66 protein-coding genes and 1 riboswitch (1 of these 67 cut by a window edge) are annotated in these 54,691 nt (G+C 60.2%); of the genes, 48 read left to right on the forward strand and 18 right to left on the reverse strand.

Annotated elements, in window-relative coordinates; genetic code table 11:
- Positions 1–508: 508 nt before the first annotated feature.
- Positions 509–1,708, reverse strand: coding sequence for a tyrosine--tRNA ligase (tyrS, locus tag V7756_RS10495; RefSeq protein WP_335610118.1), 1,200 nt, complete (start codon positions 1,706–1,708; stop codon positions 509–511).
- Positions 1,709–1,939: 231 nt separating this feature from the next.
- Between tyrS and V7756_RS10500 the strand changes: the two genes are divergently transcribed.
- Positions 1,940–3,361: a peptidoglycan DD-metalloendopeptidase family protein gene (locus tag V7756_RS10500; RefSeq protein WP_335610119.1), complete on the forward strand. Its 1,422-nt coding sequence runs from the start codon at positions 1,940–1,942 to the stop codon at positions 3,359–3,361.
- Complete coding sequence (locus V7756_RS10505; protein ID WP_335610120.1) at positions 3,362–4,468, forward strand: anhydro-N-acetylmuramic acid kinase; 1,107 nt, start codon at positions 3,362–3,364, stop codon at positions 4,466–4,468.
- Between the two features lie 32 nt (positions 4,469–4,500).
- Here the strand turns inward: V7756_RS10505 and erpA are convergent, their stop codons facing one another.
- The 4 genes from erpA to argC all read right to left on the reverse strand — a co-directional run bounded on the left by erpA (position 4,501) and on the right by argC (position 7,145).
- Positions 4,501–4,854, reverse strand: a complete 354-nt coding sequence (gene erpA / locus V7756_RS10510; protein ID WP_335610121.1) for an iron-sulfur cluster insertion protein ErpA — start codon at positions 4,852–4,854, stop codon at positions 4,501–4,503.
- 67 nt (positions 4,855–4,921) lie between these two features.
- A complete protein-coding gene (locus V7756_RS10515) occupies positions 4,922–5,347 on the reverse strand; it encodes a bactofilin family protein (protein ID WP_335610122.1) in 426 nt (141 codons plus the stop codon).
- The gene (locus V7756_RS10520) at positions 5,347–6,111 is read right to left on the reverse strand and encodes a DUF6776 family protein (RefSeq protein WP_335610123.1); all 765 of its coding nucleotides are present in this window, start codon (positions 6,109–6,111) and stop codon (positions 5,347–5,349) included. The genes V7756_RS10515 and V7756_RS10520 overlap by 1 nt, the downstream gene beginning before the upstream one ends.
- Entirely contained in the window at positions 6,111–7,145 is a 1,035-nt protein-coding gene (gene argC / locus V7756_RS10525; RefSeq protein ID WP_335610124.1) for an N-acetyl-gamma-glutamyl-phosphate reductase, read from the reverse strand. Before argC ends, V7756_RS10520 begins: the two co-directional genes overlap by 1 nt.
- A 142-nt stretch (positions 7,146–7,287) precedes the next feature.
- Here argC and hemJ point away from each other — a divergent pair, with 142 nt between their 5' ends.
- A complete protein-coding gene (gene hemJ / locus V7756_RS10530) occupies positions 7,288–7,710 on the forward strand; it encodes a protoporphyrinogen oxidase HemJ (protein WP_335610125.1) in 423 nt (140 codons plus the stop codon).
- Between the two features lie 4 nt (positions 7,711–7,714).
- Here hemJ and V7756_RS10535 read toward each other — a convergent pair whose 3' ends face one another.
- Positions 7,715–9,196 carry an AAA family ATPase gene (locus V7756_RS10535; protein WP_335610126.1) on the reverse strand — a complete coding sequence of 494 codons (1,482 nt, stop codon included), beginning with the start codon at positions 9,194–9,196 and terminating at the stop codon, positions 7,715–7,717.
- 138 nt (positions 9,197–9,334) lie between these two features.
- Between V7756_RS10535 and V7756_RS10540 the strand changes: the two genes are divergently transcribed.
- Both V7756_RS10540 and coq7 read left to right on the forward strand, forming a co-directional pair.
- Entirely contained in the window at positions 9,335–9,673 is a 339-nt protein-coding gene (locus tag V7756_RS10540) for a histidine triad nucleotide-binding protein (RefSeq protein WP_335610127.1), read from the forward strand.
- A 69-nt stretch (positions 9,674–9,742) separates the two neighbouring features.
- Positions 9,743–10,390, forward strand: coding sequence for a 2-polyprenyl-3-methyl-6-methoxy-1,4-benzoquinone monooxygenase (gene coq7 / locus V7756_RS10545; protein ID WP_335610128.1), 648 nt, complete (start codon positions 9,743–9,745; stop codon positions 10,388–10,390).
- Here coq7 and V7756_RS10550 read toward each other — a convergent pair.
- Complete coding sequence (locus V7756_RS10550; RefSeq protein WP_335610129.1) at positions 10,378–10,653, reverse strand: DUF1145 domain-containing protein; 276 nt, start codon at positions 10,651–10,653, stop codon at positions 10,378–10,380. The genes coq7 and V7756_RS10550 overlap by 13 nt on opposite strands.
- A 141-nt stretch (positions 10,654–10,794) precedes the next feature.
- Positions 10,795–11,217, reverse strand: a complete 423-nt coding sequence (locus V7756_RS10555) for an OsmC family protein (RefSeq protein ID WP_335610130.1) — start codon at positions 11,215–11,217, stop codon at positions 10,795–10,797.
- Positions 11,218–11,397: 180 nt separating this feature from the next.
- On the opposite strand from V7756_RS10555, the gene crp reads away from it, so the two are divergent.
- The 10 genes from crp to V7756_RS10605 all read left to right on the forward strand — a co-directional run bounded on the left by crp (position 11,398) and on the right by V7756_RS10605 (position 25,647).
- The gene (gene crp / locus V7756_RS10560; protein WP_335610131.1) at positions 11,398–12,042 is read left to right on the forward strand and encodes a cAMP-activated global transcriptional regulator CRP; all 645 of its coding nucleotides are present in this window, start codon (positions 11,398–11,400) and stop codon (positions 12,040–12,042) included.
- A gap of 144 nt (positions 12,043–12,186) precedes the next feature.
- Positions 12,187–13,539 carry an adenosylmethionine--8-amino-7-oxononanoate transaminase gene (locus V7756_RS10565; protein ID WP_335610132.1) on the forward strand — a complete coding sequence of 451 codons (1,353 nt, stop codon included), beginning with the start codon at positions 12,187–12,189 and terminating at the stop codon, positions 13,537–13,539.
- Positions 13,540–13,543: 4 nt separating this feature from the next.
- The gene (locus V7756_RS10570) at positions 13,544–14,266 is read left to right on the forward strand and encodes a 16S rRNA (uracil(1498)-N(3))-methyltransferase (RefSeq protein ID WP_335610133.1); all 723 of its coding nucleotides are present in this window, start codon (positions 13,544–13,546) and stop codon (positions 14,264–14,266) included.
- A 100-nt stretch (positions 14,267–14,366) separates the two neighbouring features.
- Positions 14,367–14,606 (forward strand): exodeoxyribonuclease VII small subunit, encoded by a 240-nt coding sequence (locus tag V7756_RS10575; RefSeq protein WP_335610134.1) that lies wholly within the window; start codon positions 14,367–14,369, stop codon positions 14,604–14,606.
- Positions 14,603–15,490 carry a polyprenyl synthetase family protein gene (locus V7756_RS10580; RefSeq protein WP_335610135.1) on the forward strand — a complete coding sequence of 296 codons (888 nt, stop codon included), beginning with the start codon at positions 14,603–14,605 and terminating at the stop codon, positions 15,488–15,490. The genes V7756_RS10575 and V7756_RS10580 overlap by 4 nt, the downstream gene beginning before the upstream one ends.
- A 93-nt stretch (positions 15,491–15,583) precedes the next feature.
- Complete coding sequence (gene dxs, locus V7756_RS10585) at positions 15,584–17,500, forward strand: 1-deoxy-D-xylulose-5-phosphate synthase (protein WP_335610136.1); 1,917 nt, start codon at positions 15,584–15,586, stop codon at positions 17,498–17,500.
- Between the two features lie 22 nt (positions 17,501–17,522).
- A riboswitch (cobalamin riboswitch) is annotated at positions 17,523–17,724 on the forward strand.
- A gap of 135 nt (positions 17,725–17,859) precedes the next feature.
- On the forward strand, positions 17,860–19,713 hold the full coding sequence (locus V7756_RS10590; RefSeq protein ID WP_335610137.1) for a TonB-dependent receptor domain-containing protein: 1,854 nt from the start codon (positions 17,860–17,862) through the stop codon (positions 19,711–19,713).
- Between the two features lie 180 nt (positions 19,714–19,893).
- Complete coding sequence (locus V7756_RS10595) at positions 19,894–21,333, forward strand: Wadjet anti-phage system protein JetA family protein (protein ID WP_335610138.1); 1,440 nt, start codon at positions 19,894–19,896, stop codon at positions 21,331–21,333.
- Positions 21,326–21,994, forward strand: a complete 669-nt coding sequence (locus V7756_RS10600; RefSeq protein ID WP_335610139.1) for a DUF4194 domain-containing protein — start codon at positions 21,326–21,328, stop codon at positions 21,992–21,994. Before V7756_RS10595 ends, V7756_RS10600 begins: the two co-directional genes overlap by 8 nt.
- Positions 21,994–25,647: an ATP-binding protein gene (locus tag V7756_RS10605; RefSeq protein WP_335610140.1), complete on the forward strand. Its 3,654-nt coding sequence runs from the start codon at positions 21,994–21,996 to the stop codon at positions 25,645–25,647. Before V7756_RS10600 ends, V7756_RS10605 begins: the two co-directional genes overlap by 1 nt.
- Before the next feature lie 67 nt (positions 25,648–25,714).
- On the opposite strand, the gene V7756_RS10610 is transcribed toward V7756_RS10605, so the two are convergent.
- From V7756_RS10610 to V7756_RS10625, 4 genes are all read right to left on the reverse strand, one after another.
- Complete coding sequence (locus V7756_RS10610; protein WP_335610141.1) at positions 25,715–26,254, reverse strand: type 1 glutamine amidotransferase domain-containing protein; 540 nt, start codon at positions 26,252–26,254, stop codon at positions 25,715–25,717.
- Between the two features lie 221 nt (positions 26,255–26,475).
- Positions 26,476–27,318, reverse strand: coding sequence for a phasin family protein (locus tag V7756_RS10615; protein WP_335610142.1), 843 nt, complete (start codon positions 27,316–27,318; stop codon positions 26,476–26,478).
- Positions 27,319–27,339: 21 nt separating this feature from the next.
- Entirely contained in the window at positions 27,340–27,753 is a 414-nt protein-coding gene (locus V7756_RS10620; protein WP_335610143.1) for a phasin family protein, read from the reverse strand.
- 113 nt (positions 27,754–27,866) lie between these two features.
- A complete protein-coding gene (locus V7756_RS10625; protein WP_335610144.1) occupies positions 27,867–28,142 on the reverse strand; it encodes a polyhydroxyalkanoic acid system family protein in 276 nt (91 codons plus the stop codon).
- Positions 28,143–28,418: 276 nt separating this feature from the next.
- Between V7756_RS10625 and ubiE the strand changes: the two genes are divergently transcribed.
- The 12 genes from ubiE (at position 28,419) to V7756_RS10685 (ending at position 36,314) form a co-directional block, all read left to right on the forward strand.
- Positions 28,419–29,189: a bifunctional demethylmenaquinone methyltransferase/2-methoxy-6-polyprenyl-1,4-benzoquinol methylase UbiE gene (gene ubiE, locus V7756_RS10630; protein WP_335610145.1), complete on the forward strand. Its 771-nt coding sequence runs from the start codon at positions 28,419–28,421 to the stop codon at positions 29,187–29,189.
- On the forward strand, positions 29,189–29,812 hold the full coding sequence (locus V7756_RS10635) for a ubiquinone biosynthesis accessory factor UbiJ (protein ID WP_335610146.1): 624 nt from the start codon (positions 29,189–29,191) through the stop codon (positions 29,810–29,812). The genes ubiE and V7756_RS10635 overlap by 1 nt, the downstream gene beginning before the upstream one ends.
- Positions 29,809–31,407, forward strand: coding sequence for a ubiquinone biosynthesis regulatory protein kinase UbiB (gene ubiB / locus V7756_RS10640; RefSeq protein WP_335610147.1), 1,599 nt, complete (start codon positions 29,809–29,811; stop codon positions 31,405–31,407). The genes V7756_RS10635 and ubiB overlap by 4 nt, the downstream gene beginning before the upstream one ends.
- 54 nt (positions 31,408–31,461) lie before the next feature.
- The gene (gene hisI / locus V7756_RS10645; protein WP_335610148.1) at positions 31,462–31,875 is read left to right on the forward strand and encodes a phosphoribosyl-AMP cyclohydrolase; all 414 of its coding nucleotides are present in this window, start codon (positions 31,462–31,464) and stop codon (positions 31,873–31,875) included.
- A 6-nt stretch (positions 31,876–31,881) separates the two neighbouring features.
- Positions 31,882–32,211 carry a phosphoribosyl-ATP diphosphatase gene (locus tag V7756_RS10650; protein ID WP_335610149.1) on the forward strand — a complete coding sequence of 110 codons (330 nt, stop codon included), beginning with the start codon at positions 31,882–31,884 and terminating at the stop codon, positions 32,209–32,211.
- A 33-nt stretch (positions 32,212–32,244) separates the two neighbouring features.
- The gene (gene tatA, locus V7756_RS10655) at positions 32,245–32,475 is read left to right on the forward strand and encodes a twin-arginine translocase TatA/TatE family subunit (protein ID WP_335610150.1); all 231 of its coding nucleotides are present in this window, start codon (positions 32,245–32,247) and stop codon (positions 32,473–32,475) included.
- Between the two features lie 18 nt (positions 32,476–32,493).
- Entirely contained in the window at positions 32,494–32,889 is a 396-nt protein-coding gene (gene tatB / locus V7756_RS10660; RefSeq protein WP_335610151.1) for a Sec-independent protein translocase protein TatB, read from the forward strand.
- Entirely contained in the window at positions 32,876–33,661 is a 786-nt protein-coding gene (gene tatC, locus V7756_RS10665) for a twin-arginine translocase subunit TatC (RefSeq protein ID WP_335610152.1), read from the forward strand. The genes tatB and tatC overlap by 14 nt, the downstream gene beginning before the upstream one ends.
- On the forward strand, positions 33,658–34,365 hold the full coding sequence (locus V7756_RS10670) for a 16S rRNA (uracil(1498)-N(3))-methyltransferase (RefSeq protein WP_335610153.1): 708 nt from the start codon (positions 33,658–33,660) through the stop codon (positions 34,363–34,365). Before tatC ends, V7756_RS10670 begins: the two co-directional genes overlap by 4 nt.
- Positions 34,366–34,521: 156 nt before the next feature.
- Positions 34,522–34,815: a hypothetical protein gene (locus V7756_RS10675; protein ID WP_335610154.1), complete on the forward strand. Its 294-nt coding sequence runs from the start codon at positions 34,522–34,524 to the stop codon at positions 34,813–34,815.
- Between the two features lie 230 nt (positions 34,816–35,045).
- Positions 35,046–35,600: a hypothetical protein gene (locus tag V7756_RS10680; protein ID WP_335610155.1), complete on the forward strand. Its 555-nt coding sequence runs from the start codon at positions 35,046–35,048 to the stop codon at positions 35,598–35,600.
- 72 nt (positions 35,601–35,672) lie between these two features.
- Entirely contained in the window at positions 35,673–36,314 is a 642-nt protein-coding gene (locus V7756_RS10685; RefSeq protein ID WP_335610156.1) for a DUF2569 family protein, read from the forward strand.
- Positions 36,315–36,583: 269 nt separating this feature from the next.
- Here V7756_RS10685 and V7756_RS10690 read toward each other — a convergent pair whose 3' ends face one another.
- The 3 genes from V7756_RS10690 to V7756_RS10700 are packed head-to-tail and all read right to left on the reverse strand — an operon-like array spanning position 36,584 to position 39,351.
- Positions 36,584–36,877: a hypothetical protein gene (locus V7756_RS10690; RefSeq protein WP_335610157.1), complete on the reverse strand. Its 294-nt coding sequence runs from the start codon at positions 36,875–36,877 to the stop codon at positions 36,584–36,586.
- 15 nt (positions 36,878–36,892) lie between these two features.
- Positions 36,893–37,984 (reverse strand): DMT family transporter, encoded by a 1,092-nt coding sequence (locus V7756_RS10695; RefSeq protein WP_335610158.1) that lies wholly within the window; start codon positions 37,982–37,984, stop codon positions 36,893–36,895.
- Positions 37,981–39,351: an NAD(P)/FAD-dependent oxidoreductase gene (locus tag V7756_RS10700; protein WP_335610159.1), complete on the reverse strand. Its 1,371-nt coding sequence runs from the start codon at positions 39,349–39,351 to the stop codon at positions 37,981–37,983. The genes V7756_RS10695 and V7756_RS10700 overlap by 4 nt, the downstream gene beginning before the upstream one ends.
- A gap of 407 nt (positions 39,352–39,758) precedes the next feature.
- On the opposite strand from V7756_RS10700, the gene V7756_RS10705 reads away from it, so the two are divergent.
- From V7756_RS10705 to V7756_RS10740, 8 genes are all read left to right on the forward strand, one after another.
- Positions 39,759–39,974 carry a cysteine-rich CWC family protein gene (locus V7756_RS10705; protein ID WP_335610160.1) on the forward strand — a complete coding sequence of 72 codons (216 nt, stop codon included), beginning with the start codon at positions 39,759–39,761 and terminating at the stop codon, positions 39,972–39,974.
- Positions 39,975–40,240: 266 nt separating this feature from the next.
- Positions 40,241–42,154, forward strand: a complete 1,914-nt coding sequence (locus V7756_RS10710; RefSeq protein ID WP_335610161.1) for an alkaline phosphatase family protein — start codon at positions 40,241–40,243, stop codon at positions 42,152–42,154.
- 116 nt (positions 42,155–42,270) lie between these two features.
- Positions 42,271–42,573 (forward strand): antibiotic biosynthesis monooxygenase family protein, encoded by a 303-nt coding sequence (locus V7756_RS10715; protein ID WP_335610162.1) that lies wholly within the window; start codon positions 42,271–42,273, stop codon positions 42,571–42,573.
- Positions 42,574–42,690: 117 nt separating this feature from the next.
- Positions 42,691–42,897, forward strand: a complete 207-nt coding sequence (locus tag V7756_RS10720) for a ParD-like family protein (protein WP_335610163.1) — start codon at positions 42,691–42,693, stop codon at positions 42,895–42,897.
- Positions 42,890–43,681, forward strand: coding sequence for a type I methionyl aminopeptidase (gene map / locus V7756_RS10725; RefSeq protein ID WP_335610164.1), 792 nt, complete (start codon positions 42,890–42,892; stop codon positions 43,679–43,681). The genes V7756_RS10720 and map overlap by 8 nt, the downstream gene beginning before the upstream one ends.
- A 110-nt stretch (positions 43,682–43,791) precedes the next feature.
- Positions 43,792–44,076 (forward strand): hypothetical protein, encoded by a 285-nt coding sequence (locus V7756_RS10730; protein ID WP_335610165.1) that lies wholly within the window; start codon positions 43,792–43,794, stop codon positions 44,074–44,076.
- Between the two features lie 27 nt (positions 44,077–44,103).
- Positions 44,104–44,484, forward strand: coding sequence for a hypothetical protein (locus V7756_RS10735; protein WP_335610166.1), 381 nt, complete (start codon positions 44,104–44,106; stop codon positions 44,482–44,484).
- A gap of 54 nt (positions 44,485–44,538) precedes the next feature.
- Entirely contained in the window at positions 44,539–44,787 is a 249-nt protein-coding gene (locus tag V7756_RS10740; protein ID WP_335610167.1) for a hypothetical protein, read from the forward strand.
- Between the two features lie 42 nt (positions 44,788–44,829).
- Here V7756_RS10740 and V7756_RS10745 read toward each other — a convergent pair whose 3' ends face one another.
- Complete coding sequence (locus tag V7756_RS10745) at positions 44,830–46,083, reverse strand: MFS transporter (RefSeq protein ID WP_335610168.1); 1,254 nt, start codon at positions 46,081–46,083, stop codon at positions 44,830–44,832.
- A 97-nt stretch (positions 46,084–46,180) separates the two neighbouring features.
- Positions 46,181–46,528, reverse strand: a complete 348-nt coding sequence (locus tag V7756_RS10750) for a hypothetical protein (RefSeq protein WP_335610169.1) — start codon at positions 46,526–46,528, stop codon at positions 46,181–46,183.
- Between the two features lie 178 nt (positions 46,529–46,706).
- Between V7756_RS10750 and V7756_RS10755 the strand changes: the two genes are divergently transcribed.
- The 11 genes from V7756_RS10755 to V7756_RS10805 all read left to right on the forward strand — a co-directional run bounded on the left by V7756_RS10755 (position 46,707) and on the right by V7756_RS10805 (position 53,179).
- Positions 46,707–47,321: a DUF502 domain-containing protein gene (locus V7756_RS10755; RefSeq protein ID WP_335610170.1), complete on the forward strand. Its 615-nt coding sequence runs from the start codon at positions 46,707–46,709 to the stop codon at positions 47,319–47,321.
- Between the two features lie 124 nt (positions 47,322–47,445).
- Entirely contained in the window at positions 47,446–48,420 is a 975-nt protein-coding gene (locus V7756_RS10760; protein ID WP_335610171.1) for an NAD(P)H-dependent flavin oxidoreductase, read from the forward strand.
- A gap of 35 nt (positions 48,421–48,455) precedes the next feature.
- The gene (locus V7756_RS10765; RefSeq protein WP_335610172.1) at positions 48,456–49,376 is read left to right on the forward strand and encodes a hypothetical protein; all 921 of its coding nucleotides are present in this window, start codon (positions 48,456–48,458) and stop codon (positions 49,374–49,376) included.
- 122 nt (positions 49,377–49,498) lie between these two features.
- Positions 49,499–49,804 (forward strand): DUF2845 domain-containing protein, encoded by a 306-nt coding sequence (locus V7756_RS10770; protein ID WP_335610173.1) that lies wholly within the window; start codon positions 49,499–49,501, stop codon positions 49,802–49,804.
- A 260-nt stretch (positions 49,805–50,064) separates the two neighbouring features.
- Positions 50,065–50,460, forward strand: coding sequence for a DUF1090 domain-containing protein (locus tag V7756_RS10775; protein ID WP_335610174.1), 396 nt, complete (start codon positions 50,065–50,067; stop codon positions 50,458–50,460).
- A 95-nt stretch (positions 50,461–50,555) separates the two neighbouring features.
- On the forward strand, positions 50,556–51,185 hold the full coding sequence (locus V7756_RS10780; protein ID WP_335610175.1) for an SDR family oxidoreductase: 630 nt from the start codon (positions 50,556–50,558) through the stop codon (positions 51,183–51,185).
- Positions 51,186–51,446: 261 nt separating this feature from the next.
- On the forward strand, positions 51,447–51,827 hold the full coding sequence (locus V7756_RS10785; protein WP_335610176.1) for a VOC family protein: 381 nt from the start codon (positions 51,447–51,449) through the stop codon (positions 51,825–51,827).
- A 95-nt stretch (positions 51,828–51,922) separates the two neighbouring features.
- On the forward strand, positions 51,923–52,132 hold the full coding sequence (locus V7756_RS10790) for a DUF4177 domain-containing protein (RefSeq protein WP_335610177.1): 210 nt from the start codon (positions 51,923–51,925) through the stop codon (positions 52,130–52,132).
- Entirely contained in the window at positions 52,129–52,341 is a 213-nt protein-coding gene (locus V7756_RS10795; protein ID WP_335610178.1) for a hypothetical protein, read from the forward strand. The genes V7756_RS10790 and V7756_RS10795 overlap by 4 nt, the downstream gene beginning before the upstream one ends.
- Before the next feature lie 98 nt (positions 52,342–52,439).
- Positions 52,440–52,772: a DMT family transporter gene (locus V7756_RS10800; RefSeq protein ID WP_335610179.1), complete on the forward strand. Its 333-nt coding sequence runs from the start codon at positions 52,440–52,442 to the stop codon at positions 52,770–52,772.
- Positions 52,773–52,783: 11 nt separating this feature from the next.
- Complete coding sequence (locus tag V7756_RS10805) at positions 52,784–53,179, forward strand: GFA family protein (RefSeq protein ID WP_335610180.1); 396 nt, start codon at positions 52,784–52,786, stop codon at positions 53,177–53,179.
- 21 nt (positions 53,180–53,200) lie between these two features.
- On the opposite strand, the gene V7756_RS10810 is transcribed toward V7756_RS10805, so the two are convergent.
- The gene (locus V7756_RS10810; RefSeq protein WP_335610181.1) at positions 53,201–53,680 is read right to left on the reverse strand and encodes a winged helix-turn-helix transcriptional regulator; all 480 of its coding nucleotides are present in this window, start codon (positions 53,678–53,680) and stop codon (positions 53,201–53,203) included.
- Between the two features lie 127 nt (positions 53,681–53,807).
- Between V7756_RS10810 and V7756_RS10815 the strand changes: the two genes are divergently transcribed.
- Positions 53,808–54,539 carry an SDR family oxidoreductase gene (locus V7756_RS10815; RefSeq protein WP_335610182.1) on the forward strand — a complete coding sequence of 244 codons (732 nt, stop codon included), beginning with the start codon at positions 53,808–53,810 and terminating at the stop codon, positions 54,537–54,539.
- Between the two features lie 44 nt (positions 54,540–54,583).
- On the forward strand, positions 54,584–54,691 hold the 5' end (the start) of the coding sequence (locus V7756_RS10820; RefSeq protein WP_335610183.1) for a 2-hydroxychromene-2-carboxylate isomerase. Its footprint extends 480 nt past the window's final position; 108 of the gene's 588 nt are visible here — the first part of the coding sequence; its start codon is at positions 54,584–54,586; its stop codon lies beyond the right edge, outside the window.

Genomic DNA, 54,691 nt, shown 5'->3' on the forward strand with positions numbered 1-54,691 from the left:
CCCTAAACTTGGCTCAGCTTTACAAAAAACTCTAGAATTCACAGAGTAACTTGCTTGGCTGATAATCTTTCGGATCATCACATCCATTCAGCAAGCACCCACACGAATTACTTGATTCAAATTGTTAAAGAGCGATTCGGTCAGCGTCTCCGCCTAACCAAGGCCGCGTATTCTACGCTAACCTTCTGTTCCGTCAAGCATTTTTTTGAAGTTTTTAACCGCTTCAAAACCTGCTTGAGCGACCCGCGCCGGCTTCGCCGTTGCGTGTCAGGGAGGCGCATTCTACAGGAGCTAAACCCCTTGTCAACACCTTCCGTCAAACTCGATGAGAGCTTCTCATCAACCTGATTCAGACCTTAACTTCAGCCCCGAATCAGAGCGGCGCATTCTACGCCATCTCGCCAGCTTGTCAACCCCTGATTTCAAGCTAACTCATTGATTAATAAGCGCTTTACTTGGAGCTTCCTGCTCAGCGAGAGGGCGAATTATAGAGACTTGAGCAGGGCCGTCAAGCCTTTTTCAATAGGATGCGTGCAAACTTTTTCTTGCCCGCCTGGCAGACGTAGGAAACACCGGGCTTGAACACGAATTCGCGGTCGACCACTTCACCATCCACCTTCACCGAGCCGGCAGCCAGCAGGTCGCGAGCAGCGGCAGCATTCTTTACCATGCCCGCCCGATTAAGCACCGCCGAGACAGGCAGCTCCTCATCAGCATCAATCGCCACATCCGGCAGGTCCGCTGGAAGCTCACCCTCTTTCAGTCTATTACCCGCAGAGCGATGGGCATTGGCTGCCGCCTCCTCGCCATGAAAACGCGCAACCAACTCTTCCGCCAACTTGATCTTGATATCGCGCGGATTGGCACCCGCTTCAACATCGGCCTGGAGCTGAGCGATGTCTTCCATACTGCGAAAACTGAGCAACTCGAAGTAACGCCACATCAGGCTATCGGGCATCGACACCAGCTTGTTGTACATCTCGCCCGGCGCGTCATTGATACCTATATAGTTGTTCAACGACTTGGACATTTTCTTTACCCCGTCCAAGCCTTCCAGAATCGGCATGGTCAGGGTAATTTGCGGCTCTTGCCCATACTGACGCTGCAGCTCGCGGCCCATAAGCAGGTTGAACTTCTGGTCGGTACCGCCCAGCTCGACATCGGCGCGCATGGCTACCGAGTCGTAACCCTGCACCAGCGGATAAAGAAACTCGTGAATGGCAATTGACTGGCCACTCTTGTAACGCTTGTCGAAGTCATCCCGCTCGAGCATGCGGGCAACTGTATGGCTCGCCGCGAGCTGGATCATTTCGGCCGAGCTCATCTTGTCCATCCAGGTGGAATTGAACATCACCGTGGTCTTGGCCGGATCGAGAATCTTGAACACTTGCTCCTTATAGGTTTCAGCGTTGGCCGCTACCTGCTCTCGAGTAAGCGGCTGCCGGGTCACGTTTTTGCCCGAAGGGTCGCCGATCATGCCAGTGAAGTCGCCAATCAGAAACAGCACTTCATGCCCCAGATCCTGGAACTGGCGCAGCTTGTTGATCAGCACTGTGTGCCCGAGGTGCAGGTCAGGAGCAGTAGGGTCGAAGCCGGCTTTTATACGTAAAGGCTTACCGCGCTCGAGCTTGGTGCGCAGCTCGCTCTCCACCAGAATTTCATCGGCGCCGCGCTTAATCAGCGCCAACTGCTCGTCAACGGGCTTCATAGATCCAGATATCCTGTGCTTGCAAGATAGAAAATAAGGGGAAAATCAGGGGCACAAACCATACAACATTGATAGCCAATTACAAGCTTGGCGGGGAGCCAACAAAGCGTGATCACAAAGTTGACGCTGCAAATCTGACAGACGGGTCCGGCAAAGACTTGCCAAGCAGCCTTTTCAATTATAATTTAGCAAGTTAGTTCACTTTACATAGAATCTAATACAAGAGCGCTTATGGGTTCCCAAGATACGAAGTCACCGCGATACCCCAAAAGCCACCTCGTGGCCGCTAGTGGAATCGCCGCAGCGCTGAGCATTTTCCTGCTCGTTATTCCAACCACCGATGTAGAAGCCAAGAAGACTTTCGTTCAACTTGAGCTGCAAGCCTCTGATTCCAATATTGATCAGGCCTCCGAACAGGAATTGGACGCCATGGTCAGTGAAACAGTCACATTGCCCAAGGCGCTGGATATCGCCAAACAGGCGAGTGAAACCCAGCCCGCAACACCCTTGCTGCCGGCCGCCGAAGTGGCCGAGGCCGAAGCGAGTGGACCTCAGTGGCAGCGTCTGACCGTAAATAGCGGCGACACCCTGTCCGTGCTGTTCGAAAAAGCCGGTCTAGGCGCCAGCACTTTGCATGAGGTGATCAACAGCAGCAGCGATGCCAAGCGCTTTACTCGCCTGAACGTGGGGCAGGTGCTGGAACTGCAAACTGCTGCGCCGGGCGTGCTGCTGTCCATGCGCTCAAAGCTGAACGATCTGGAAACCATCCGTATCGACCATACGGAAGACGGCTACAATTTCAGCAAGGAACTGATCGAACCGGACGTCCGCGAGCGTTATGTTCAAGGCACCATCGACAGCTCCCTGTTCCTGTCTGCGCAACATGCTGGCCTGAACCACAACCTGACGATGCAGATGGCGGGCATTTTTGGCTACGATGTCGACTTTGCTCGTGACATTCGCAAGGGCGATCACTTCGAGGTACTGTTCGAAGAACTGCGCGTCGGTGACAAAGTAGTGGGCAGCAAGAACATTCTGGCAGCCCGCTTCGTCAACCGCGGCAAGACCTTCACAGCCGTGCGCTACACAGACAAGAACAACTTCACCAGCTACTACCGCGCCGACGGCACCAGCATGCGCAAGGCGTTTATCCGTACCCCGGTCGACTTCGCACGCATCAGCTCGCGCTTCAACCCTGGACGCCTGCATCCCGTGCTGAACCGTATTCGGGCGCACAAGGGCGTGGATTACGCTGCCGCGACGGGCACACCAATCAAGGCCACCGGCGATGGCCGCGTGGTTTCCGCTGGACGCAAGGGCGGCTACGGAAATGCCGTGGTCATTCAACATGGGCAGAAGTATCAAACCCTCTATGGCCATATGAGCCGCTTTGCACGCGGCATCAGCGCCGGCACCAACGTGACTCAGGGGCAAATCATTGGCTACGTGGGCATGACCGGCCTGGCTACCGGCCCACACCTGCATTACGAGTTTCGTGTAGACGGCCGTCACGTGGATCCGCTGGGCGTAAAGCTGCCGGTTGCGGACCCAATTCCGCAACGTGAGCGCACGGCCTTCCTGGGGATCAGCAACAAACTGATGGCCAGCATGGACCAGAACCGCACCACACAGATCGCTGCGCTGGAGCAGTAATTGCCTGCCCTGTATGTCGGTATCATGTCAGGCACCAGCCTGGATGGTATCGACATAGCCCTTACCCGCTTCCACCCCGAACGCCAGCAGGCTCAATGCCTCGACGCCCTTTGCCTGAACATTCCCGATGACTTGAAGCAGCAGCTTCTTGACCTTTGCACGCCCGGCCCAGAAGAACTGGTGCGGGCGGGACAGGCTGGAAACCGCTGGGCCATGCTGGCAGCAGAGGGTGTGCAGCAGCTCCTACAGCGAAACCGGTTGGCCGCTTCGGACGTACGAGCGATCGGCAGTCACGGACAGACTATCCGCCATCATCCGGAGCTTGGCTTCAGCTTGCAGATCGGCGCGCCTGCCCTACTGGCCGAACGCACCGGCGTCAGCGTGATCAGTGACTTCCGCAGCAGGGACCTTGCCGCCGGCGGTGAAGGCGCGCCACTGGTGCCCGCTTTTCATCACTGGCTGTTGAGCGACCCGATACGCACCCGCACGCTGATCAATATTGGTGGCTTTGCCAATCTCACGATAATGCGCCCCAGCCAGGCTCCAGAGGGTTTCGATAGCGGCCCCGGCAACGCCTTGATGGACAGCTGGATTCAGCAGCACAGGGGCCTGCCTTTTGATGCATCAGGCAACTGGGCTCGCCAGGGCAGGGTAATTGACCCGCTTCTGCAGGCGATGCTGAACGACGCCTACTTTTGCCGCACCGGCCCCAAGAGCACGGGACGTGAGTATTTCCATTTGCGGTGGGTCAACCAGCTCTTGTCCGCGCTCACCTCAGCCCCTGCGGCAGAAGATGTACAGGCGACACTACTGGCATTAAGCGCCCATTCCATCGCGCGCAGTGTTGTGCGGGTGGCCAGTGATAGCAGCGCGATCTATGTATGCGGCGGCGGCGCTCGCAACCAGCTGCTGATGGAGCAACTGCAGCACTTGCTGCCGCAGCAACAGGTAACAACTACCCAAACGCTCGGTGTGGATCCTGACTGGATGGAGGCTATGGCATTTGCGTGGCTGGCCTGGCGCTTTGAACAGAGGCAGCCGGGCAACCTGCCCAGCGTCACCGGCGCTCGAGGCACACGGGTTCTGGGGGCCCTATACCCGGCGTAGCTATCCGGCGTGGCTGCGCAGATTTACCCCGATCAGATCGAGAAGGACGATCCGCAGCCACAGGTAGTAGCGGCGTTGGGATTGTTGATAACAAAGCGCGAACCTTCCAGCCCTTCCTGGTAGTCCACTTCGGAGCCAGCCAGGTACTGGAAACTCATCGGGTCCACAATCAGCTTGACCCCTTCACGCTCGACAATGGTGTCGTCCTCGGCCAGTTCGTCATCAAATGTGAAGCCGTACTGAAAGCCGGAACAGCCGCCACCGGTGACAAAAACGCGCAGACTCAGGCGCTCGTTACCCTCTTCTTCAATCAGGTTACGTACCTTGCTCACGGCGTTATCACTAAAGATTAGCGGGGTGGGAACATAGACTTCAGCGGTAGACATACAACCTCCAGCAGCAGGTGCCGCAGCACAACAATGCCGCCATTATCCGTTTTCCCGAGTCTTTTGGTCAACTATTCTCCGGATCAAGCAGCAGCTCCTGATCCAGGACCAGTGGTTGCTCGGCCCCCTGATCCAGATAGCGCAGCTGACCACTGATCTGCGCACCCATTACCATCTCCATAAAGCGGTAATGCAGATCCCCGTTGATACGCGCTTTGGCATCCAGCTCCAGATGCTCCAGTGCATGCACATCGCCGTTCACCTGACCGTTGATCAGCACGTGAGGCGCTTTGATCACACCCTGCACGTAGCCATGCTCGCTGACTCTGACCAGGCCTTCGTCGGCGTGAATGTCACCAATGACCCGTCCATCAATCTGTACCGCGCCGGAAAAACGCATGTTGCCGGTAATTTCGGCTTCCTGGGCAATGATGGTCGTCTTGCCGCCGAACTGACTGATGTCAGCTTTCTTGTGCTTGTTCGCTCCCCACATCAGGGTGTCGCTCCTGTGACTGTCCAATCAAACGTCTGCTCGACCAGGGTTGTATCATCTTTGCTGGCGATGAGCTTGACCTGCTGCGGCACAAAACCCTCAGGCAGCGTCAATGTGGCCTCTTCGCTATTGGCAGGCACCACCTGGAAATAGCGAAAGTCCAGCGCCAGCCCGTTTTCATCGGTAGCCCCGCTCAAGGCATCGAGGCCCAGAGTGGCCGGTTTACCGTCCTGCTCACCCACCACATGCACCTGCAACCTTGCCTGTACGGTGTCACTTTCATTGCCGACCCGACTGACCATCACTTTATAACGGAAAACGTTGGCCGTTTCCGTGCCGTGCAACTCAAAAGCCTGAATGCGCAGACCCGGCGCCATGGCGCTTGGCGCCAGCACGCCTTGATACTGGGCCAGGCTCTGCTGAACCTTGAAGAGCTGCGCCTCTAGTTCGTGAACCGTTTCGCGCCCCTCTACGGCAGCATCCTTAGCGACCAGCAAGTCCACCTCCAGTTGATGATAGCGCTGCCGCCATTCTTCGACTTCCCTGACCAGCTGCGCCTGGCGTTCAACCAGGGCCTGGCGCTCCAGTTCCTGTGGCTGGTGTGCTCGCTGCGCTGCTTCCCAGCCCTGCCACGCGCTGACTGGCACCAGCATCAGCAGCAGTATGATCACACCTCGCTTCCAGCGCCGCAGCGCCTTGGTGTCGCGCGGATGTATGGTCACGCTGTGCTCTCGCAGCGGACGGCGGCGCTTGAAGTCAATCATCAGGGCATCAAGGCTGGGTGTGCCAGACCTGCACGCTCATCGAGCCCGAAAACGATGTTCATGTTCTGCACTGCCTGACCGGAAGCGCCCTTGACCAAATTGTCGATAACCGACAGGACCACCACCTTGTCACCGCCCTGCGGGCGATGCACGGCGATCCGACACACGTTGGCACCGCGCACGCTGCGGGTTTCTGGATGACTACCGGCAGGCATCACGTCAACAAAGGGCTCATCGGCGTAGCGCGCTTCGTACAATGCCTGCAGGTCGACGCTGGTGTCCGCCACAGTGGCGTACAACGATGAGTGGATGCCACGGATCATCGGTGTCAGATGCGGCACAAAGGTCAGCCCCACCGGCTGGCCGGCGGCCAACTGCAACCCCTGGCGAATCTCTGGCAGGTGCCGATGCCCAGCCACCGCGTAGGCTTTCATGCTTTCGGTTGCCTCGCAGAACAATGAAGGCACGCTGGCGCCGCGACCAGCGCCGCTGACGCCGGACTTGCAGTCGGCAATCAGATGCGCCGGGTCAGCCAGGCCAGACTCCAACAGCGGCAGGAAACCCAACTGTGTCGCGGTGGGATAACAGCCTGGCACAGCAATCAAACGCGCCTGCTTGATGGCCGCGCGGTTGACTTCAGGCAAGCCGTATACCGCCTCGCCGAGCAACTCGGGCGCACCGTGCGGCTGGTTGTACCATTTGCTCCACTCCTGCGGGTCGCGCAGGCGGAAGTCCGCAGACAGATCAATAATCTTCACCCCCGTCAGCAGCAGCTCCGCCGCCAAAGAGTGCGCTACGCCGTGCGGCGTGGCGAAGAACACCACATCACAGGCTCCCAGCAATGACACATCGGGCACGCTGAAGCGCAGGTTGTCGTAGTGTCCGCGCAAATTCGGATACATGTCGGCGACGCAGACACCTTCCTCGGATCGGGAGGTGATGACTTCGACATGCGCCTCGGGATGCTGGGCCAATAGCCGCAGCAGCTCTACCCCGGTGTAACCGGTTCCGCCTACAATGCCTACTTTGATCATCGTTACTTCCTGAATACGGTTGAATGGTGTTTGAATGGCCAGCGCCGCGCTACCGCCAGGCGGGATAAGCACAACGGCACCCTATGATAAAAGCGCTGACAGAAATTACCAGCGCGCAGCCCCAACATCGGAGGAGCATCGCGTGTATCTGTGGATCAAGGCCTTTCACATCATGGCCGTTATTACCTGGTTCGCCGGGCTATTCTATCTGCCACGCCTGTTTGTTTATCACGCCCAGGCGACAGACGACACTAGCATCGAACGTTTCAAGGTCATGGAACGCAAGCTGCTGCGCGGCATCATGAACCCCTCGATGGTAGTCGCTCTACTGCTCGGCGGCTGGATGCTCTACCTGGCGCCAGGCCTGCTGAGCCAAGGCTGGATGCACGCCAAGCTGACGCTGGTCGCGCTGCTGGTGATTTACCACCACATGTGTGGCCGAATTCGCACGCGTTTTGCCGAGGACGCTAACACCCGCTCCCACGTGTTCTACCGCTGGTTCAACGAAGCGCCGGTACTGGCTCTGGTGGGCATAGTGATACTGGTAGTGGTCAAACCCTTCTAGCCGTTCAGTCGGCCCGCACCGCGCGCTCCTGAGCCCAGGCGCGCAATGCGTTCAGCTTCTCGGCCATCACCACCGACAGCGGCGAGGTTTCATTCAGCGCCTTCAGCAGATGGCTATCGCTCACCGCCTGTTCCCCGGCGGCAGCGCTGTAAACGGCGCTGACCACCGCCTGCTCGATTTCCGCGCCAGAAAATCCTTCACTCGCCTGGGCCAGCGTCGGCAGGTCAAAGTGCTCCGGCGCCAGCTCGCGTTTGGCCAGATGGATGCGAAAGATCTCGCCGCGCACCTCAGCCTGGGGCAGGTCGACAAAGAACAGCTCATCTATACGGCCCTTGCGAATCAACTCCGGCGGCAGCTGACTGACATCATTGGACGTGGCCACCAGAAAAACTCGCGAGCGCCGCTCGGCCATCCACGTCAGCAGCGTACCCAACAGACGGCGCGACACACCCTGATCGCTGGTGTCGGGCGCCAGCCCCTTTTCTATCTCATCGATCCAGAGCACGCAGGGCTGCAGTGCGTCTGCCAGCTGCAACGCATCGCGCAGGTTCTTCTCGGTTTCACCGATGTATTTGTTGTACAACCCGGCCACGTCCAGCCGCAGTAAAGGCAGCCCCCAAAGACCCGCGACTGCCTTGGCTGCCAGGCTCTTGCCGGCCCCCTGCACGCCGACCAGTAACACGCCGCGTGGAATATCGGCGATGCTGGCTTTGCCGTTGAACGCGGCCTCGCGCTCGGTGAGCCAGCGCTTGAGCTGCGACAGCCCGCCGACATCGGCAAAATGCGCAGTTTCCTGCTCATAGCTGAGCACGCCTTGCATATCCAGCAGCTCGAACTTGGCCTTGTTCAACGTGGGCAGATCTTCCTGGGTGATGGCACCGTCATCAACAATCAGGTTGCGCGCCAGCCGACGCGCCTCTTCGTGAGTAGTACCGCGCAGGTTGCGCACCACCTTCTGCAGGGTCAGATTGTCGGTGCGCACGCGCTCGCCGCGATTCTGCTCGCTCCAGCGCGTGGCTTCGTCGCGCACAATGGCGGCGAGCTCTTCATCGGAGGGCATGCTCAGACTGATACGCGCCGCCAACCGGCTCAGCTCTGCCGGGAGCGCCAGCGCGTGACTGACCAGTATCAAGGTGGGCGCCATCTTTTCACTGCCCATGGCCAGACTTTTCAGCAGCCTGACAATGCGCGGCGAGTCGAGAAAGGGATGCAGATCGCAGAATACATAAAGCGCAGGCTCGCCCTCACGGCGAATCTGCTCCAGCGCCGTCTCCGGGTTGCGGGTGTCCGCCTCGGCGTCCATGTCAGTGCCAAAACCCAGGCGGCTGAGGCCATCGATATGATTCCAGGTGTACCAGGTCTGCGCACGGCGCACGGCCAGCGTGCCTATGGTTTGCAGCACGCGCGCCTCTTCCCAGGATTCGATGACGACCAAACGCACCCGCGAATCCAGTACCAGCGCCAAATCATGAATATCGTTTTTCACGCACAGACTCCCTTCCGCTCAGATTTTGGCCACGCAGTCGGCCGCGACGGCCGAGGCTAGTGCCATTCTACCGCGCTACCGTTACACTGGGCACATAGAGCCCGGATACCCATCCACTGTCATTCCAAGGAGCTTCGTGTGGATTGTCTGTTCTGCAAGATCCTCGACGGCAAGATACCGTCCAAGAAGATATACGAAGACGAGCAGTGTTTCGCCTTTCATGACATCAACCCCCAAGCTCCGGTCCACTTTCTGGTCATCCCCAAAAAGCACATTGCGACCCTGGGTGACATGACCGCAGAAGACAGCGCTACCGTCGGCCATATGGTCTTCACTGCGCAGAAACTGGCCCGCGAACTCGGTTGTGAAGCCGGCTTTCGCACCGTCTTCAACTGCAACGAACAGGGCGGCCAGACGGTCTACCATATTCATCTGCATGTATTGGGGCAACGGCAAATGAGCTGGCCTCCGGGCTGAAGCTTGATCCAGGTCAGCGCCGCATAGCCGTTTCTTCAATACTGTGAACTCGCCAACGAGGGACAGCACATGAGCACAACACGCCACTACAGCTTTCTGGACCGCCTGCTAAATCAGGCCGATCAGTCATTGCGCACGCTTATTCCCGGCGCTGCCCAGCCCAACCGGCCGTCACCGGCGCAACATCTGGCCAATGTGCCGCTGGATGAGCAGGAGCGCCAGCACATAGCAGGTCTGATGCGCATCAACCACACCGGTGAAGTCTGCGCGCAGGCGCTCTATCAGGGCCAGGCGCTGACCGCCAAGCTACCCGATGTGCGCGAGAAAATGGAGCATGCCGCCGCCGAGGAGATTGACCACCTGGCCTGGTGCGAGCAGCGCCTGACCGAGCTCAACAGCCGCACCAGTGTGTTCAATCCGCTGTTCTACGGCTTGTCATTTGGCATGGGCGCCGCGGCCGGGCTAATCAGCGATCGCATCAGCCTGGGCTTTGTGGCAGCGACCGAGCAGCAAGTCGAACGCCACCTGGACGAGCATCTGCTGCAACTGCCGGAGGAAGACATCAAATCTCGGGCCATTCTCGAGCAAATGCGCGAGGACGAGATCGAACACGGCAATCAGGCCCTGGAAGCCGGCGGAGCCATATTCCCGGCCCCGGTCAAGCAAGCCATGACCCTGCTTTCCAAGGTCATGACCAAGGTGGCCTACAAGGCCTGAGCGACCGCCCGGCGCGTATCGGGCGCCTTGATATGAAAAACGCCAAACAGCATCACCAGGGCGAACTGCTTGAGCGGGGAGCCCAGTTTCTTCAGCTGTTTGCCCACCAGCAACCATTCGAACAGGTGAACCAGCAGTACGGCCAGCGCCAGCCACTTGAGTCGTTCAGGGTTGGGGACCTGGAGCAGTTCCAGCAGACTGAGCAGTACCACCAGCCAGAATGCCAGGGTCAGTAACTTACCGGCGAGAAAAACCACGCGCATTGTCTTGTTCCTATCCAATGGAATGACTGCAGCCGCCAAGCGGCTGCTTCATGCGTCATGGTAACCACTGCGCAGCCCGGCATAAGGGCCTGAGTCGCCATTCGTCAGGCCGAATGTGCCACAGCGGTCAACCTATACCGCTCAGTCGATTTCAACGATCTCGTAATCGTGGGTAATCTCGACGCCGGCCCGCTCCATCAGAATCGAAGCCGAGCAGTACTTCTCGGCCGACAGCTCGACCGCACGTTTGACGTGGGCTTCTTTCAGATTCTTGCCGGTCACCACAAAACGCAGGTGGATCTTGGTGAACACCTTGGGCTCGGTCTCGGCGCGTTCGGCTTCCAGCAGCGTGTGCACATCGCGAATATCCTGCCGCGCCTTCTTCAGAATGCTCACCACGTCATAGCTGGCACACCCACCCAGGCCGACCAGCACGGTTTCCATGGGGCGTATGCCCATGTTGCGCCCGCCGGCCTCTGGCGGACCATCCATGACCACCGTATGGCCGCTGCCGGACTCGCCCAAAAACATGGCACCGTCAACCCACTTGATATGCGCTTTCATCTATCACACCCGCCGCTCAATCAGCTCAGAGGAGGCGCAGAATACCACAGCCATCACACGGCAGACTGCTGCACTGGTCATAGCCGCAAAAACTGGACATAATCCCGATTGGCCTCGACCTGAGGCTGACACGGATGCCCCGCATCTTCGGTTTGCGCGAATATGGCCAGGACACGTTTAATGGTTTCGATCACCCTGACACCTAAAATAAAAAATCTCGATGCATTCCTTGCGCATTGTCATCGCCGCCGCTTTTCGGCGCGCAGCACAGTCATTCACGCCGGCGATCAGTCCGACAGTCTGTTCTATATCATCAAGGGCTCGGTCACTATCCTGATTGAAGACGACCAAGGCCGCGAAATGATCATCGCCTATCTGAATCAGGGCGATTTCTTCGGCGAAATGGGCTTGTTCGACATGACCCCTGCCCCACACGATCGTACCGCCTGGGTACGCGCCAAGACCGAATGCGAAGTAGCGGAAATCACCTATCCCAAGTTTCGCGAGCTCACCCAGCGCGATCCCGATCTGCTCTACGCGGTCGGCAAGCAGATGGCCGAGCGGTTGCGCGCCACTACCCGCAAGGTCGGCGATCTGGCCTTCCTCGATGTGACCGGTCGCGTGGCCGGCACCCTGCTTGATCTGTGTAAACAGCCCGACGCCATGACGCACCCCGATGGCATGCAGATCAAGATTACCCGCCAGGAAATCGGCCGCATTGTCGGCTGCTCTCGCGAAATGGTCGGCCGCGTGCTCAAGAGCCTGGAAGAGCAAGGCCTGATCGAAGTCAAAGGCAAGACCATGGTGGTGTACGGCACTCGCTGACCCGCTTTTCGACTCGCCGGGCCCTGGCCCGGCCTTCTGCACCAGCTCGCACGCTGTCCTTCCAGCACCCTACCGCGCCCTCGGCAGCCACAGCCCGCCTCATGTACAATCCAGCGACCACGGTTTCTGACAGATGAGGTGAACATGGGCTTGAACAACGATTGGATGCAACGCGACATTTCGGTGCTCTGGCACCCTTGCACCCAGATGAAAGACCATGAACACATGCCGGTGATTCCGGTACAACGCGGCGAAGGCATCTGGCTGCACGACTTCGAAGGCAACCGCTATATGGATGCGGTCAGCTCCTGGTGGGTCAACATCTTCGGCCACGCCAACCCCTACATCAACCAGCGCATCAAGGATCAACTCGACACTCTGGAGCACGTGATCCTCGCCGGTTTCAGCCACCCGCCGGTGATCGAGCTGTCCGAACGCCTGGTAAAGATGACCCCCGCGCCGCTGACGCGCTGTTTCTACGCCGACAACGGTTCATCCTGCATCGAAGTGGCGCTGAAGATGAGCTTCCACTACTGGCTCAACATCGGCAAGCCGGAGAAAAAGCGCTTTATCACCCTGTCCAACAGCTACCACGGCGAGACCCTCGCTGCCCTCGCCGTGGGCGACGTCGCGTTGTACAAGGAAACCTATCAGCCACTGCTGATGGAAGTCATCACCGTGCCCTCCCCCGACTGCTATGACCGTGAAGAAGGCGAAAGCTGGGAAGAGCACAGCCGCAAGATGTTCGCCCACATGGAGCGCGCGCTGGAGCAAAACCACAACGAAGTTGCTGCGGTGATCGTAGAACCGCTGATCCAGTGTGCCGGTGGCATGCGCATGTATCATCCGGTCTACCTCAAGCTGCTGCGCGAGGCTTGCGACCGCTACGGCGTGCACCTGATTCACGATGAAATTGCCGTCGGCTTCGGCCGCACCGGCAGCCTGTTTGCCTGCGAGCAGGCCGATATCGCGCCAGACTTTCTCTGTCTGTCCAAGGCGCTGACCGCCGGTTACCTGCCGATGGCCGTATGCATGACCAACGACAAGATCTACCAGGCCTTCTACGACGACTACGAAAGCATGCGCGCCTTCCTGCACTCGCACAGCTACACCGGCAACCCGCTGGCCTGCGCCGCGGCGCTGGCGACCCTGGATCTGCTCGAGCGCGACAACGTGATCGAGGCCAACAAGGCACTCTCGGCGCACATGGCCAAGGCCACCGCGCACTTTGCTGATCATCCGCACGTGGCCGAAGTGCGCCAGACCGGCATGGTACTGGCCATCGAGATGGTCAAGAACAAGGCCACCAAAGAGGCTTACCCGTGGCAGGAACGGCGCGGCATTCGCGTTTACCAGCACGCGCTGAAGAACGAGGCCATGTTGCGACCGCTGGGCAGCGTGGTGTATTTCATGCCGCCCTACGTGATCACGCCGGATCAGATCGACCACCTTGCCAGCGTCGCCTGGGAAGGCATCCAACTGGCCACACGGGACTAAGCCAGTGCGCGTCTCCCGCTTCTATCTCGACACCCCCCTGAGCGAAGGCGAGCAAAGGCTGACCGGCGATGTCGCCCACTATATCGGCCGGGTACTCCGCCTGGGGCCGGGCGCACAGGTGCAGATATTCAACGGCAGCGGCCAGGAGTGGCCGGGCGAAGTCATGGCCGCAGGCAAGCGCGAGGTATTGGTAAAACTGCAGACGGCCGTCGCGGGCATGCCCGAATCGCCGCTGCACAGCCACCTGGGCCAGGCCATGTCGCGCGGCGAGCGTATGGACTGGGCCATTCAGAAAGCCGTGGAGCTGGGGGTCAGCGAGATTACGCCCCTCTTTACCGAGCGCTGCGAGGTCAAATTGCAGGGCGAGCGCGCCGACAAACGCCAGGCGCACTGGCAACAGGTGGCGGTGAGCGCCTGTGAGCAGTGCGGCCGCAGCGTGGTGCCCGTAGTACACCCACCGGCCAATCTGCACGACTGGATGGCCGCGCTGAAATGCGACCTCAAGCTGGTGCTGCACCATCGTACCGAGCAGGACCTGGATCAACTGCCTACGCCCGCCTCGCTGGCCCTGCTGATAGGCCCCGAGGGAGGGCTGAGCGCAGCTGAGATACAACAGGCCGAAGCGGCCAGCTTTATCGCCGCCCGCTTTGGACCGCGTGTACTGCGTACCGAAACGGCGCCCGTCGTGGCACTCAGTATGGCGCAGCAGCGTTGGGGCGACTTCTAACCCGTGACTTCTAGCCCAGAGCGCAGTACTGCCAATTGACCCCACCCCCACCCTTGGGTAATGTTCAGCCGTTTCACCCACGCCGTAGACGAGGTAGCGCATGGCACGGAAAAAACCGACCGTGGACTTTGAACAGTCACTCGGCGAGTTGCAGCAGTTGGTCGAGCGCCTCGAAAGCGGCGAGCTCAGCCTAGAGGAATCCCTTAGCGCCTTCGAGCAGGGCGTGGTGCTTACCCGTGACTGCCAGCAGGCGCTCAGTCAGGCCGAGCAAAAGGTGCAGCAACTGGTCGAGAAGAACGGCGAGTTGAGCACCGAGCCTTTCGATGGTCCTGCTGAATGAGCGAGTTTTCTGGCTATCTCGAAGCCTGCCAGACGCGTATAAACCAGTTTTTGCTGAGCCAGCTGAGTACTCCCCAGCCGCGCCTTGACCGCCTTTACGCCGCCATGCGCTACAGCGTGGTCAACGGCGGCAAGCGTGTGCGACCGCTGCTCTGCTACGCCAGCTGCGAAGCCCTCGGCGGTAACCCGGAAGCCGCCAACCCGGCAGCCGGCGCCGTTGAGCTGGTGCACGCCTACTCGCTGATTCATGACGACCTGCCAGCGATGGACGACGACGACCTGCGTCGCGGCCAGCCGACCTGTCACCGCGCCTTCGATGAAGCCACTGCCATCCTCGCCGGCGACGGGCTGCAGGCGCTGGCTTTTGACTGGCTGAGCCGCCTTGGCGACTGGCAGCCGCAGACCCGCCTGCAGATGCTGCAGACCCTGGCGCGCGCCGCCGGACCACAGGGCATGGTTGGCGGCCAGGCGATAGACCTGGGCGCGGTCGGCGAAAAGATCGACCAGACCACGCTGGAGATGATGCACCGCCACAAGACCGGCGCGCTGATCAGCGCCAGCATTCAGCTTGGCGCCCTCGCCAGTGAACACGCCAGCGAGACTCAGCTACAAACGCTGGCGGTCTACGCCGACTGCATCGGCCTGGCCTTTCAGGTGCAGGATGACATTCTCGACATCGAAAGCGAGACCAGCGTGCTGGGCAAACGCCAGGGCGCCGATATGGCCCGCGACAAGCCCACCTACCCCGCACTCCTGGGCCTAGATGGTGCTCATCAACTGGCGGACCAGTTGCGCGATCAGGCCGTTGCCGCACTGCAGCCACTAGGCGAGCGCGCCAACCATCTGCAGCAGTTGGCCGACTACATAGTGCAGCGCCGTTTTTAAACAACCTTGCTAGCTGTTGGGCTATCGAGGTGCATCGGTTAAACTGCGCACTTGTTTTCCTGCCATTGCCAATGGCATTCAGAGCCTTGTTTGATGCCCAGCACTTTTCATGAAATACCGCACCAACGCCCCAGCACACCGCTGCTGGACAGTCTTGACGACACCGCGCAGCTGCGCGAGCTGGATGAAAGCTGCCTGCCTGAACTGGCGGATGAGTTGCGGTTGTTTCTGCTCTGGAGTGTGGGTCAGACCGGCGGGCACTTTGGCGCAGGCCTCGGTGTTATCGAGCTGACTATAGCGCTGCACTACGCCTACCACACCCCCGAAGACCGCCTGGTCTGGGACGTAGGCCACCAGGCTTACCCGCACAAGATTCTCACCGGCCGCCGCGAGCAGATGGCCAGTCTGCGCCAGAAGGATGGCCTGGCCGCCTTCCCGCGCCGGGTAGAAAGCCCCTACGACACCTTTGGCGTTGGCCATTCCAGCACCTCAATCAGCGCGGCGCTGGGCATGGCGATTGCGGCCAACCTGCAGGGGCTGGACCGCCGTACCGTCGCGGTGATCGGCGACGGCGCGCTCACCGCCGGCATGGCCTTTGAGGCCCTGAACCACGCCAGCGACGCCCAGGCCAACATGCTGGTGGTGCTCAACGACAATGACATGTCAATCTCGCGCAACGTTGGCGGGCTGTCCAATTACCTGGCCAAAATCCTGTCCAGCCGCACCTATTCGCACATGCGTGAAGGCAGCAAAAAGGTATTGTCGAAGCTGCCGCAAGCCTGGGAGCTGGCGCGCAAGACCGAAGAACACGCCAAGGGCATGCTGGTGCCAGGCACCCTGTTTGAAGAGCTGGGCTGGAATTACATAGGCCCGATCAACGGCCACGATCTGCCCGCGCTGGTAAAAACCCTGAAGAACATGCGCGAGCTCAAGGGCCCGCAATTTCTGCATGTGGTTACGCAAAAGGGCAAGGGCTTTTCCCCGGCCGAAGCGGACCCGATTGGTTACCACGCCATTACCAAGCTGGAACCCAAGCCCGCCGCGCCCACCGGCGCCAGCAAACCCAAATTTTCGAATATTTTTGGCCAATGGTTGTGCGACATGGCCGCGCAGGATGCGCGCCTGATCGGCATCACGCCGGCGATGAAGGAAGGCTCCGACCTGATCGCCTTTGCCGAGCAGTATCCCAACCGCTATTTTGACGTCGCCATTGCCGAACAGCACGCGGTTACCCTGGCCGCTGGTATGGCCTGCGAAGGCGCCAAGCCGGTTGTCGCTATCTATTCGACCTTTCTGCAGCGCGCCTACGATCAGGTAGTACACGACGTGGCCGTGCAGAATCTGGATGTGCTCTTCGCCATCGACCGCGCCGGTCTGGTGGGCGAAGACGGCCCCACCCACGCCGGCAGCTTTGATCTCTCCTACCTGCGCTGCCTGCCGAACATGGTAATCATGGCCCCAGCGGATGAGAACGAAACCCGGCAAATGCTCAGCACCGGCTTTTTGCATGACGGCCCCGCCGCTGTGCGCTACCCGCGCGGCACCGGACCGGGCACGCCGATTGATCCGGCCCTCGACACCCTGCCGATCGGCAAGGGCGTCGTCACCCGTGATGGACAAGAGGTGGCCATTCTCTGTTTTGGCACCCTGCATCAACAGGCGCTCAAGGCCGCCGAAGCGTTGAACGCCAGCGTCGCCAACATGCGTTTTGTGAAACCGCTCGACACCGCACTGATCGCTGAATTGAGCGCCACCCACAAACTACTGGTCACGCTCGAAGAGAACGCCGTGATGGGGGGGGCGGGCAGCGCCGTGAATGAATGGCTACTGGCTGAAGGTATCAGTACGCCGGTGCTCAACCTGGGTCTGCCCGATCTCTTTGTGGAACACGCCAAGCCCGCGCAGATGCTGGCCGAGTGCGGTTTGGATGCGGCGGGCATCGAAGCCGCGATCCGTCATCGTCTGAGCACCCTTCCCGAGTCTGACCAGGGGCTTGACCCCACCGACTGAAAGCCCTAAAGTCCCGCTCCAATTCTTGGTACTCGCATTGGGTGCCTGATCCGCCGCGCGGATCGGGTGAAACGGGAAGTCGGTGCAACCCCGACGCTGCCCCCGCAACGGTAAAGAGTCGCAGGTTTGCCTGCAGCTGCTGTCGAACGCCACTGTGCTGTGCACGGGAAGGCGACCGCAGTCCGATTCTGAGCCCGGAGACCGGCCCACTGCGCTAAGCTGCTGCGCCCACGCGCGGCGACTTTATTGCTGAGGTGTCGCGGAGGGCGTCACCGGTCGGCGTGGTCGCCCGGTCACTTCTGCATGGCACCCTCCTGACTCCCCGCCCTTCTCAAAAGCATTACTTTTGAGGATTCAGAATGAAACCAGCTCTACTCCTGTTGCCAGCCCTGCTGGCCAGCGCTGTTGCGCAAGCCAGCGACACGCTGGGCTTGTCCGATACCATTGTTACTGCGTCACGCATCGAGCAACCTCGCAGCTCCGTGTTGTCTGCCAATACGATCTTTGACAGAAACGATATCGAGCGGCTGCAGGCGCGTAGCGTGCCAGAGCTTCTGCGCAGAGTTCCGGGCGTTCAGCAAAACAGCAACGGCGGAATTCCGGCCTACTTCGTCCGCGGCGGCAATACCGCACAAACGCTGGTACTGGTTGATGGTCAGCGAATTTCTTCTGCAACCACCGGCATAGCGCGGCTGGACTATCTGAATATCGACAACATAGAGCGCGTCGAAGTCATTCGTGGCCCCAGATCCTCTGTCTACGGTGCCGATGCCGTCGGCGGCGTAATCCAGATATTTACGCGTAAGGGCCGCAATGGCTTGCAGCCCAGCGTACGCCTTGGCGCTGGCACCAACCAAACCTACGAACGAAGCGTCAACATCAGCGGCGGCAACCAGAGCACTCGCTTTATAGTGGGGGCCAGCCTCAACGAATCAGACGGCTTCGATCTGACAGCAGACAATCAAGGCAATGACCGTGACACGGAGGGCCAACGCAATAAAGCCTTTTTTGGGCGTTTGGACCATGACTTCAATCAGGATTGGAGCGCTGGCGTCAGCGTCAACGAACAGAATGGCAAGAACGAGTACGACGACGCTTACGATGACATGCCCGGCACCCCTGAAGACCAGTTCCGTGTGCGCGGCTACAACGGTTATTTGCAAGGCAGGCTCTCTGATACATGGCAAAGCCGCATTGAGCTGGGTCGCAGCGAAGATCGCAACAAAGCCGTAGGATCCAGATTCAACGACGGCGCCATTACTACCTACCGACATTCAGCCAGCTGGCTGAACCAGATTCAGCTTTCGACCACCCAGGAGCTAAATGTAGGAAGTGACTGGCAACGGGACCGATTGGATGCGACTAACGCTTACAGCAAGACCCGCCGCGAGAATCTGGGCGCATTCGCTCAACACAGTTGGAGCACCGAACACTTCAGCACTGAACTTGGGGCGCGACATGATGATAATCAGCATTTCGGCAATCACAACACCTGGAATGCCGCACTCGCCATTCCCAACGGAGACAACCAGCAGTGGATACTGAGCTACGCCACCGCGTTCAGAGCCCCGACCTTCAACGACCTGTATGCCCCACCCGGCTGGGGCGGCAATCCTGATCTGGACCCCGAGCGCTCCCGCTCCATGGAGCTGCAGTGGCGTGCAGACTTTATGGAAACCCATTGGGAAGCCTCTCTCTACCGCACCGATATCAAAGACCTGATTGCCTACGACAGCAGCTCTGCCCAAGTAGAAAATACCAAGCAAGCACGCATCAACGGCCTTGAGGTATCGGTCGCTAGCGAGCTGATGGGCTGGACCGCGCAAACGGCTTTGAGCATCATCGACCCGCGCGACCGGCAGACCGGGAAAACCCTGCAACTGCGGGCCAAGCGCACCATGACAATGGATCTGGACCGCCGGTTCGGTAACCTGGGGGTTGGCGCCACTTGGGCGCTATTCAGCCAGCGCTATGCCGACGCAGCCAACAGCGAGACGCTCGCAGGCTATGGCACGCTTGACCTTAGATCCAGCTGGCAAGCAACAACAGCAACGCGCCTGGACCTCAGGCTCAGTAACGTGCTGGATCGCGACTATCACCTGGGCACCTATCAGCGGCCCACAGGGCCTTGGCCAGCGCCATCGATCGACTATGCCTATCAGGAGCAAGGACGTGCAGCACTGGTCAGCGTGACCTGGACTCCACAGCTCTGAAGAGCATTTCAACCACAGGATGGATGGCCGCGGCCATCCTTCCTGGCAGTCACCCGCCACGCCTCTGCCGCCACTCAACTATCCCCCCGACACACATCACAGCTTGTCGCTTGTCCCTTGCGGCGTGGCGCTGCGTTTAAGGCATAATGCGCCTTTGCCCAGATCGGACTCGATTCCCGCATGTTTTTCACCGACGAGCGCCTGCATTTCTTCCGCCCGCTCACCAGCAAATACCGCGAACAGATAGTCGAGTGCCTGCGCCTGCTGCACGAGCGGCTCTACAGCGCACGCGCCGATTATGGCGAATCACTCAAGCGCGAGCAGGTGCTGGACATCTTCTGCGAAGCACTCGAACGCGCGCCGCTGCTCGAAGGCGATGAGGATGACGGCGGCCGCTTCAAGAGCAACCGTGAACAGGCCGGCTGGATACTCACCGCTCTGCTGGAACACGGCTGGCTGGAGCGCCAGGTCGATCAAGCCACCTTTCAGTCCACCTACCCCTTCAGCCGCATGGGCCGGCTGTTTACCCAACCGCTGGTGGAGGCGGACGGGCGCAGCGTGCGCACCCGCCACCGCAATACGCGCAACACCCTGAATGCGTTGTCGGCCTTTCTCAATCACGGCGAGGTGTATGACCTGCTGGATGCGCACGAATACTCCGAGCGCATCATCGCTGACTTCACCGACATCATCGCCGAGTTGGAAGAGCGCAAGCGTGAGCTGGTGCGTGAGGTGGAAGCCCAGCAACTGGTGCAGCAGGCCAGCGACCAGTTCTTCGATTTCATGGAGCGGCGCTTCCAGCCGGACGTGGCCATCCGCCTGTCCGCCGACAGCGTAGAAAAGCACCGCGAGCGCATCCAGGACACCATCGAACGCATCCGCCGCAAACCGCGCGAATGGAAGGCGCAGGCGGAACGCGACCTGCGCCGCCTGGCGCCAGACCTGCTGATCGATGCCAACAGCTCGGTGCTCTGGCAACTGCTCGACGGCATCGAAAGCCGCCTGCGCAATGCCTCCGACATCATGCTGCCGGCACTGCGCAAGACGCTGCAGGGTTTTACCCAGCGCGCCGACATCATCATTCGCCAGCTCAGCTACCTGCACAGCCAGAAGCACAGCGATGTGGTGGGTCTGTGCCGCGAGCTGTCCAGTCTGTCGCCGGAAGACTGCGCGGCGCGGCTCGATGCCGCCGGCGAGGCCATGGCCAGCGTGCGTCTGGGCTTGGTCGACCCGGCCAGCGTGCGCCTGCGCGAACGCCGCGAGCGCCCGCCCGTACACAGTCTGATGAGCGACCTGGATCAGCCGGATGATCTCACACTGCGTGAACTGGGCGTGCAGCAGTTGCTCGACAAGGCCTTCACCATCAACGCCAGCAACCTGCGCGACTACCTGCGCAGCGCGCTGGGCAGCGGTAAGCGCATCGACAACCGCGACCTGCCGATCAGCAACGCCCGCGATCTGCTCGCGCTCAGCCACCTGATCGAACTGGCCGGCGCCGATCATGCCAGCCATGGCCTGCGCGTGCGCATCGAGCCCAGCGGCGAGCCGATCACCGACGAAACCTATTTCTCCCGCCGCGATGGCTTCATCATCGACCTGGAACAAGACGATCATGCGTGACGCACTGGACAGCCAACTCAACGAACGCGGCCTCAGCCCGGAAGCCTTTTCCGAGCTGATGATCCGCCTGCTCGACCGCGGCGTGCTGTGCCGCGATGAAAGCCAGCGCGAGGCCGAACTCTACGACCGCTACCTGCAGGTCAGCGAACTGGTGGAAGACTACCTCTCGGTGCTGCGCATTCGCGTACTGCATGAGCCGCGCTTCAACCTGCTGCGCATCTTCCCGCCGGGCGCCGAAGTGCCCGGTCTGGCCGATAGCGAAGACAGCTTCAGCAGCGGCCTGCGCGAGCGCCTGAGCCAGCAGGAAGTGGCGCTGATTCTGGTGCTGCGCGCCGAGTACGACCAGGCTCTGCGCGAAGGTCAGATCGACGAGTTTGGTCAGGTAATGCTCTCGCTCGAGGCGCTCAACCTCAGCTGTCGCAACCTGCTGGGCCGCTCCCTGCCGGAGCAGCAAGGTGAGCGCAAGGCGCTGCTGCGCCGCCTGCGCCAACTGCGGCTGATTCGCAGCCCGAGCGATGCCGCGCTGGATGAAGGTGAAGCCTGGCTGACTATTCGCCCCGGCATCATCAGCCTGGTGACCGACAGTGCCCTGGCTCAACTGGCCAGCACTCCGAGCGAAGATAACGACGACCATGACCTGCCCGCCGAGGATAGCCACTGATGTATCTGAAACGCTCAATTACCGTCAACTGGGGCAACCTGCCGGTTGAGGAACTCGAGTACGGCCCGGTCAACCTGTTTTCCGGCGGCAACGGCTCCGGCAAGACCACCGCCGCCGACGCGCTGCAAACGCTGATGACCGCCGCCCACGACAACCTGTTCAACTACAACCCCGGCCAGGATGAGACCACCCAGCGCGGGCGCGGCGGCAAGCAGGTGCGCACCCTGGCCTCCTACGTACTGGGCTGCGACGACGGCGCCTTTGCACGGCCGTACGATACCGACGGCTACATCGTTGGCGTCTTTCATCCTACCCAAGGCGAGTCGGCCGAGCCCTTTACCGCAGTGATCGGCGTGCGGGCGCATCTGGACGCCGCCGGCAGCAGCCGCCAGGCCCGCCAGGACGAGCTGCTGTTGATGATAGTGCCGGGCGAAATGCTCTCACTCTCGCACTTTGTGCAAAGCCGCGACGATGGCCGCCACGCGGTCAGCGTCACCGAACTGCCCAACCTGCTGCGCCGCCAGTTCGGCAAACAGCAGGTGGAAGTCTATGAACGCAAGAGCGCTTATCTGGCCCGCCTCTACGGCGCGCTACGCGGCCGCTCCGATGCGGTCTCGGTGCGCGAGGCCAAGAATGCCGCCCGCACCTTCGCCAACTTCATGGCCTACAAACCAGTCAAATCCATCGATCAGTTTGTGGCCGAAGAAGTGCTGGAGGCGCGCGAGTTTGGCGACACCATCAAGCGCATCCGCGAGTTGCTGCGCACCGTACACGGCATGGAGCAGGAAGCCAGCCGGGTGCGCGCCGCCGTCGAGTTGCTGTCGTACGCCAGCCAGCAGGCCGAACGCTATCAGCAAAGCTGGCTGGAGCGCACCGGCCTGACCTACGCCGCCGCCGCGCACAGCTGGCAAAAGAACCAGCAGGGCTATCTGGCTGCGAAGGAAGAGCAGCGGCAGCTGAACAGCGAACTCGCCAGCATCAGCGATGAACAGAAACTCACTGCCGAGCGCATCAAGCAGGCCCACGGTGAATTGGTTCAGCTCGAAGCCCGTCGCCAGGGCATCCCTGCCTTGCAGAACAAGGATCAGCTCGAGCAACGCCAAAGCCAACTGAGTGAACAGCTGCGCAGCGCGGTGCCCGCGCTGCTGACCCAGGCGCAGCAGCGTGATCGCAATATCGAGGCGCTGCGCGCGACCCAGCAGCTGCTTGGCCAAAACAGTTTCGGCCTATCCCTACCCGCGCTGGCCAGTCGCGGCTGGCGTGAGCGCAGCCAGGCGGTGATGAACGCCGAGCAGGCACCGGTGGCCGACCTCAATCAGTTGCTGGCACGCGACTGGATCGACCTTACCCCGCTGGACGCCGGTCTGGATGCCATCCGCAGTCAGCAGGCCAGCCACAACCAGCTGGCCGAGCTGCTCAGCACGCAGGACGCCGAGGGCGTCACGGTGCTGCAACAGTTGGATCGGTTGGCGCAAAAAAGCGCCGCCGAGCTCGGCCAGCTGGAGCGCCAGATCAACCAGACCAACCAGCGCATCAGCGCATTGAACTCCAGCCGCGTCAGCTACCCGCTGTATGTCGAGGAAGCGCTGCGCGCCATTCGCCAGCGCTGCCCGCAAGCCGACCCGCGCGTACTCTGCGACCACGTGGAGATTGTCGACCCCGATTGGCAGATGGCGATTGAAGGCTACATTGGCGGTAGCCGCTACGCGATTCTTGTGGAGCCCGAGTTTGAAGCCGAAGCCATCCGCATCGTGCGCCAGATGAACAGCCGCGAGCGCAACCGCGCCCGGGTGATTCAGGGCCAGAAGGCACGTCAGGATGCCGAGCGCATCAGCCCGCCGGATGATTCGATCCTCAAGGTCATGCGCTTCAGCCACAAGATTGCCGAGTATTATCTGCGCGCCTCCTACGCCAGCGTCAGCCGCGTGGCCGATGCCGAGGCGCTGCGCCATACCCGCCGGGGCGTGACCAGCGAGGGCATGGGCTCGGGCAACTATGCGCTGTTCCGTTGCGACATTGACGACAGCCAACTGGTGTTCGGCGCCGCCGCCCGCGAACGTAACCTCGCAGCGCAAGAGGGCGCGCTGGAGCAGCTGAGCCTGCAACGCCACAGCCAGCAACAACAGCATCAGGCACTGCAGCAGCTGGCTCGCCAGTTGAGTCAGATTCAACCGCTGGATTATGCCGCCCGCGCCGCCGCTTTGCTCGATAGTCAACGCCAACTGCACGAAGTCGAACAGCAGCTGGCGACCCTCGACCTGGGCGAACACCGCGACCTGGAAGATCAGCAGCAGCGCGTCAGTCAGCGGCATGCCGAGCTGGAACACAAGCGTGATGCACTGGGCGAGCAGCATGGCGAGTTGAAGGAAAAACTGCGCAGCCGCGAGCAGCGAATTCAGCATTTTGCCGATCAGAGTGATCAGCTATTGGATGCCAAGGACGCGGCCGAACAGGCCCTGCTCCAGGCCGCCGCCAAGGTGCCCGGTCTCGACCCGCAAGCACGACTGCAAGAACTCGACAACATGCTGCAGCAAAGCGGCGGCCAGTTCGACTTTGCCGCCGACAGCCTGGCGCTCACCGACGTACTGCACCGTCAGGCAATCGAACTGCAGCGCGCCATGGAGCAATACAACCAGCAAGCACAGCCAGCCGACATGCTGATGACAGATACTCCGGCGGAACTGCACAGCCTGGGGTTTTTCAGCCATGTGGGCAGCCTGCACCAGCAGCTCGACAACCTGCACAACCGGCTGCGCAACAACGTGCTGCTGGAAAAGCAGGAGCAGCTCGCGAGCCTGCGCGACAGCTTCAACACCACCTTTGTCAGCGACCTGTGCCACGAGATTCACCAGGCGATCAACGATGGCCGGCGCGTGCTGGAGAATCTTAACCAGGAGCTGGAACATCACCAGTTCGGCGCCGACCGCGAGCGTTTCCAGTTCGACTGGGACTGGCTGCCCGAGTACAAGGCCTATTGGGATTTCTTCAAGGAAATCATGCAAACGCCGAATCTGGGCGACGGCGCCAGCCTGTTTGACAGCAGTCTGTCCGACAAGGCCGCCGGTATCCGCGATCAGTTGCTCAGCCTGCTGCTCGATGGTGATGAACAACAGGCTCTGCGCGAGCTGGAGCGCATCAGCGATTACCGCCGCTACCGTCGTTACGACATCCTCAAGCACCCGGCCGGCAAGCAGCCGATTCGCCTCAGCGAATACGGCACCGGTTCGGGCGGCCAGTTGGAAACGCCCGCCTATATCATCCGCGCCGCAGCGGTCACCAGTGCCTTCCGCTTCAACGAGGGCGACAGCCACCTGCGCATGGTGATCGTCGATGAAGCCTTCATGCACATGGACGAAACCCGCTCACGCGAAGTGATCGCCTACCTGACCGAAACCCTCGGCCTGCAGCTCACCTTCATCATGCCCACCAGCAAAGCCGGCCCCTTCCTGGAATTGGTCAGCAACCAGTTTGTGTTCAGCAAGGTGCCCAGCAAGGTTGCCGTGGGCGAACTCAACACCCGCGTGCTGCTGGACCGCCAACAGCTCAACCGCGACAAGGTGGCTGAGCTCTGGGCGCAGCACCGCCGGGTGATTCGCCAACAGGGGGCGCTGGAATTTATGGAGGATGTTACCGGCGCTTTGGCGGCGGACTGACCTCACTGCAGCTGCAAGCCGCAAGAAGAAGCCGAGCTCCGCGCGAGCTCGGCTTCAGGCTATAGCTTCAGGCTGCAAAAGCCTCCAGCATGGTGCTGCAGAAGTCGTCCAGGTCATCCGGCTTGCGGCTGGTGATCAGGCCTTGATCCTGACAAACGGACTTATCCACCCAGTTGCCACCGGCGTTTTCAATATCGGTCTTCAGGCTCGGCCAGGACGTCAACGTTCGGCCCTTGACCACGCCCGCCTCGATCAGTGACCAGGGCGCGTGGCAGATAGCGGCGACAGGCTTGTTGGCGTTGAAAAAGCCTTGGATGAAGCTGACGGCATTTTCATCCATGCGCAGCGCATCCGGATTGGCGACGCCGCCGGGTAGTACCAGGGCATCATAATCTTCCGCCTTGGCTTGCCGGGTGCTGCTGTCCACCGAGAAGTTGTCTGCCGGGGTGAGGTGATTAAAGCCCTGGATCTCACCCGTGTCGGTCGACACCAGCTGCACTGTGGCGCCGGCGTCCTTCAGGTCCTGCCAGGGGCGCGTGAGTTCGATCTGTTCCACGCCATCGGTGGCGAGAAAGGCAATACGTTTACCGTTCAGTGAAGTTGCCATGTTCAGTTCTCCTGTTCATGCGGGTGTTCATTTTGGGCGCCCTGGTAGCGCCAATGGTTCCCGCAATCGAAACAGGCCGAATAATCGTATCTGCCCACCCAGGCGTGAAAACCCGCAAATGCGGGAAGCTTGGGTGTGTGGGCCAGGGCAATAAAAAACCCCGAACAGAAAACTGTTCGGGGTTCGTGTTACGGCTTTGCCTAAGCGTCAAACCGGGCGAATCAAGACTCGCCTGGCTTGGCTGCGGGCGCCGGCGTAGCCGCCGCTGGCGCTGCCGGTTCTGCAGCTTTCACTGCGGCCGGAGTTGCCTTCGGTTTGGCCGGTGCCTTGGGCTTGGCTGCGGCGCGAGGCTTGGCAGGTGCCTTGGGCTTGGCCGGAGTGGCAGGCTTGGCAGCGGTTTTGCGTGCGGCCGCCGGCTTGGCCGCTGCAGTACTGGCGGCCGAGGCCGTCTTGGCAGCAGGCTTCTTGGCCGCAGGCTTGGGCGCCGCCTTGGTGGCCGTGGCGGTTTTGGCTGCTGGCTTGGCCGCTGCAGGCTTGGCCGCTGCGGTTTTCGCCGTGGTTGCCCGCGCAGCCGGCTTGGCTGCCGCTTTCGCGGCGGCCGGGCTGGCTTTGGGGGCGGCCTTGGCAGCCGGCGCCTTGCCGGAGGTCAGTTGCTCGATCAGCTTGGTCAGTTCATCAACCTTGCTGTTCAGAGCCTTGACCTCAGAGCGCGAGGGTACTCCCAGGCGGGTGACAGCGCTGTTCAGGCGCTTGTCGAAGGCTTCTTCCAGCTCACTCCACTTACCGGTGAGGCGACCCTTGGCCTTGTCGGCCTTGGCTTTACCCGCATCGAGTGGATTCTTGCCGGATTTGGCTTTGCCTTTGATTGCATCGACCTGTTTGTCGATCTCGGCCTTGGCCTTCTTCTCGGCTACTTCGCCATCCTTGATCAGATTTTCGAAGAGCTTGACGCCCTCCTTGCCGACCTTGGCATAGGCGCCCAAGCCAGCCAACCAGATCTGACGTGAGTAGCTTTCGATATCGGCAACCCAGCCAGGATCCTGATCCTTCTTCTTACCCGCCATGGAGCAACTCCTCTGTGACCGTTACTTGCTTTGCAGTGACTTGAGTGCAGCACTCAGATCATCAAGCTTAGCAGACAACTGGTCAATGTCCTTCTTGCTCGGAATACCCATGCGGCCCAGAGTAGAAGCAACGCGTTCGTCGAACACTTCTTCTACCTTGCTGAAACGGCCACCGGTCTTTTCCTGCACTTTGTCCTTGAAGGATTCAATGCGGCTGTTGGCGGCTTCAACCTGGTTGGCCAGCAGTTCCTTGCCTTGCTGTTCAACTTCTTCGCCTTCGCTGACCAGCTTCTTGAAGTAGTCGGCGCCTTCCTTGCCGGCTTTGGCGTATGCGCCCAGGCCTGCCAACCAGATCTGGTGTGCGTAGTTCTTCACGTCACCGGCGAATGAAGTTGCGTTGTCTTCCAGTTTTTTAGCGGTAGTAGTCTTGGCCATGTTGGTAACTCCTGATTAAGTGGGGATACTGCAATGGACCGATTACCGATCCTTGATCAGCAAGCTACGCTTTGGAATTAGAAAACACATACTAAAAAACCGACTTTCTCATCTCAGGCCAGGTATTTTTGCAGCGCCTTCTCGATTTCGGCCTTAACCATGCCCTGCATGGGTGACAACATCATGCTCAGCTTGACCACGACGCGTACGTCCGATTCGGATACATGAATGGAACCATCGGCGCCACTGCGCTTGAACGTCAGCTCATCGCCGTGCCAGGCACATTTGGCATCCAGTTTCTGCGCCAGCTTGTCGGCCATCAGTTGCGCCTTTTCCTTGGCCTGTTCCTTGCCCAGACTGTGCTCGCGGGTAATGTCTACGGTTGCCATCGGCTACTCCATGGGGTGTATCAATTGGGTGGCCCTGTAGCATGCCGTAAAGCCTCGGGAACGTCATCCCGACAATTGCGTCAGATGCACAGGCAGCGCCATCCGGCCGCGCCGCTGGCGGGCGCAAAAGCGCAGTTTTCGCGGTGCGAGCATTCGAAGCGAGTTCTCAACACCGCGAAGGCAGCGCAGGAAGCCTTTCAACTACCTGCTAATTCACCGCCGGGCCGCAAAAAGTGGTTAGAATGGGGCCTGATTTTGCCAGGGCAGACTGATTCCATGAGCGACAAGCAGAACACCGACAGCGCCGAAAGCACTACCCATTTCGGCTTTCAGACAGTAGCCGAATCAGAGAAGGCGCAGCGCGTCGCTGAGGTGTTTCATTCGGTGGCGGCCAAATACGACATCATGAACGACCTGATGTCAGGCGGCATTCATCGCATCTGGAAGCGCTTCACCATCGAGCTGTCGGGCGTGCGTCCCGGCAACCGGGTACTGGACATTGCCGGCGGCACCGGTGATCTGACCCGCCGCTTCGCCAAGCGCGTGGGCCCAGAGGGCGAAGTAATTCTGGCTGACATCAACGCGTCGATGCTCAAGGTCGGCCGCGACCGTCTGCTCGATCTGGGCGTGGCCGGCAATGTGCGCTTTGTGCAGGCCGATGCCGAGGCACTGCCCTTCCCCGACAATTACTTCGACTGCATCACCATTGCCTTTGGCCTGCGCAACGTCACTCATAAAGACGCCGCCATCGCCTCCATGCTGCGCGTGCTCAAGCCGGGCGGCCGCCTGCTGATTCTGGAGTTTTCCAAGCCCAAGAGTGAACTGCTGTCCAAGGCGTACGATCAGTACAGCTTCAAGCTGCTGCCGTTCATGGGCAAGCTGGTGGCCAATGACGCAGAGAGCTATCGCTACCTGGCCGAATCCATTCGCATGCATCCCGATCAGGAAACGCTCAAGGCGATGATGGTAGAAGCCGGATTCGCCCGCGTGACCTACCACAACATGACCGGCGGCATCGTAGCCCTGCATCGGGGGATCAAACCCTGATGTTGCCGGCGGCTCTGCTCGCCGCCGCGCAGCGCAGCATCGCGGCCGCGCTGCAACGCGACGCACTCACGGCCAAGCGCCTGGGCGCGCTCAGCGGCAAGGTCATTCTGATCACGGCGCGCGAACCTGCCTGGCAACTTTATCTGCTGCCTGCCGAGGGCAGCATCGGCCTGCACGCCGATTATGCCGGCGAGCCCGACTGCCAACTCAGCGCCCCCAGCACGGTGCTCGCCAGACTCCTGGTCAGCGGCGACCGCAAGGCCGTGTTGCAGCACCCGGAGTTGGCGTTGACTGGCGACAGTCAGGTGCTGATCAGCCTGCAGAACATCATCGGCGATCTGCAACTGGACGGCGAAGCCGAGCTGGCTCGCTGGTTGGGGCCGGTGCCGGCGCATGCCATCGGCAGCCTGCTGCGCCGCAGCCACCAATGGGGCAAGGAAAGCCGAGACAGTTTGCGCCTGACCCTGGGTGAGTACCTGACCGAAGAGAGCCGCCAAATGGTCGGCACGGCCGAGGCTCGCGCCAGCGCCGAAACGCTCCACGAAATGCGCCTGCAGCTTGACCGGCTCGAAGCCCGCGTCGCCCTGCTCAGCCCAACCGACCCGGACACACCAGACGCATGAGAATCACCGCTTTTACGCGCCTGCTGCGCATCCTGCATATCTTTACCCGTTACCGTCTCGATCAGATCCTGCTGGAATTGCCGCTGCCTGCACTGGCACGCCTGGGCCTGAAGCTGGGGCCCTGGCGTCTGCGCCCGGCGCCAAAGGGCCTCAGCCGCGGCGCGCGCCTGCGCCTGGCCTGCGAAGACCTGGGCCCGGTGTTCATCAAGTTTGGTCAGATTCTTTCCACTCGTCGCGACCTGATGCCTGACGACATCGCCCTGGAACTGGCCTTTCTGCAGGACAAGGTTCCGCCCTTTCCGGCCGATCAGGCCCGGGCGCGCATTGAAGAGCAGTTGGGGCAAAGCATCGAGAGCGTATTTGCCGAGTTCAGCGATGAGCCGCTGGCGTCCGCCTCGGTGGCGCAGGTGCACGCCGCGCGCCTGCACGACGGCACCGAGGTAGTGGTCAAGGTCGTGCGCCCGGCAATCGGCGAGGTGATCGACCAGGATATCCAATGGCTGTACCTGGCCGCTCGCGGTCTGGAGCGGGTGTCGGCCGAAGGGCGTCGTCTGCGCCCGGTCGAAGTGGTGGAAGACTACGAGCGCACCATTTTCGACGAGCTCGACCTGCACCGTGAAGCCGCCAACGCCTCGCAACTGCGACGCAACTTTGAAGGCTCCGAGCTACTGTATATTCCGACCGTGTACTGGGACTGGTGCCGCCACAAGGTATTGGTGATGGAGCGCATCAGCGGCATCCCGGTTACCGATCTGGCGGCCCTGGCCGACCAGCGTACCGACATGAAGAAACTGGCCGAACGCGGCGTCGAGATCTTTTTCACCCAGGTATTTCGCGACAGCTTCTTCCACGCCGACATGCACCCCGGCAACATCTTCATCTCGCGCGCGCACCCCTGGGAGCCGCAGTACATCGCCATCGACTTCGGCATTGTCGGCAGCCTGACGCCGGAAGATCAAAGCTACCTGGCGCGCAACCTGATGGCCTTTTTCAAGCGCGACTACCGCCGCGTGGCGCAGCTGCATATCGACTCCGGCTGGATTCCCGCCGACACCCGCGTCAACGAGTTCGAGGCCGCCATTCGCAGCGTCTGCGAACCCATCTTCGAGCGCCCGCTGAGCGAGATTTCCTTTGGCCAGCTGTTGCTGCGCCTGTTCCAGACCGCCCGTCGCTTCCAGATGGAAGTACAACCGCAACTGGTGCTGCTGCAAAAAACCCTGCTCAACATCGAAGGTCTGGGCCGCCAGCTCTACCCTGAGCTCGACCTCTGGACCACCGCTCAGCCCTATCTGGAACGCTGGATGCGCGAGCGCATGCTGCCGCAGCACCAGGCCAAGGTCTGGCAACAGCATCTGGAACGCGTGCCGGCACTGATCGACACCGCGCACAAGGCGCTGGGCAATATAGCCGCGCAACCGGTGGAACGCCCACCGGAGCCTCAGCGCAACCACTGGGCACTGCGTGTTGCCGGCATTGCCCTGCTGGTATTGGGCAGCAGCACGCTGGGCGGCGACCCCAATCTGTGGATCAATGCGGCGCCGGCGCAATGGGTGCTGATTGCCGTGGGTGGTTGGCTGATTCTGCGCCGCGCGTAGTCAGCGCCCGGCAGAACTGGCACACTTGGCAGATCAACCGATAGACGAAAAATCATGACTGATTCAACTGCCAAAGGCGACTGGCTCGACAGCATCAAGTGGGATGCCGAGGGCCTGGTTCCGGCCATCGCCCAGGATGTTCACACACAGCGCGTACTCATGGTCGCCTGGATGAACCGCGAGGCCCTGCAACTCACGGTGCAGGAGGGGCGCGGCATTTACTGGTCACGCTCACGCAACCGCCTGTGGCGCAAGGGCGAAGAATCAGGCAATGTGCAGCAGCTGCATGAGTTGCGGCTCGACTGCGACGCCGACGTGATTATCCTTCAGGTCGAGCAGATGGGTGGCGTCGCCTGTCACACCGGCCGCGAAAGCTGCTTCTATCGCGTATTGAAAGACGGCCAGTGGCACACCGTGGATGCGGTGATCACCGACCCGGCCGCGCTCTACAAGAACCCGAAAGAGTAACCCAGCATGTCTGATACCCTGAGCCAACTGGCCGTCGTGCTGGAACAGCGCAAACAGGCCGCAGCCGACTCGTCTTACGTGGCCAGCCTGCACGCCAAGGGCCTGAACAAGATTCTGGAAAAGGTTGGCGAGGAGTGCACTGAAACGCTGCTCGCCGCCAAGGACTGTCAGCACAGCGACGACAAGTCCGATCTGATCTACGAAACCGCTGACCTGTGGTTCCATTCACTGGTCATGCTCAGCCATCTGGGCCTGGGCCCGGATGACATTCTCAAGGAACTCGAGCGTCGCTTCGACCTGTCCGGTCTGGAAGAAAAAGCCTCGCGCTCCAACTAACCAATTGAATTGGGCTCTGCCCCGGAGGTTGTAATGGGTTTTGGCGGAATCAGTCTGTGGCAGCTGCTGATCGTTCTGGCGATCGTCATTCTGCTGTTCGGCACCAAGCGTCTGAAAAACATCGGCGGCGATCTGGGCGAAGCCATCAAGGGTTTTCGCAAGTCGATGCACGATGACGACAAGCCCTCGGTCGAGAGCAAACAGGGAGAAACCCTGGACGCCAAGGCCGAAGAACACAAACGGGACACAGAGTCCAAGCAGTAACACCACAGGTCCTGAACCATGTTCGACATCGGCTTTCTGGAAATGCTGGTGGTGGCGGTACTCGCCCTGCTGGTACTCGGCCCGGAACGGTTGCCCGGTGCTATTCGCACCGTCAGCCTGACCATTGGCCGGATCAAGCGCGGCTTCTCTGAAGTGCGCAGCCAGGTGGAGCGTGAGATTGGCGCCGATGAAATCCGTCAGCAACTGCACAACGAGCGCATCATGGCCGAGCTCGACAAGCATGGCCTGAATGGCGGCAACCCTGCCAAAGGCAACAGCAATGTGAAACCTGCCGGTCAACAAAATGTAACGCAAACGCCGCAGACTACAGCCATACCCGATTCGCAGACGCCCGACACCCCCGCCGCCAAAGAACCCGATGAACAGCAAGCATCCCGTCATGAGCAACCCTGAGCTGCCACCCCCGGCCAAGACCGGCGGCGACATGCCTTTGGTCGCGCACCTGACCGAGCTGCGCTCGCGCCTGCTGCGCATCGTCTGCATCTGGCTGGTGATCTTCGCCGGGCTGTTCTATTTCGCCAACGATATCTACGCCTTCGTGTCCGAGCCGCTGCGCGCGCTGATGCCCGCAGGCACCAGCATGATCGCGACGGATGTGGCGTCGCCCTTTCTCACCCCGTTCAAGCTCACGCTGATCAGCGCGCTCTTTCTCGCCATGCCCTTCGTGCTGCACCAGATCTGGAGCTTTATCGCACCCGGCCTGTACAAGCACGAGAAGCGCCTGGCGGTGCCGCTGCTGGCCTCCAGCATCCTGTTGTTCTATGGCGGCATGGCCTTTGCCTACTTTGTGGTTTTCCCGTTGGTATTCGGCTTTTTCACCAGCGCGGCGCCCGAGGGCGTGGCGGTGATGACCGATATCAACAGCTACCTCGATTTCGTGCTCACACTCTTCATGGCGTTCGGTCTGTCGTTCGAAATCCCCGTCGCCACGGTGCTACTGGTACTGGTCGGCGTTGTCGATGTGCAATCGCTGACCAAGGCGCGCCCCTATGTGGTGGTGGGCTGCTTTGCCATCGGTATGGTGCTCACCCCGCCGGACGTCATTTCCCAGACCCTGCTCGCCGTACCTATGTGGCTGCTGTATGAAGTCGGCATCGTGTTCAGTCGCTTTGTTCGCGCTCGCCCCCAGGGCGAGGAAGAAGAGCAAGACAAACCCGCTGCATGAACCTGCTGCTGCTGGAAGACAGCGACTTTACCGCGGAGCACCAGGTGCGGCTGAGTGGCCGTCGCCTGGCACACATGCAGGAGATCCAGCAGGTGGCCGTCGGCGACAACCTGCGCGTGGGCCGGATCAACGGCTTGATGGGGCACGGCGAGGTCACCGCGCTGACCAGCAGTCACGCGGAATTGAAGGTTCAGCTCAGCACGCCGCCCCCGGCCAAATTGCCGCTCACCTTGCTACTGGCTATGCCCAGGCCCAAGATGTTCCGCCGCATATTGCAGCACTGCGCCACGCTCGGCGTGCCCGAGATCATCCTGCTGAACAGCTACCGCGTGGAAAAAAGCTTCTGGCAAACGCCCTTTCTGCAGCCCGACGCCCTGCGCGAAAACCTGTTACTGGGTCTGGAGCAGGCGCGCGATACCCTGCTGCCGACTGTGCGCATCGAAAAGCGCTTCAAGCCCTTCGTGGAAGACAGCCTGCCCGGCATCATCAACAACCAGTTGGCCCTGGTCGCCCACCCCGGTGACTACCCTGCCTGCCCCCGCGGCATCAATCAACCGCTCACCCTGGCCATCGGCCCGGAGGGCGGCTGGATTCCGTATGAGGTGGAAAAAATGGTGGCCGCCGGCATGCAGCCGGTGCAGTTGGGAGAACGGATTTTGCGGGTGGAAACGGCGGTAACGGCGCTGTTGGCGCGGTTGTACTGAAGCAACCAGAAAAGCCTTGGGTGTCCTCCGAGTTGCATTTTCCTGCAGGTTATTCAACATAATGGCGCTACGCCTCGCGCCTGTGCTACTCACAGATTTCAATCACCAGGCCCAACGCACGGAGCATTGGCCAGGGTTATAAAAAAAGGATATGGCATGCCCTTCAAGGAAGAGGAAGCGAACACATTTCAGACAGAACCTGACTTTGCCTTTTGCTGGTCGCTAGCCTGGCGACTGGTGCTCCTGAGTGTCGCGATTGGCATCTTGCCCTTGCTGTTGTTCAATCTGTGCGTGAACCTGGCGCTGATGTTGACGCTCGGTTTCACCTGGCTGCCCTTGCTGGTCGGCAACACGCTGATCGTCATCGGCGCATTCTGCGTTTCGCTCAAGATACTGCTGAGCAGAAGTTTCAACCATTCGTTCATCCGATTTTACTCGCAGGATATCTAACCCCGGTGTTGCCTGTGTGCCAGGCCAGACAGCTCATAATGTCGCACCGGGCAAGCAAGCTGCTCCGCTCTCCCGAACGCACCGCGCAAATAGGCGTCTAACGCTGCACTTGGCCACAACAAGAAGAGAGCGCTCCAATGCTAACCATACTTGTCATAGTCGCAGTGTCCGGCGCCCTCCTGCTTGGCGCGGCCCTGTGCCCACTATAAAAACCAAGAAGAACACAAAAAATGAAAAGACTAGGAATGCTCGTCATCGCCGCCACCCTGATGACCTCCGGCTGCGCCGCCTTCAAAGCCAACGACCTGCCAACGCTGGATCGCGATAGCTATGCCGTACAGAACGAACAGCGCGTAAAGGTATACAGCAGCTGGCGCGGCCGCGAAGGCAACGCCATGCACAAGAGGCACTTTGATGCTGCCCTTCGTACCTCCGGTTGCTGCGACATTGTCGACACCGCCGACCAGGCAGACCTTGTGATCGATGGCGTGTCTGTGGATGAAAGCACGCCCGGCGTGGCCATCCCGGCGATGATCTCCGGTTTCACCTTTGGCGTTATTCCTTCCTGGGCCGCCCTGCGCGTGCACCTCAAGGCTACCGCGATAGAAGGCGAGAAGGAGCACAAATATGATGTCGCCGACTCTGCCACCATGGTCATCTGGCTGCCCATGCTGCTGGCCATGCCCTTTACCGGCAACCCGCTGACGGTGGAGCAGGATGTTTACCAGAATACCTACCGCAACCTGGTAGCGCGTATGAAGAACGACGGCCTGCTGACCAACTGATGCACACAGCCATCAACGGGCAGAGCGCGCCCGTTGATGCTGTTAACGGATAGCCACGAAAGGGATATAACAATGACAACGAGTATGATCCTGGCCGCCGTCACCATGACGCCTGCCCTCGCGATAGCCCAGCAACAGGAACCTCTCAGAGGTGCGACGACCGGACTGATGCCACTCATTCTGGTCGCGCTGATCGTATACAGCACCCGGAAAATGGCGATAGGCGGGTGGCTCTTCTATTTCTATATCGGGCTGATACTCGGACCAGTCATCACCGCAATGCTGGTCTACCCGGTCATTGGAGAGTATTTCCAACCCTCGCTATGGTACGACTTGCAAACCTACTGGCTCTCATTTTTCAGCGCTATACCCGGGCTTCTCGCTTCGCTTGTGGTTTCCATCTTTGCCGTGCGTCTGCTCTTTGCCAGTCAACGCAACAAACGCAACACCATGTTGCTCCGGTACGCGCTACTCGGGCAGGTTGCGCTAGGCATTATCGGTGCGGTGATTGACCTGCTCTACTTTGCTGAAGACGCTGCCTTGAGCCTGATTTTCCTGATACCGACAAGCATAATGTGTCTGTATTTCTTCTTTTCACCGCGTGTGAAATACGTGTTGGAAAATTGGAACGGAGACTGGAATTACAACGATTTCGTGAACCGCAAATCGACTTTGACGGATACCGGCGCAAGCTGGACTGAGCTTAAGCCCTGACACTGAAGCGGTTGCTGATCTGCGCCCGCGAGCGTCAAGTTTGCGATTCGGTGGGATATTATTTCAACGGCAGAGATGCAAAAATGCCTGCCGCCAAGTTAGGCGGCGGGCATGCAACACTTAGATCTTGGTTACAAAGGTACGCGCCTGGTACAGCGCCAGGCTACTGAGCACGATGATCACCGCGACCGCGAGAATATCCGCGCCGGGGAAACCCCAGAAATCAGACATGGTATCTCCTCAATAAAAGGCATGAGTCGCAGCGGTTGTTAAACCAGTGCGGTATCCAGCATGCGTTGTCGACCAAAAGCATTGACGCGAAACTTGAATAACACGCGGCCAGCGCCAAAGTAGGCCTGGTCATCCAGCGTCTCTTCAACGCTTTCGATGATGCCGCTGGAGAACAGGTCGGTCAGGGTGACGCGGGTGTTGCCGCGCCAATAGGCGCCGCTGAGCCCGTACTCGGCCATCAGCGCATCGGTCACTTGCCAGTCCCAGATACCGTGATGCTGTTGTTCATGGATCAGTTGCAGAATACGGCCCTTCATGTGCAATCTATTCATGGTTTGCTCTAATGCTCACAGGTTGGCCGCCTTCGCGGTAGCGTTCGCTTTCTCGCTGTCGGTCGATACGGCCCGTACCACTTCCAGCACGTCGTCACTCTCGGTAAACATCACAAAGCCACCGCCCACAAACAGCACCAGACCAGCGAGGAAGTTCCACTCCGGGAATTTGAGCGTAAAGGCCGCGAGAAAGATCACCGCAAAGAGACCATACAAAGCCGCAATCGCCTGCCCACGGCCCACGCCAATCAACGGGAACGACTTGTACCAGGAGACATAGCAGAAGGCGAAGGTGACACCCGCAAGGCTAAGCCAGCCCATAGCGGCCCAATTGAACGTGGCCACCACCAGCTCAACTACCGGTTGATCGGTAAAGAGCCAGATGGCCGGCAGGATCAGCAGCACCCAGTAGAGCACCTCAGCGGTAAAGCGCACCGTAATACCCACATCCGGGTCAGCCACATCCAGCCCACGACCGGCAATGGCGCCTTCAACGCCCCAGCCAATCGCCGCCATGGCGCCGCCAAGATAACCCAGCCAGCCGGCGTCACCGGTGCCGTTGAATTCAGCAATGATGCCGGGCGCATACACGGTTATGCCACCGGCCAGGATGATAAAGATGCCCACGGCTGCGCGCCGGGTGATCTTCTCCTGATACCAGAGCCGAGCCAGGGTAGCGCCAACAATGGGATACATCAGCGCCGAGATAGCGGCGAAAGCCCCGCCGATGTAACCAATCGCCAGATACGAGCCAAAGATCGCCATCGGGCCGCCAAAAATAGCGCCGATGAAGAACCACTTGGAGATGTAGCGCATCTGCCTGAGGGTGCGCACGTACTCGCCCAACTTGCCTAACACGCCGTTCCAGACAAACAGAAAGAACAACACGCCGATGGCATTGAAGGTCGTGAGCACGGCGGCCGCCAGGAGAAACTCGGCGTTGGTGTCGTAGCTCAAATCAACATAGGGCGCTTCAAACCAGACCGCTGAACCCGGTATATACCAGGCGCCCCAGAGGACCGCGCACCACAGGGCCCACATAAAGCCCCACCGAATGCTACTGGCGGTGAAACGTGACCGCGCCTGACTCAGGCTCGGCTGACTCATGCCGGTTCCTTGGCTGGCTGGGCCGTCTCTTTGGCCAGAAAGGCCTCCAGCGAATCGTCCATCGCATCCATCCAGGGCGTGTGGTGCACAGGCGCCAGGGTGCCGGTCAGGGTCGAGCGGTAGCTCTTGTTACGGTAGCCGAGGATGTCCGCTTCCTTGTGGTGCTCCCACTCCTTGAAGATATCCGCTACGCCGGTCACATCAAAGGCCGGGTAGTCGGTCGGCTCCAGCAGGTCGATTATGTAAGCGGCCTGAAAGTCGATCGCCTCAAAGGGATCCGTCACCTGCTCTTCACGGGCGACCCATTGCTGGGTGTCGGCCTTCATCACCTCGGCAGCGGGCAGCGTGATGCGTCCCAGCATGATGTCGCGGGCATACCATGCCTGCGCATCAAACATATTGAAGGTGTAGTACTGATCCTGCATACCCAGGAAGAACAGCTTGGGATTGGCCAGCGAAACAATGCCTTTGTACAAACCTTCTGGATAAAGACGGTTGTGCGTGGTCAGCGTCAGCTCGTTGGGCAGGAAGGGAAAGTGATGCTGATAGCCGGTACAGAGGATGATCGCGTCAACGTCCTTGCTGGTGCCATCCTTGAAATGCGCGGTCTTGCCGGTCACACCCGTCAATAGCGGAACCTCGGCAAAGGACTCCGGCCAATCAAAGCCCATCGCCTTGGAGCGATAGCTGAAGGTAACCGACTTGGCACCGTACTTGTGGCACTGGGTACCGATGTCTTCTGCCGAGTAACTGCTACCAATCAGCAGCAGGTCCTTACCTTTGAACTCGCAGGCATCGCGGAAATCATGCGCGTGCAGCACACGCCCCGGGAACTGCTCCAGCCCTTCAAAGTAAGGGGCGTTGGGCGTTGAGAAGTGGCCGGTTGCGACGATCACATGATCGAACTCCTCTGTGCTCATCTCGTCCTGCTTGAGATCACGCACGGTCACCGCAAACTTGCCGGTGCTCTGGTCATGCGCCACCCAATGCACCGCCGTATTGAAGCGGATGCACTGGCGCATGTTGCTCTTGGCCACGCGGCCCATGATGTAATCGCGCAGCACCGCGCGCGGCGGGTAAGACGGGATCGGCCGGCCGAAATGCTCTTCAAAGCTGTAATCGGCAAACTCCAGGCACTCCTTGGGGCCGTTGGACCAGAGATAGCGATACATGCTGCCGTGCACTGGCTCACCGTATGCATCCAGGCCGGTGCGCCAGGTGTAGTTCCACATGCCGCCCCAATCGCTCTGCTTTTCATAGCAAACGATCTCGGGAATATCAGCACCGTCGCGGCGGGCTGCTTCAAAGGCACGTAGTTGGGCCAGGCCGCTTGGGCCGGCACCGAGGATGGCAACTCTAAAAGTCATAATGACTCCTATATTCAGGCGATGTATCGTTCGCTGGACCAGAGCTGGCCTAACGAAGATGAAACGCGGAAAAGAGCGCGGCTGAACCGGTAGCGGTCCAACCCTCAAGCTCTATGGTGATGCGCACAAATGTCGGTATACCGAAAGCGCAGTGATGAAGGCTGCATCTGTGGGTGAAACAGAAGGCCGAGGGCGGGCAGGCCGCCGATAAAACGCGAGATCTCGAGAAACGCCAGAAGAAGGCGCTCGAACTGGTCAAGCGGGATAAAAATGCTTGGTAACTCGTATGCCAGGGCGGGCACCCTAGCACATATCAGGTAACAGTGTTTTCAGCGCCACCCGGCAAAACAGCGCACACCGGCCTGCAAACCCCTTCCCCACTACCTCGCCACACAGAGGAAATAAAGATGAAGCCAACCCAGACTGAGCTTTGCCCGCTGTGCGGCGGAACCAATCAGTGCGCCCTCGCAGCCGCCACTGAACCCGCCGCACCCTGCTGGTGCTTCAGCGCCACCGTGAGCAAGGCAGCCCTGGCAAGCTTACCCGTCGAGCAGATCAACAGGGCTTGCCTCTGTCCGCGCTGCGCCACCGGCCTAGAGAGCAGCCTTGCGCGGGGAGAGTAAGCTGGTTGAGGTGAGACCATGCCATCGACGCAATGCTGGCATCGGAACGTGCGCGCAGCGAGCCATAACAGGACGACCAACCAGGGGCACACCCAGACACAAATTTACCCATGACCAGGTAATCTCGACCCGGTACGGTCCGAAGATCATTATTCAGGTGCCCACTCGGCTGCGCTGAACCATTGGCTGGTTGGCGTCTCCAATATGCCGTTAACCCCCTTATCAACAATCAGCACGAGAACCCAGGTGACCGAGCCCGAGACATCATGAGCAGTTCCCCAGACCTCCCCGATTTGCTGGTGGGGCCGTTGGTCCGCCGCGTGGCACCCGAGCAGATTCTGCTCTGGCTGGTAGCCTCGCGCCCGCTGGAGCTGACTGCCACATTGCAGATGGCCGACGGCGAAGAGCAGCGGCTGCAGTTGGGCGATGCTCAGGTGGTACCGATAGGGCGCCATGCCTTTGTTCACCTGCTCACGGTGCGTCCCGCGTCGGCCTTGCCGCAGGACACCCTGATCTACTATGACCTGCGCTGGCAAGCCAAGGCCGGCGAGACCGGTCTGCAGCAGGCGGCGCCGCACCTGTGCCACGAAGGCGAGCTGCCTTCGCTGATGATCGCCGCCAACAACCGCCGCCTGCTGCACGGCTCCTGCCGCAAACCGCACTTTGCCAGCGAGGATGCGCTGGTGCGCACCGACACCTGGCTGGCCGAACGCCGCAACGAACCCTCGCAGCGCCCGGCCTGGCTACTGATGACCGGCGATCAGGTCTATGTCGATGATGTATCCGGCCCCATGCTGGTGGCCAGTCACGCCTTGATTGAACGGCTCGGGCTGTTCGACGAAGCGCTGGAAGGCGCGACCGTGGCCGATAGCCAGGCGCTTTACCAGGCAGAAGCGACCTACTATCGCCGCGAAGAACTGCTGCCGGACGTGCCCGCCAATATGGCGGTGCGCGACCGCTTTTTTGGTGGGGTACGCAAGCCGGTGTTTACCTCGGCCAATGCGCAAAACCATCTGATCACGCTGGCGGAGATGCTGGCGACCTATCTGCTGGTCTGGTCGCCGACACCCTGGAGCTTGATCGCCCCGAGCCGGCCAGACGGCTTGAGCGACGCCGACCGCGAGCGCTATGACGCGGAACAGGAACAGATCACTGCTTTTGTCGCCGGTCTGCCGCAAGTGGCGCGCCTTTTGGCGCATCAGCCGACGCTGATGATTTTTGATGACCACGACGTAACCGACGACTGGAATCTTACCGCCGCCTGGGAGCGCACCGCCTACGGCCACCCGTTCTCGCGCCAGATCATCGGCAACGCCTTGCTCGCCTATCTGCTGTGCCAGGGCTGGGGCAACGATCCGGAGGCGGTGTCGCAGCCGCTTGAGCGACTGGCCACACTGCTGGACAACGCAGCCGGTAGCGGCAAGCTCGACGTGGCCGAGCAGGACAGCTGCATCAACGAGCTCTTGCAGTTCCACGGTTGGGAATACCAGATTCAGGGCACCCCCACACTGGTAGTGCTGGACACTCGCACGCGGCGCTGGCGCAGCGAGCGCAGCCCTTTCCGGCCGTCCGGCCTGATGGACTGGGAAGCCCTGACCGAACTGCAGCAGCGCCTGATCGACCAGACCGCGGTGGTGATCGTTTCACCGGCGCCGATGTTTGGCGTCAAGCTGATTGAAGGCGTGCAAAAACTCTTCGCCCTGGCCGGCAAGCCGCTGGTGGTGGATGCCGAAAACTGGATGGCGCATCGCGGCGCAGCCAAGGTGCTGCTGAACATTTTTCGCCACGGGCGCACACCTGGCAATTATGTGATTCTCTCGGGCGACGTGCATTACTCCTTTGTCTACGACATTGCCATCCGTGACCGCAAACAAGGCCCACAGCTATGGCAGATCACCAGCAGCGGCTTGAAGAACGAGTTTCCGCAGCGGCTGCTGGACTGGTTCGACCGTCTCAACCGTTGGCTGTACTCGCCTGTTTCACCCTTGAACTGGCTGACCAAGCGTCGTCGCATGCGCGTGACGCCACGCTCTCCCGACCGCGCCTCGGCAGGCGAGCGCTTGTGGAATGGAGCCGGCATCGGCTTGGTGGAGCTGAATGAGCAAGGCCGGCCAACCGAAGTACGCCAACTCGGCGCGAACGGCTGCGACGTGCGCTTCCCGCCACCCAAGCGCGATTGACCATTGCAACCCTGTGCGGCGCCATCGCTACAGCTTCTCAGCGGTTGACCCGATCACCCTGCCCGCCCGCATAATGGCTGCTGTCTTTTCACAGCCACTATCGCAGGAGCCAGACCATGTTCATCGCCATGAACCGTTTCAAGATCAAGCCGGGCCACGAGCAGGACTTTATCGACATCTGGAAGAACCGCGAAAGCCTGCTGGAGACGGTACCGGGCTTCAAGAACTTCAATCTGCTGCAAGGCGCTACCACCGAAGAGCACACCCTGTTTGCCTCCCACGCCACCTGGGAATCACGCAGCGCCTTTGAGGCCTGGACGCACTCCGAGGCCTTTCGCGCCGCCCACGCCAATGCCGGTAGCCACCGCGATATCTATCTGGGGCACCCGCAGCTGGAAACCTTTGAGGCTGTGCTCTGAGCCACCGGTTCACCTCAGCCTGCAGCCGTTCAAGCGGTCTTGACTGAGCACCGGCCATTGCTTGCCCGCGCCACAGAGCATACGATGCATATACGTTCCATATATCCAGGTATCGCAATGGGCATTGTAAAAATAAACGACGAACTGCACGAAGAGGTACGCAAGGCCAGCGCGGTCATGGTCCGCTCGATCAACGCGCAGGCTGAATTCTGGATGCGCGTGGGCATGCTGGCCGAGGCCAATCCGGGGCTGTCTTACACGCAGCTGATGGCCGAGCAGATGAAACACGCTGAAGTCGATTTACGGCAGGTGGCGGATGTCTGAGGTCATACTCAAGACAGATGCCGAGCTGGCGCTGATGCGCGAGGCTGGCCGGCTGCTGGCCTCGGTGTTTGCCTACCTCGATGAGCAGGTCAGAATCGGTATCTCCACCATGGAGATCAACGATCTGACCGAGCGCTACATAGTGCAGCAGCTTGGCGCGCGCCCGGCGAGCAAGGGGCAGTACGACTACCAGTACGTACTCAACTCGTCCGTCAATCACGTGGTCTGCCACGGCGTGCCGTCACCGACGCAACTGCTGAAATCCGGCGATATCGTCAACCTGGACATCACCCTGGAGAAGGGCGGTTTTATTGCCGACTCCAGCAAGATGTACCTGCTGGGTGAGGTCACCCCGCTGGCGCGCCGTTTGGTCGAAAAAACCTACGAGGCCATGTGGGAAGGCATCAAGATCGTGCGTCCCGGCGCCACACTGGGCGACGTGGGCAACGCCATCCAACGGCACGCCGAAAAACACGGTTACAGCATCGTGCGCGACTACTGCGGCCATGGCATTGGCCGTGAAATGCATGAAGCGCCAGAGGTGATGCACTTCGGCCAGAAGGGCAAGGGTCTGGTGCTACGCGAGGGCATGACTTTCACCATCGAGCCGATGATCAATCAGGGCAAGGCCAAGGTAAAACTGAAGAAGGATGGCTGGACGGTGGTCACCAGCGACAAGAAGCTGTCCGCCCAGTGGGAGCACACTATTGCGGTTACGGCCTCCGGTTATGAGGTGCTCACGCTGCGCGATGAGGAAGGTGAAGGCCCGGCGCCGGCAGCCTAGGTCCTTGCACGAGCTTTGCTGCGCCGAGCGCTGCAAGCTGGCAAGAGCGACAGGCCAGGCAAGGCAAGGCAAGGCCAGAAAGAGAGAGAAAAGCAAAGGAAAGCAACACCATGGATGAATTGTTTACAGGTGCAGTAAGAACCGCATTGGGTCTGCTGGTCGCGTGCCTGCGCGCCGTTATATGGCTAATCTGGGAGTTCTGCTTCCACCTCCTGGGCTGGTATGCGGGCTGGTTGCCTTGCCGGCTGTTGTCGCTGGGGCATTATCCGCCAGAAACCATTCATGAGTACGAGGCCGCCCCCGCGTTGCGCGGCTTCATGGTCTGCATGGCGGGTTTGATAAGCCTGATTGCGCTGGCTACCCTTATCACCAGATTCTTGACCACCCTCAACTGACACGCCATTCAATCGCAAAGGTCGCCCATGAAACTGTTCGCAGCGCTCAGCCTGTTATTGTTCATGACACTGTCCGCCTTGGCGCTGGCAGAAGAACCCGCCACCGACGCGGTGGAGCGGTTGTTTCAGGAAAAGATGAGCGCTCTCTCGTCATCCGATTATGCGCTGTTTCTCGAACACACCAACACAGCCTTCCGACAAGCCCTCGCGCCAGAGCAGTTTGCTGCTTTGAGCACCGCGCTGGCAGATAGTCTGGCCCCCGGCTATAGCGCGACTCACCTGGGCATTTTGCGTAAACAAGGCGGCCTGGTGCACGTGTGGAAGGTGACGCCAAAACAGATCGAGACGGATTTTCTCGTTCAGATGGCGCTGACTGACAGCGAGATCGCGGGATTCTGGATTCAGTAGCGGGCAGTTGTTGACTCAACCCGGTTCAACGCTGACTCAGCGATGGTAAGCTCTATGTGGATACGGACAGTTGCTCTCACGCTGTTGCTCGCCGCGGTGGTGCTGATAACCCTCAGCGCTACGCCTGCCGGCCTGATCCTTGTCGCGATTGGAGCAGGCCTTTGTCTGCATGCCACGCTAGCTGGCAAGCCACGCGGCGCCTATTGGCTGTCAGTCGGCGCGGTGTTATCCACCGCGCCTTTGATGGTGTTTATAGGGGTTCTGCTCGGGATGAGCGGTTTTTTGGCGACCGTTAAGCACTGACAATACGCGGTTCGTCAGTAGGGGCCGCCAAGGCGCGCGCGCTCACCCTGATTTTTCTCCTCCCTCCTGAGCGCTCGTCACGCACCGCGTTTCGCCCACCGCCAACCCTTTGGGAAAGCGCCGAATCAGCAGTGCCAGACCAAAGCCCACCGACAGCACTACCACGGTAAAGCTGAACGCGGCGGTAAAACTTCCGGTGGTTTCGATCAGCCAGCCGGCAATCGCCGGGCCCAGGAACTGTCCAACGGCAAAGAACAAGGTGGCAAAACTGAAGGCGATGGGAATGTAGCGCGGGGCCACCTGATCGGTCGCGCTGGTCTGGATCATCGAGAACACACCGTTGAGCGACAGGCCAACCAGCAGGTAATGGCAGAAGAAAAAGGCCTGGGTTTGGCCCATCAGCGGCAAGCCCACGCCCAGAATCACCAGAAACAGGGCTATCGCCAGCGCGTTGCCACGCCCCCAGAAATCCGACACCCAACCCCACAGCGGCCCGGCAAAGATCGAGAGCAACCCCATCATGGCCACATAGCGCCCGGCCAAGGCCTCGCTGAATCCGCTCTCGACCATAAAACTGACCATGAACACGGTTTGTACGATGTAACCCAGACCGATGATGCCGTAGGTGGCGGCCACGATGAGTACCCGCGGGTTACGGTAGATCAGCCATTTCTCATCAGCCGGTATGGGGCCCCGGTCGCTGGCAGCGCCCTGCGGCGGGTTCTTCACACAGAGGAAGATGATGGCGCTGACGAGAAAGGCGGTGCCGGCGAATACGCCCCAGCTCACGCGCCAGCCTTGCTCGCCGAACACCGCAAACAGCTGTGGCACCAGCAGACCCGTCACCAGCACACTGATGCCCACACCGCTGCTCATGCAGCCAATCACCAGACCGCGATGGTCCGGAAACCAGGCAGCCAGCAAGGCAATCATGGGCGCAAAGGCGAAGGCGGCGCCAATGCCCAGCAATGCCATCAGCACGGCGATCAGCCAAAAATTGGCGGCCAGCGTCAACCCGGTAAATCCCACCGCGACCACGAGCATGCCAAACAGGATGGAGGCCTTGGGGCCCCAACGCGCAGCTGCCAGCCCACCGGCCAGTACAAAGCACACATAGGACAGGGCCGCGACCGTACTGAGCAAGCCGGCCTGCTGATACGACAGCTCCAGATCGCTGCGCATGGACGGCAGAATCACGCCGTAGGCCAGACGCGCAAAGCCAATCACCACCAGCGACGTGAGGGTGCCGCACAACACGGTGATCACCATGTTGGGGCGCTGCGTACTCTGGGACATCGTGACTCTCTTAATCTGCGGACGTGTTTGTGCTGCTATTTACGGTCTTGCCTGCCGGCCTGGTGGTTCGCTTGAGTGTTGGTCAGCGGCCGCGGAGCTATGGCAACCGGACCAGTTTGACGTTTACCAGTGCGCTGCCCTTGATCAGGGTGTTGTCATCGACCACTTTCCAGACTTCTTCCTGCGCGCCGGTCTTGAATACCAGATAGCGCTCGCCAGCTGATTCGCGCTCGAAGATGTCGTCAAACAGGGTGCGTTGGCCCTGGGACTCGATGTAATCCGAGCCAATGACCAGTTTTTCGCCGCTGGCCAGCTCGGCAAAGGAGTTGAGCAGTTCGTTGTCGGAACCGGCGCGCGTTTCGTAGACGCCTTCAAAATCGTGGCCGCCACAGGCAGACAACAGTGTGGCCAGTGCGAGCACGGCGGTGTACTGGATGATGCGCATGTTTACTCTCTGCGATGGTTCAGATCGTTCTCGGTAGGCGCATGATAGCGCGCTACCTCCGGCTTGTCGGCAGTCGTACTGGTCAGCAGTCTGACACAAGGGTCAGCCAGTATCGGCTAAAGCTTCTATGCTCACTAAGCGAAGGCTACTTCTACCATTGGGCATACGGGGTCAGAGCATGCGCTTTATCAAAACCACCTTGATCGGCGGAGTGATTTTTCTTATTCCGGTGATCGTTCTCATCCTGGTGCTGGGCAAAGCGGTGCAACTGATTCGCCTGGCAACCGCGCCGATCAGCCGCATGATGCCTATGGATAGCCTCGCTGGCGTGGCAATGATCGACCTGCTGACGCTGCTGGTGCTGGTGCTGGTCTGCTTCGCCGCCGGCATGCTCGCCAAGAGCCCGCCAGCCAAACGCCTGTACCATCGGCTGGATGAAGGCCTGCAGGTATTGCCAGGCTATGCCTTTATCAAATCCTTTGCTGACCATTACAAGCACGAAGAGGATGATGAAGCGCCGCTCAAACCCGTGCTGGTCCGTTTTGACGATTTTGATCAGCTGTGTTTCGAAGTGGAACGACTGGCGGATGGCCGCGTAGTGGTGTTCGTTCCCGGTGCGCCAGATCCCTGGTCCGGCTCCCTGGTGTATTTGACTGCGGACCGAGTAGCCGCCGTGGCGCTGTCGGTGCCCGAGGCCATCAGCCATCTGCGTCGCCTTGGCCAGGGCGCGAGCCGGCACAGCTTGCAGCCGCTGCCCGACACCAGCAGCGCCCAACATAAAGCCCATGAATAACGGCCCACCGAGCATTTGCCCCTGATAACGCAGCCCGCCTAAACTCGACCAGTCAATCTCCAAACTACTTCGGCACACAGAAACCAGCGCCCCGAGCAACGCGGGCGCCCAGGCGAGGCTACCCATGAAAACCCGCATCACAGAACTCTTTGGCATCGAGCACCCGATCATTCAGGGCGGCATGCACCACGTCGGTTACGCCGAGCTGGCCTCGGCCGTGGCCAACGCTGGCGGCCTGGGCATGATTACCGCGCTGACCCAGCCCAATCCGGAAGCCCTGGCGAACGAGATTCGTCGCTGCCGCGAGATGACCGACAAACCCTTTGGCGTGAACCTGACCTTTCTGCCGTCGGTAAAGCAGCCTGACTATCCCGGCTATATCGAGGCCATCATCAAGGGTGGGGTGAAGGCCGTGGAAACCGCCGGTAACAACCCGGCCAAGTGGCTGCCGATCCTCAAGGAAAACGGCATCAAGGTGATTCACAAGTGCACCGCCGTGCGTCACGCGCTGAAAGCCGAGGCCATTGGCTGTGACGCCGCCAGCGTCGACGGCTTCGAGTGTGGCGGCCACCCCGGTGAAGACGATGTGCCCAACTTCATTCTGCTGCCGCGCGCGGCGGAAGAACTGAGCATTCCCTTTGTCGCCTCCGGTGGCATGGCCGATGGTCGCTCGCTCGTGGCCGCTTTGGCACTGGGCGCCGAGGGCATGAACATGGGCACGCGTTTCATCGCCACCCGGGAAGCCCCGGTACACGAGAATGTGAAAGCGGCCATTGTAACGGCCAGCGAGCTGGACACCCGCCTGGTCATGCGCCCGCTGCGCAACACCGAGCGCGTGATGGTCAACGACGCCGTTGAGCGCCTGCTGGAAAAAGAGCGCCGCCTGGGCGCTGACCTGAAGTTTGAAGACATCGTGGACGAAGTAGCCGGCGTCTATCCGAAGATCATGAAAACCGGTGACATGGATGCCGGCGCCTGGTCCTGCGGCATGGTCGCGGGCCTGATCAACGACATTCCCACCGTGGCCGAGCTGGTGCAGCGCATCATGAACGAGGCCGATAGCATCATCCGCCAGCGTCTGGCCGGCATGCTGAGCTGAACCCTTAACTGCTACTCAACTGACAGGATTTGCCCATGAGTTTCGACACACCGATTTACCTCTGCGGCCCGCTACGCGAGCCGAAACAGATGCTGGCCGACCAGGAATACAGCGGTCACACCTCGATCCACGACGACAGCATGGCCGAGAAGCTGGGCTTTCGTGCCGGCCCGATTGAAGGCCCTACCCACTTCAGTATGTTTGCTCCCATGCTGGTCGAAATCTGGGGCCAGGAATGGTTCGAGCGCGGCTGCTTCTCGTCGCACTTCCAGAACATGGTGGTGGAAGGCGAACAGGTACGTGCCTTTGTCGAACGCCCCGCACCGGGCGCAACCCGCGTGCGCTGCTGGGCCGAGAAGGCTGACGGCACACCGGTGTTGGAAGCCAGCGCCAGCATTGGCGCCGCGCCGGGCGAAAGTCTGCTGTACGAGCGTATGGCCAAGCTGCGCGCGCCAGAGAAACTGGTAATCCTGTCTGACCTGCACGTAGGCATGCAGGGCGCTGTCGATGAGAAGGTACGCATGGATGCCGATCAGCACATGGGCAACCTATACCCCTTCTCGCTGAGCCAGAAACTGGAAGGCATCACCGAGAACTCCAACTGGTACTCTGATGCCAGCAGCACCCCATGGGGCCGCGCTATCATCCCCACCGAGATGGTCAGCGTACTGGCAGAATACACCAGCAAGGACGCCGAATTCCCGGTCAAGCAGCCGGTCATCGGTCTGTTCGCCGATCAGGAAATCCGCATGATCGACGGCCCGCTGTTGGTCGGTGAGGACTATCTGATTCGCCGCGAAGTGGTGGCGCTGTCGGAGAGCAAGCGCACCGAGTCCTACTGGGTGCTGTCACGCATCTATGACGCCAGCGGTGAAGTGCTCAAGGCCGAGATGCTGCTCAACCACGCCACCCTCAAGCACTCCTACGCCAACTACGAGGCAGAAGCTTCAGCGTAAACCAGTGCACCTGCGGCGGCCGCCCTGGCCGTCGCTACAGCCGGATGTGTCGGTTGCCTTGAATACCGCGCCGCCCGGTGGGAGTATCAAGGCACCACCCACCGTCATCTAAGGCCTCTGCCATGTTGGTGTCCCGTCGTTTTCTGCTTTCTGCCTGCCTTGCCCTGACCGCCCTGCTGAGTAGCATGAACGTCTACGCCCTGCGCTGCGGGTCCAATCTGGTGGACGAGGGTGATCTCAAATTCAAGGTGCTGCAGTCCTGCGGCGAGCCTGTTTCGCGCGAGGTGATCGGCTACGTCGACCGCCTGCAGGTGGGCGACCGCGTACGGGTAATGAACATCGAGGAGTGGATCTACCAGATCTCCGGTAACTATCAAAGTCTGGAGTTCGAGGGCAACAAGCTGGTGAAGATCACGCCTATCCGCTGACCAACGAATGCTCGATGTGGCAGTAAAGACAGCGCGAAATGCCCGGTCCGAGTGGGTCAGGCTGCCCCCGCTTGTGGGAGTACGGCTAGCGCCGTTGATCGAGATGGAACTCGATCGTCCCAGGGGATACCTCTGCCCGGGTCGGCCGGGTTCCATCCCGGCCTGCGGTGATGCGGCTGACGTCTTTGCTCGAGGTAGTCTAGAGTAGTATCAGATCCCGTAATCGGCCTCTACCTTCATTCAAATCCAGGTGAATCACCATGATCAAATCCGCCATTGGCCTGCTAGTGGCGCTGACTTCATCGCCCGCACTGGCCACCTCCGAATGCGCCGCCCTGAAAGGCTGCGAACGCAAATTCTGCGAAATTCAGCATGAGCTGGATCAAGCCCAGGCTGCCGACAATAGCCACAAGGCCGCTGGCCTGAGCCGCTCGCTGACGCAGGCCAAGGCAAACTGCACTGACGAAAGTCTCATATCCGATCTCCAGGATGATTTGGCTGAATCGCACGAAGATATGCAGGAGTACCAGGCCGACCTGGAAGAAGCGCAGCGTGATGCCGATGCCGAGAAAGTCGCCAAGTACCAGAGCAAGATAGCGGAAGAGAAACTGGACATAGAGCGGCTTGAGCGCGAACTCTCGACCTTTGAGCAGTAACTTCGACCGCAGGAGCAAGAACTCAAGGACGTTTTGACAATCCACATGGATACTCACCCACGCTGAACACGGTATCCATGCAAGGAGTAACAAAAATGAGCAAGACACTGGTTATCGGCAGTACCGGAAAGATCGGCTCACTGCTATTGCCGCTGCTGCAACAGGCCAACATCGACACCTTGGCGATGGCCCGAGACCCGGCCAAACTGGCGTATCTGCAGGGCATCGATTTCATTGAGGCCAATCTGGAAGACGACTTCGAGCACGCCGTGAGCGGCTGCGACCGGGTGGTCTTTACCGCCGGCTCCGGCGCCGGTACCGGGCCAGACAAGACGCTGCTGATTGACCTTTGGGCGGCGCGCAAGGCGGTCGATTACGCAATCAAACACCACGTGAAGCACTTTGTGATGATCAGCTCCCGCGGGGCCGACAACCCCGACGCCATCGACTCCCCGATCAAGCCCTATCTGGTGGCCAAATGCATGGCCGATGAATACCTGATTCGCTCCCGTCTGCCCTACACCATCCTGCGCCCCGGCAAGCTGACCGACGACGGCGGCACCGGCCAGATCACCACTCGCCGCCCCGAGCAGCTCGACGCGCAAAGCATTGCCCGCGCCGACGTGGCACGCGTGATCACCCGCGTGCTGAGCACCGGGCAAAGCAAGAACGTGATCTATGAGCTGTACCAGGGCGGCACGCCCATTGAAGACCTGATTGCCTGAGGCAGGCGCGTGCCAGGTGTTCATTGATCAGAAACCGGCTTTTTGCCACTTTGCCGAACAGACCGGGAACCTGACCGGGGAAGAATTGTTCGCCCGACGCAGCGCCGAACAAGCACCCTCTGACTAAGCAACCTGCTGTTTGTCGCAGGGGCCCTCATCACTCAAATGGATACTCCTTCAGAAGCATTGACGCGGCGAGTGTTTTGGCTCGAGGCTAGGCGTGCAGCAATACAGTAAATCCAACCATTACAAGGACCGCACATGTTCAGCCATATCATGCTGGGTGCAAATGACATTGAAGCTTCCAAGGCCTTTTACGACGCCACCCTGGGCGTCGTCGGCTGCAAGCCCGGCGTAGTCGATCCCATGGGCCGTTGCTTCTATTTCACCAAGGCCGGTACCTTTGCCCTGAGCAAGCCGATTGATGGTCAACCCGCCTGCTGTGGCAATGGCAGCACCATCGGCTTTACCGCCGACAGTCCCGAGCAGGCCGATGCCTGGCACGCGGCCGGTCTGGCCAATGGCGGCGTGGCCTGCGAAGATCCGCCGGGCGTACGCGAAGGCGGCGGCATGAAGCTGTATCTGGCCTACCTGCGCGACCCTTCCGGCAACAAGATCTGTGCGATGCATCGTATGTCTTGAGCCGGTGCGCGCTTGCGGAAGTCAGGCGCGCGGCGGTAACCTTCCAGCCTGCCATCAGGCACACAGCTCCGATTATTCAACCAGGGAATAGCGTAATGGAATACAAGGTCGTGATTTATCAGGAAGGTATGCTGGGTTCACTGCTACTGGGCAGCTCCAAGGTCAACCCGGTCAAATTCACCGAGTTTCTCAACCTGAACGCCGCCGACGGCTGGCGTGTGCAGACCATGGAAAAGGACATCCGCCGCATGCTGCTGCTGTGGAAACGCGAAGCCTACGTGGTCATTCTCGGGCGTGAAAGGTGAAGCTGGGCGCCATTATCTGCCTGCTGCTGTTTGTAGCAGGCTGCGCCCTGTCGATCATTCAGCTGTGGTTTGCGCCGCTGGAGCCGGATACCTTTTTCAAGGTGCTGGTTACCCTTGGCATTCTGTTTGTCATCAGCCTGGCCGTCACCCTGGTCACGCGCGAGTACCTGCAGGACAAGGAACTACGCAAGAACGGCTTTATCGACTGAGTCCGTTTACGAGCTTGCGCACAGATCCACAATCAACATGAGACTGGTCGGCTGGCGACCTTACGGCTAGCATCGCTGCATCAACAGAGGCAGCACGCATGAACCATTGGGTCTATCTGGCGACCGCTATCGTCAGCGAAGTGATCGCCACCTCGGCGCTGAAAGCCAGCGAGGGTTTCAGCAAGCCGCTACCCACCGCCCTGGTGGTTGTGGGCTATGTGGTGTCCTTCTACTTTCTGGCCCTGACGCTGAAAACCATTCCGGTGGGTATCGCCTATGCCATCTGGTCCGGCGTGGGTATCGTGCTCATCTCGCTGGTAGCCTGGCTGCTGTACCGGCAGGAGCTTGACCTGCCGGCACTGCTGGGCATGGGTATGATCATGGCCGGAGTGATGGTCATCAACCTGTTTTCCAAAACCGCTGGGCACTGAGGAGCAGGAACATGATCACCGGTAGCTGTCTGTGCGGCGCCATCCGTTATCGCATCTCAGGACCCATTGGCGAGATAGTCCACTGCCACTGCGTTACCTGCCGCAAGGCGCATGGCGCGGCGTTCTCTAGCGTTGCTGCGGTGGTCGATGGCCACTTTGAGTTGCAGGGCGCAGAGACGCTCGCCCACTACCGATCCTCGCCGGACAAAGCCCGCTACTTCTGCTCTGCGTGTGGCAGCCAGATCTACGCCAAGCGCGACGGCACCGGGCATCTGGTGCTGCGCCTTGGCACCCTGGATGACGAACCGCACAGCCCGGAGCGCAGCCATATCTGGTTAAGTGAGAAGGCGCCCTGGTATCAGCTGGGTCAACAAATGGCCGAACACGACGGCGCCGAGACTGATTGAATCGCTTAGCCAGCCTGGCGCTCAGGTTGCCAGTAGCTGGGTGACCTCGTCTCCAAAGGCCCCGCCTACCTCGACGCGAATATCTCGCGCGCCAACCGGCTCGGCGCATTCGGAACAGACCATCACCGGTTTCATGCGTTGCCCGCAGCCCTTGTGAAAGTGCTCGATGGGCGCGCCGCGCTCATCCGCCATATAGGTATCGCCCCAACTCACCAGCGACAGGATCACCGGGTGCAGCGCCATACCCTTCTCGGTCAACCGATACTCTTCACGCAGCGGCCGCTGTTGATAGGCCTGTTTGTAGAGCACCTCATGTTCGACCAGCTTTTTCAACCGATCAGCCAGCAGATGCCGAGTCACGCCCAGGCGCCGCTCGAAGGCATCGAAGCGACGCACGCCGAGAAAACAGTCGCGCAGCACCAGGAGCGTCCAGCGGTCGCCAATGACCGACAGGGTGCGAGACAGTGAACAGGGCTGTTGATCGAGTTCTTCCCAGCGCATGATGATTTATTCCTCGGTAGCAAGGGCTCCAGCCTAGCTTGACAAGTTCCAAAAAGAAACCCACTATCGAGTCAGTTCTTAAAAAGAACCAACAAGCTGACAAACGAGCTAACAAGAGGAACTGCGCATGACTGCCCCCACCCCCGTAGCCGTGGTGATTGGTGCCGGTGACGCCACCGGCGGCGCCATTGCCCGCCGCTTTGCCCGCGAAGGTTTTACCCTGTGCGTGACCCGCCGCAACGCCGACAGCCTGAGCGAATTGGTCGGCCAGATTGAGACCGATGGTGGCAAAGCCCACGCCTTTGGCTGCGACGCCCGCAGCGAAGAGGAGATGGTCGCGCTGTTCGAGCGGATCGAGCAGAACATCGGCCCGGTTGAGGTGGTGATATTCAACATCGGCGCCAACGTGAATTTCAGCATCACGGAAACCACCACACGGGTGTATCGCAAAGTGTGGGAGATGGCAGCCTTTTCCGGCTTTCTGACTGGGCGCGAAGCCGCCAAGGTCATGCTGCCGCGCGGCAAGGGCACTATTATCTTCACTGGCGCGACCGCGTCACTGCGTGGTGGCCCGGGTTTCTCCGCCTTTGCCGGTGCCAAGTTTGCGCTGCGCGCGCTGGCCCAGAGCATGGCCCGTGAGTTGGGGCCCAAAGGTATTCATGTGGCGCATCCGATCATCGATGGCGCGATTGATACCGCCTTTATTCGCGACACCTTTCCCGAGCGCTATGCACTGAAAGAGCAGGATGGGATCCTCAATCCCGAACACATCGCCGATCAATACTGGGCCATCCATACCCAGCCACGCGACAGCTGGACCCACGAGCTGGATCTGCGCCCCTGGATGGAAACCTTCTGAGCAGCCGTTCAATCCTTTGCCCACCTACTGCAAGCGAGACTTTTATGAGCAAAACCATCGAGTTCTATTTTGACGTCGGCAGCCCCGCCAGCTATCTGGCCTGGACCCAGCTGGACGCGCTCGCCGAACGCACCGGCGCCAGCATCGAGCTG

The sequence above is a fragment of the Halopseudomonas sp. genome (assembly GCF_036961105.1).
Lineage (GTDB): Bacteria > Pseudomonadota > Gammaproteobacteria > Pseudomonadales > Pseudomonadaceae > Halopseudomonas.

Coding starts and splice junctions, on each gene's coding strand:
- tatB (WP_335610151.1), top strand. CDS start 32,494: ATGTTCGACATCGGCTTTCTGGAAATGCTGGTGGTGGCGGTACTCGCC.
- V7756_RS10615 (WP_335610142.1), bottom strand. CDS start 27,318: ATGGCGGGTAAGAAGAAGGATCAGGATCCTGGCTGGGTTGCCGATATC.
- V7756_RS10600 (WP_335610139.1), top strand. CDS start 21,326: ATGCGTGACGCACTGGACAGCCAACTCAACGAACGCGGCCTCAGCCCG.
- V7756_RS10720 (WP_335610163.1), top strand. CDS start 42,691: ATGGGCATTGTAAAAATAAACGACGAACTGCACGAAGAGGTACGCAAG.
- V7756_RS10750 (WP_335610169.1), bottom strand. CDS start 46,528: ATGCGCATCATCCAGTACACCGCCGTGCTCGCACTGGCCACACTGTTG.
- V7756_RS10620 (WP_335610143.1), bottom strand. CDS start 27,753: ATGGCCAAGACTACTACCGCTAAAAAACTGGAAGACAACGCAACTTCA.
- V7756_RS10555 (WP_335610130.1), bottom strand. CDS start 11,217: ATGAAAGCGCATATCAAGTGGGTTGACGGTGCCATGTTTTTGGGCGAG.
- coq7 (WP_335610128.1), top strand. CDS start 9,743: ATGAGCACAACACGCCACTACAGCTTTCTGGACCGCCTGCTAAATCAG.
- argC (WP_335610124.1), bottom strand. CDS start 7,145: ATGATCAAAGTAGGCATTGTAGGCGGAACCGGTTACACCGGGGTAGAG.
- ubiE (WP_335610145.1), top strand. CDS start 28,419: ATGAGCGACAAGCAGAACACCGACAGCGCCGAAAGCACTACCCATTTC.
- V7756_RS10590 (WP_335610137.1), top strand. CDS start 17,860: ATGAAACCAGCTCTACTCCTGTTGCCAGCCCTGCTGGCCAGCGCTGTT.
- V7756_RS10625 (WP_335610144.1), bottom strand. CDS start 28,142: ATGGCAACCGTAGACATTACCCGCGAGCACAGTCTGGGCAAGGAACAG.
- V7756_RS10520 (WP_335610123.1), bottom strand. CDS start 6,111: ATGATTGACTTCAAGCGCCGCCGTCCGCTGCGAGAGCACAGCGTGACC.
- V7756_RS10605 (WP_335610140.1), top strand. CDS start 21,994: ATGTATCTGAAACGCTCAATTACCGTCAACTGGGGCAACCTGCCGGTT.
- V7756_RS10690 (WP_335610157.1), bottom strand. CDS start 36,877: ATGAATAGATTGCACATGAAGGGCCGTATTCTGCAACTGATCCATGAA.
- V7756_RS10565 (WP_335610132.1), top strand. CDS start 12,187: ATGGGCTTGAACAACGATTGGATGCAACGCGACATTTCGGTGCTCTGG.
- map (WP_335610164.1), top strand. CDS start 42,890: ATGTCTGAGGTCATACTCAAGACAGATGCCGAGCTGGCGCTGATGCGC.
- V7756_RS10635 (WP_335610146.1), top strand. CDS start 29,189: ATGTTGCCGGCGGCTCTGCTCGCCGCCGCGCAGCGCAGCATCGCGGCC.
- V7756_RS10715 (WP_335610162.1), top strand. CDS start 42,271: ATGTTCATCGCCATGAACCGTTTCAAGATCAAGCCGGGCCACGAGCAG.
- V7756_RS10805 (WP_335610180.1), top strand. CDS start 52,784: ATGATCACCGGTAGCTGTCTGTGCGGCGCCATCCGTTATCGCATCTCA.
- V7756_RS10785 (WP_335610176.1), top strand. CDS start 51,447: ATGTTCAGCCATATCATGCTGGGTGCAAATGACATTGAAGCTTCCAAG.
- V7756_RS10815 (WP_335610182.1), top strand. CDS start 53,808: ATGACTGCCCCCACCCCCGTAGCCGTGGTGATTGGTGCCGGTGACGCC.
- V7756_RS10680 (WP_335610155.1), top strand. CDS start 35,046: ATGAAAAGACTAGGAATGCTCGTCATCGCCGCCACCCTGATGACCTCC.
- V7756_RS10760 (WP_335610171.1), top strand. CDS start 47,446: ATGAAAACCCGCATCACAGAACTCTTTGGCATCGAGCACCCGATCATT.
- erpA (WP_335610121.1), bottom strand. CDS start 4,854: ATGTCTACCGCTGAAGTCTATGTTCCCACCCCGCTAATCTTTAGTGAT.
- V7756_RS10610 (WP_335610141.1), bottom strand. CDS start 26,254: ATGGCAACTTCACTGAACGGTAAACGTATTGCCTTTCTCGCCACCGAT.
- V7756_RS10780 (WP_335610175.1), top strand. CDS start 50,556: ATGAGCAAGACACTGGTTATCGGCAGTACCGGAAAGATCGGCTCACTG.
- V7756_RS10575 (WP_335610134.1), top strand. CDS start 14,367: ATGGCACGGAAAAAACCGACCGTGGACTTTGAACAGTCACTCGGCGAG.
- V7756_RS10775 (WP_335610174.1), top strand. CDS start 50,065: ATGATCAAATCCGCCATTGGCCTGCTAGTGGCGCTGACTTCATCGCCC.
- ubiB (WP_335610147.1), top strand. CDS start 29,809: ATGAGAATCACCGCTTTTACGCGCCTGCTGCGCATCCTGCATATCTTT.
- tatC (WP_335610152.1), top strand. CDS start 32,876: ATGAGCAACCCTGAGCTGCCACCCCCGGCCAAGACCGGCGGCGACATG.
- V7756_RS10650 (WP_335610149.1), top strand. CDS start 31,882: ATGTCTGATACCCTGAGCCAACTGGCCGTCGTGCTGGAACAGCGCAAA.
- V7756_RS10580 (WP_335610135.1), top strand. CDS start 14,603: ATGAGCGAGTTTTCTGGCTATCTCGAAGCCTGCCAGACGCGTATAAAC.
- V7756_RS10810 (WP_335610181.1), bottom strand. CDS start 53,680: ATGCGCTGGGAAGAACTCGATCAACAGCCCTGTTCACTGTCTCGCACC.
- V7756_RS10770 (WP_335610173.1), top strand. CDS start 49,499: ATGTTGGTGTCCCGTCGTTTTCTGCTTTCTGCCTGCCTTGCCCTGACC.
- V7756_RS10755 (WP_335610170.1), top strand. CDS start 46,707: ATGCGCTTTATCAAAACCACCTTGATCGGCGGAGTGATTTTTCTTATT.
- V7756_RS10710 (WP_335610161.1), top strand. CDS start 40,241: ATGAGCAGTTCCCCAGACCTCCCCGATTTGCTGGTGGGGCCGTTGGTC.
- hisI (WP_335610148.1), top strand. CDS start 31,462: ATGACTGATTCAACTGCCAAAGGCGACTGGCTCGACAGCATCAAGTGG.
- crp (WP_335610131.1), top strand. CDS start 11,398: ATGGTTTCGATCACCCTGACACCTAAAATAAAAAATCTCGATGCATTC.
- V7756_RS10695 (WP_335610158.1), bottom strand. CDS start 37,984: ATGAGTCAGCCGAGCCTGAGTCAGGCGCGGTCACGTTTCACCGCCAGT.
- V7756_RS10790 (WP_335610177.1), top strand. CDS start 51,923: ATGGAATACAAGGTCGTGATTTATCAGGAAGGTATGCTGGGTTCACTG.
- V7756_RS10670 (WP_335610153.1), top strand. CDS start 33,658: ATGAACCTGCTGCTGCTGGAAGACAGCGACTTTACCGCGGAGCACCAG.
- tatA (WP_335610150.1), top strand. CDS start 32,245: ATGGGTTTTGGCGGAATCAGTCTGTGGCAGCTGCTGATCGTTCTGGCG.
- V7756_RS10765 (WP_335610172.1), top strand. CDS start 48,456: ATGAGTTTCGACACACCGATTTACCTCTGCGGCCCGCTACGCGAGCCG.
- V7756_RS10800 (WP_335610179.1), top strand. CDS start 52,440: ATGAACCATTGGGTCTATCTGGCGACCGCTATCGTCAGCGAAGTGATC.
- V7756_RS10595 (WP_335610138.1), top strand. CDS start 19,894: ATGTTTTTCACCGACGAGCGCCTGCATTTCTTCCGCCCGCTCACCAGC.
- V7756_RS10515 (WP_335610122.1), bottom strand. CDS start 5,347: ATGTGGGGAGCGAACAAGCACAAGAAAGCTGACATCAGTCAGTTCGGC.
- tyrS (WP_335610118.1), bottom strand. CDS start 1,708: ATGAAGCCCGTTGACGAGCAGTTGGCGCTGATTAAGCGCGGCGCCGAT.
- V7756_RS10745 (WP_335610168.1), bottom strand. CDS start 46,083: ATGTCCCAGAGTACGCAGCGCCCCAACATGGTGATCACCGTGTTGTGC.
- V7756_RS10730 (WP_335610165.1), top strand. CDS start 43,792: ATGGATGAATTGTTTACAGGTGCAGTAAGAACCGCATTGGGTCTGCTG.
- V7756_RS10675 (WP_335610154.1), top strand. CDS start 34,522: ATGCCCTTCAAGGAAGAGGAAGCGAACACATTTCAGACAGAACCTGAC.
- V7756_RS10700 (WP_335610159.1), bottom strand. CDS start 39,351: ATGACTTTTAGAGTTGCCATCCTCGGTGCCGGCCCAAGCGGCCTGGCC.
- V7756_RS10550 (WP_335610129.1), bottom strand. CDS start 10,653: ATGCGCGTGGTTTTTCTCGCCGGTAAGTTACTGACCCTGGCATTCTGG.
- V7756_RS10735 (WP_335610166.1), top strand. CDS start 44,104: ATGAAACTGTTCGCAGCGCTCAGCCTGTTATTGTTCATGACACTGTCC.
- V7756_RS10685 (WP_335610156.1), top strand. CDS start 35,673: ATGACAACGAGTATGATCCTGGCCGCCGTCACCATGACGCCTGCCCTC.
- V7756_RS10705 (WP_335610160.1), top strand. CDS start 39,759: ATGAAGCCAACCCAGACTGAGCTTTGCCCGCTGTGCGGCGGAACCAAT.
- V7756_RS10740 (WP_335610167.1), top strand. CDS start 44,539: ATGTGGATACGGACAGTTGCTCTCACGCTGTTGCTCGCCGCGGTGGTG.
- V7756_RS10500 (WP_335610119.1), top strand. CDS start 1,940: ATGGGTTCCCAAGATACGAAGTCACCGCGATACCCCAAAAGCCACCTC.
- dxs (WP_335610136.1), top strand. CDS start 15,584: ATGCCCAGCACTTTTCATGAAATACCGCACCAACGCCCCAGCACACCG.